This is a genomic window from Acidovorax sp. 62, from assembly GCF_002754495.1.
Taxonomy (GTDB): domain Bacteria; phylum Pseudomonadota; class Gammaproteobacteria; order Burkholderiales; family Burkholderiaceae_C; genus Acidovorax.
Window position 1 is genome coordinate 1,018,579 of the sequence record NZ_PEFJ01000001.1, and the last position, 57,519, is coordinate 1,076,097.

Below are 57,519 nucleotides of genomic sequence, written 5' to 3' on the forward strand. Positions count from 1 at the left end.
GCCTTTGCTCAAGGACATGGCCCGGGGCGTGCTTGCTCCGGACTACCCGCAGGCGCTGGCCCGCCTGAGCGTGGCCCGTGAGCGGTTTCTGGTGCAAGGCGTGTACGTGATGTCGGCCGACGGCACCGTGGTGGCCCACGAGACCGCCGGGCCGCGCTCCACGGGCATTAATCTGGCTTACCGCCCCTACTTTCAGCAAGCCATACAGGGTGGGGTGAGTGTGTACCCCGCCATTGGCACCAACTCACAAGAGCGCGGCTTGTACTACGCCGCCCCGCTGTACGAGATGGATTCGCCGTCGGGCGCCATCATTGGCGTGGTGATGTTCAAGGTGGGTTTTGAGTCGTTTGACAACCTGCTGGCGCGCATTGGCATGCCCGCTTTGCTGCTGTCGCCGCAGGGGGTGGCGTTTTCGTCTACGCGACCCGAGTGGCTGTTTGCCGTGGCGCCACCCCTCACGCAGGCCCGCATCGACAGCATCCGCGCGTCGCGGCAGTTTGGGCGGCATTTTGACAAGGGCGTGGCCTCAGCACTCCCCTTCAGCCCCGAAGCCACGCAGGTCGTGCTCAACGGGGTGCCCCATGCCATCGGGCACCGCAGCATCGATCTGCACGACCCGGGTGGGCAGTGGCAACTGGTGCTGCTGGACGATGTGAGTGCTTTGATGCCCTGGTCGCAGCGCTTGCAGGTGGGGGCCGTGGCGTTTGTGCTGTTTGCGCTGCTGGGCTGGTTGCTGCTGGATTTGCTGCGCAGCCGCGCGCAAGTGGCGGCTGCGCTGGAGCGCTTCAGGGTGCTGGGGGCCGCGCTGGAGAGCAGTCCGGTGGCGGTGGTGATTACCGATGGCGATGGCCGCATTGAATGGGTCAACCCCCAGTACGAGCGCAACACCGGCTACACGCTGGAGGAGGTGCGAGGGGGCAAGCCGTCGATCGTGTCCAGCGGCCAGACGCCTGCGGCCACCTACCAGTCCATGTGGGCCACGTTGCTCTCGGGGCAGTCCTGGCAAGGCAATTTTGTCAACCAGCGCCGGGACGGCAGCATCTACCACGACGAGGCGACCCTGTCGCCCGTGTTCGATGCGCGGGGCAAGCGCATTGCGATCGTGGGCCTGCACGAAGAAGTGTCGGAGCGCATGCGCTCGCAGGCCGAGTTGCAGCGCCGCGAGCGCCTGCTCAATGAGCTGCTGGAGCAGCAAACCGCCATTTTTGACAATGCTCCGCCCATCGTGCTGATTTGCGATGGGCAGCTGCGCCAGTTCAACCCCGCGTTTGTGGCCCTCATGGGCGAAACCTCGTCGCAACTGCTGGGGCGCTATGCGGCGTTTTTGTTTGGTGGTGATGTGCCCTATGAGGCCTTCCGTACCAAGGGCATGCCGGGGCTGGAGCCCGATGAGGCGGTGCGTGAGACGGCCTTGTTGTACCGGCCCGATGGCAGCAGCTTCCATGCGCGGCTGTCAGGGCGGCGCCTGCAGATGGAGGGGTTTGCCAATGCCTCGCTGTGGGTGATCGAGGACGTGACCGAGGCACGGCAGGCCGAGGTGGCGCTGCGCGAAATCCATGAGCGGCTGGAGCTGGCGCAGGAGGCCGGCAAGATCGGTGTCTTTGACGTGGACTTGCTCAGCGGCCGCATTCTGTGGTCTTCCAAGCTGGCAGTGATGATGGGCTTTGCCCCCGACTCGCAGCCCCAGTCGCGCGACGATTGGCTGGCCTGCCTGCACCCGCAGGACCGTGACCGCGCCCGCGATTACTTCGATGCCAGCATCCAGGGCACGCAAGACTATTTGCGTGACTCCTGGCGCATCGTGCGGCCCGACGGCGAGGTGCGCTGGTTCCTGGAGGCCGCTCGCATCTTCCGCGATGAGCAGGGGCGCGCCGTGCGCGTGGTGGGCGTGAATGTCGATATCCACGACCAAAAGCAGTTGGAGGCCCAGGTGGCTGCGCAGCTGGACTTCCAGCAGGCGTTGATCGACGCCATCCCCGTGCCCCTGTTTTACAAAGGGGCCGATGGCCGCTACATCGGCTTCAACCGCGCCTATGAGCAGGCGTTTGGTGTGCAGCGCGCCGAATTCATCGGCAAAACCGTTTACGACTTGGGCTTCTTGCCCGATGAGTTGCGCTCGCAGTTTGACCAGGATGCTGCGCAGGCCTTGGACGGCGTGCGGGCGGTGCACAAAGAGGTGGACCTGCCTTATGCCGATGGCCAGATGCACCACACCCTTTTTTGGCTGCACGGCTTTTTGAGACCGGACGGGTCTGCGGGCGGTGCGATCGGGACGTTTGTCGACATCACCGAGCGCAAGCTGGCAGAGCAAAGCCTGCTGCGCGCCAAAGACCTGGCCGAGGAGTCGACGGCGCTCAAGTCCAATTTTCTGGCCAACATGAGCCATGAAATCCGCACCCCGATGAACGCCATCATCGGCATGTCGCACCTGGCACTCAAATCGGGCTTGAACCCGCGCCAGCATGACTATGTGAGCAAGATCCAGCAGGCCGGCCAACACCTGCTGGGGGTCATCAACGACATCCTGGATTTTTCAAAGATCGAGGCGGGCAAGCTGTCGGTGGAAAAGCAGCCCTTTGTGCTGGACCGACTGCTCGAGAGCGTGGCCGATGTGGTGGGCTACAAGGCGGGCGTCAAGGGCCTGGAGCTGGTGTGCGATGTGGCCAGCGATGTGCCGCCCAATCTGGTGGGGGATGCGTTGCGATTGGGGCAGATCCTCATCAATTACGCCAACAACGCCATCAAGTTCACCGACAAGGGGGAGATCAGCATTGTGGTGCGCCTGCTGGAGCAAAGTGCCCAGCGCGTCATGCTCAGATTTGAGGTGCGCGACACCGGCATCGGGCTGACGCCAGAGCAGATTGCTCGCCTGTTCCAGAGCTTTCAGCAGGCCGACACCTCCACCACGCGCCGCTACGGCGGCACGGGGCTGGGGCTGGCCATCTGCAAGAGCCTGGCGGAGCTGATGGGGGGCGAGGTGGGGGTGCGCAGCGAGTTTGGTCGGGGGTCTACCTTCTGGATCACGCTGCCGCTGGAGCGGGGTGCGCCTGCACGGGTGCTGCAGCCCCCGGCCGACCTGCGCGGGCGGCGCGTGCTGGTGGTGGACGACAACCACACTGCGGCCACCGTGCTGTCTGACATGTTGATGGCCATGGGCTTTGAAGTGGACCAGGTCTACTCGGGCCTGGAGGCCTTGCAGACGCTGCGCGAATCCATGGACAAGCAGCGCCCCTATGGCCTGCTGCTGCTGGACTGGCACATGCCGGGCATGGACGGCGTGGAGCTGGCCAGGCACATCCGCAGCCTGGGCATGCCCCAGGTGCCGCAGATGCTCATGGTCACGGCCTATGGCCGCGAGGATGTGATGCGCGCAGCACGCGCCGAGGGCATCGAGACGGTGCTGATCAAGCCCGTCAATGCTTCGCTGTTGTTTGACACCTTGATGCAGCCCCTGGACGGCGCAAGCCACCTGCGTGTGCCTGCCGTTGCCCCGGCGGTGGAGGTGTTGCCCCTGGCTGTGCGCGGTGCCCGCGTGCTGCTGGTGGAGGACAACGAACTCAACCAGATTGTTGCGGTGGAGTTGCTGCGCGACGCGGGCTTTGTGGTGGATGTGGCGGACAACGGCAAGATGGCCTTGGACCAACTGGAACAAGCCAGCTACGACGCCGTGTTGATGGACATGCAGATGCCCGTGATGGACGGGGAAACCGCCACCCGGCAACTGCGCCAGGACCCGCGTTACCGTGAGCTGCCCATCATCGCCATGACGGCCAACGCCATGGAGTCCGACCGGCAACGTTGCTTTGCTGCGGGTATGAACGACCATGTGGCCAAACCCATTGAGCCAGCCGCGCTGTGGGCCGCGCTGTCGCGCTGGATCCGTCCGCGCCCCGGTCTGGGGGCGCAGGCTGTGCCGGCGCCCGCGCTGTCGCAGCCCCTGGTGGTGCCTGCCGCGCCGGTGCCGCGCCTGGTGGGGTGGCCGCCGGTGGTGCTGGGGCTCAATACCACCCTGGGGTTGCAGCGCGCCCTGGGCAAGCCTGCGCTGTATGCCGACATGCTGACCCGCTTTGTGCAGGCGCAGTCTTCGGTGGTGTCCCAGATCGATGCGGCCATTGCGGGCGACGACCGTGCGCTGGCCGAACGGCTGGCGCACACGCTGCGCTCGGTGGCGGCCAACATCGGGGCGCAGGAAGCCTCAGAGCACGCGCATGCGCTGGAGCAGGCTCTGCGCAACCCGCTGGTCGACCGTTCGACCCCCCAATTGATTCCGCTGCTGGGTGCGCTGGCGGCGTCCATGGAGCCGTTGGTGGCAGGCTTGCAAGCATGGGTGCGGCAGTCTGAGTTGGCGCAGGTCTCGCCCGTGCCTGTGGCGCCAGTGCCTACCCCAGAGGTGGCCGTGGCATCGCCCGAAGACGCCTTGGCGCAGTTGCGTCAACTGCTGGAGCGTGATGACCCGGCGGCCACCGAGTTTTTGCAACACAATGCAACTATGCTTCAAGCCGTGCTGGGCGAAAGCTTTGCGGTGGTGCAGGCGCAGGTTCGCAACTTTGATTTCGAACTGGCCCTGGAGCAGATGCCCGAGCGGCGGGAGGGTGATCCCCAGGATCGCCCCATTGGTGGCCAGGATCTCTGAACGGTGTACTTCGCAGGAATGCCCATGGAACAAGCGCCCTTTGTCGTGAATTCGTCCACCCTGGTGGACAAGCACATCGCCACCGTGCTGGTGGTGGACGACACGCCCGAGAACCTCACGCTCATGGGGACCTTGCTGCGCGATCACTTCATGGTGAAGGTGGCCAACAACGGCGAGAAGGCCCTGAAGATCGCACTGTCGGGCACTCCACCCGATTTGGTGCTGCTGGACATCATGATGCCCGAGATCGATGGCTATGAAGTGTGCCGCCGCCTCAAGGCCAATGCGGCCACCCGAGACATCCCGGTGATTTTTCTGACCGCCCGCTCAGACCCTGACGATGAGCGCATGGGCCTGGCCCTGGGGGCTGTGGACTACATCACCAAGCCCATCAGCCCGCCCATTTTGCTGGCCCGCGTCAACACCCACCTGGCGCTGAAGGCCACGGCCGATTTTTTGCGCGACAAAAGCGCCTACCTGGAGCGCGAAGTGGCTTTGCGCACCCTGGAGGTGCAGGCCATCCAGGACGTGACCATCATGGCCATGACGTCGCTGGCGGAGACGCGCGACAACGAAACCGGCAACCACATCCGCCGCACCCAGCTGTATGTGAAAACGTTGGCCGAGCGTTTGCGCAACCATCCGCGCTTTGAGTCGGTGCTGACCGAGCGCATGATCGAGCTGCTCTACAAATCGGCGCCGCTGCACGACATTGGCAAGATCGGCATCCCGGACAGTATCTTGCTCAAGCCTGGCAAGCTCACGGTGGACGAGTTTGAGGTCATGAAGACCCACACCACGCTGGGGCGCAACGCGATCGAAGACGCCGAGCGGCGGCTGGGCATGCGGGTGGCGTTTTTGAGCGTGTCCAAGGAAATTGCCTACAGCCACCAGGAAAAGTGGGACGGCAGCGGCTACCCGCTGGGGCTGGCGGGCGAGGATATTCCGGTGTCGGCCCGGCTCATGGCGGTGGCCGATGTGTACGACGCGCTCATCAACAAGCGCGTGTACAAGGTGGCCTTCTCGCACGAGCAGGCCTGCAGCACCATCCTCAAGGGCAAGGGCACCCACTTTGACCCGGACATGGTGGATGCCTTTGTGGACATTGCGGAAGACTTCCGCAGCATCGCACTCAAGTACCCCGATCCTGAATGAACAACGGGCCCCTGAAGGGCCCGTCTGGTGCTGTCTTGTGATGCCTTGGGGCTGCTTGCTGCACGGAGTTAACCGCGCAGCAGCCTGGACTGGCGATCAGAAGGGTGCGTCGCCTGTGGCTGATGCATCGCTTGGCGCGGCTGTTTCGCTCGCTGGGGTTGCCGCGTCTACCGCCTCGTCCTCTGCAGCCTGGCGCACCGCTGCCTTGTCGCCTGCGCCTGCAAACTTGCTGTATTTGCCCAGGATGGGAACGAGCTGGCCGTAGATGCGTGGGTTGCCCGCCATGCATTCGCGCTGTTCCATGAAGTCGGCTTCGCCCGTGAAGTTGCCGATCAGGCCACCGGCTTCGGTCACCAGCAGCGAGCCCGCAGCCACGTCCCAGATCGACAGGCCGGTTTCAAAGAAACCATCGGTAAAGCCCGCAGCCACGTAAGCCAGGTCGAGCGCGGCAGCGCCGGGGCGGCGCAGGCCAGCCGTGCGTTGCATCACGTCGGCCATCATGTTCATGTAGCTCTTGAAGTTGTCGCCCGGGCGGAAGGGGAAGCCGGTGGAGATCAGGCAGTCCTTGAGCTGGGTGCGCTTGCTCACGCGGATGCGGCGCTCGTTCAGGTAGGCGCCACGGCCCTTGGTGGCGGTGAACAGGTCGTTGCGGGTGGGGTCGTACACCACGGCTTGCTCGACCTTGCCCTTGACGGTGAGCGCAATGCTCACGCAGTACACAGGAAAGCCATGGATGAAGTTGGTGGTGCCGTCCAGCGGGTCAATCACCCAGACGAAGTCCGAGTCTTTGGCGCCGTACTCTTTGCCCGACTCTTCGGCCAGGATGCCGTGGCCAGGGTAGGCCGTGAGCAGGGTTTCGATGATGATTTTCTCGGACGCATGATCCACTTCGGTCACAAAGTCGTTGATCTGCTTTTGCGAGATACGCACGGATTCCACGTCCAGGGCCGCGCGGTTGATGATGGCGCCGGCGGCGCGTGCAGCCTTGATGGCCACGTTGAGCATGGGGTGCAGATTTGACGACATAGATTGTGGTGGTGAGCAAGGCTTCGGACCGCGTTGCGCGATGCAAATGTCTTGCGGATCATGAGCGGTGATCGCAGCCGGGCGATGCGGGCAGCGACAATAAGCCTTCTATTTTAACTGCACCGCCGGATTTTTACCTAGCAGCCCGTTCATGAAGACCCGTTTTGTCCTGATCAACACCAGCCATGCTGGCAATGTGGGCGCCGCCGCCCGTGCCATGAAAGTCATGGGTTTTGACGACCTGGTGCTGGTGGCGCCGCGCTGGCCCAATGTGCTGCGCAAGGAAGAAACCATCCAGCGCGCCAGCGGTGCACTGGATGTGCTGGAGAAGGCGCGCATCGTGGCGACGCTGGACGAAGCCCTGGAGGGCATCAGCCACCTGTGCGCCACCGCCATGACCCCGCGCGACTTTGGCCCCCCTACGGTGGAGCCCCGTGCGCACTTTGAGATGCTATTGAAACAAGAGCGCCTTGCGCTGGATGCACAAGCCTTGCAGCCTGAAAATGTTTCAAGCGCAGTGGCCGGTGAGGCCGACGGCGGCAGCCCAGCCCCAGCGGGCGGGCACACCGGCGTGGCGTTCCTGTTTGGCTCTGAGCGCTTTGGCATGACCAACGAAGACGTGTACCGCTGCCACGCGGCGCTCTCCATTCCCACCAATCCGGGCTTTGGCTCGCTCAATCTGGGCGCAGCCATCCAGGTTATTGCCTACGACTGGCGCCAGGCGCTGGGCGGCTTTGCGGTGCAAGACGCGACCCCTGCCCGCGTGCAAGCCGACGCGGCCCAGGTGGCGGGCATGCTGGCCCACTGGGAGCAGGCACTGACGGGTATCGGCTTTCTGGACCCCGCTGCGCCCAAGAAGCTCATGCCCCGCCTGAACCAGCTTTTCAACCGCGCGCAACTCAGCCCCGAAGAAATCCACATCCTGCGTGGTGTCGCCAAAGCCATGCTCGAAGCCGCCCAGGCAAAGCGCTAGACTGCATTTCCATATTCCAAAAACAAGCCCAACATGTTTGCCCGCCTGCGCTCCGACATCCAGTGCATCCTTGACCGTGACCCTGCAGCGCGCAGTACCTGGGAGGTCATCACCTGTTACCCCGGCCTGCACGCCGTGTGGTTGCACCGGCCTGCGCACTGGTGCTGGGGGCACGGGCTCAAGTGGCTGGGGCGTTTCATCTCGCACTTTGCGCGCTGGTTCACGGGCATTGAGATTCACCCCGGCGCCAAGCTGGGCGAGCGCGTGTTCTTCGACCACGCCATGGGCGTGGTGGTGGGCGAGACGGCCGAGATTGGCGACGGCTGCACCATCTACCAGGGTGTGACGTTGGGTGGTACCTCGCTGTACAAAGGCGCCAAGCGCCATCCCACGCTGGGCAAAGACGTGGTGGTGAGCGCGGGGGCCAAGGTGCTGGGTGGCTTTGAGGTGGGCGATGGCGCCAAGATCGGCAGCAACGCCGTGGTCATCAAGCCCGTGCCTGCTGGCGCCACGGCGGTGGGGATTCCGGCGCGCATCATCCCGTCCAAAGAAGGCCAAAGCGCTGACGTGACCGAACCTCAGCAGCAGCGCAAGTTCACGGCCTACGGCATCACGCAGGAGGACGACCCGCTGTCGCAGGCCATGCGTGGGCTGATTGACAACGCGTCGTCACAAGAGCACCAGATCGCCTTGCTCTGGCAGGCGATTGAGAAGCTGTCGGCCATGCAGAAGACTCAAGACTGCGTGCCCTGCGATGCGGCCCTCAAAGAGCAGTTTGAGGCGGGCAAGCTCACCGAGCTGGTGGGCAAGTAAGAGCCCTGGCCTGGGGCCATGCGGGGCCAGGCCGTGCGCGTTGCATCGCATGGCATCGCCGCACAGAGCCGCTTTGACCGGGTTTGCGCGGCCTGCAAGCCGCCCTCAGTTTTTGATGTATGCCTTGATCGCCGCAGCGGTGACCGGGTCGGTCACGGGCACGCTCATCCCCAGTTGAAACCCGCCTCCAGAGCTGCTGAGGATGCTGTAGCGCACCACGGCACGCAGTTCCACAGGTTTGCGGCCGGTGGGGGGCACGGGCAGCGATACCTTCACCGTGCATTCGGTGCGCGCGGGCAGATTGATGGGGCACAACACGCTGAGGCCCCCCTCGCTGATGTCCATGGTGCGCACTGCCAGGGGCGGTCGGCCCGTCAGGATCAACTCGGCCTGCACCCGCAGGATGCGCCGCTCGTGGTTGCGGCGTTCGTCATTGGATGGGGTGGGCAGTGGGGAGGTCATACAGGGTCAAGAGGTCTTCTGGGCGCCAGGGCCCTGTGCATGGGGCATTGGCGCAGATCGTTTGCGGGGGGGCCGCATCAGGCGCGGCCGCAGCCGTTACGCGGTCCGCACGCGGATCGCGTTTTTGGGACGAAAGGCTTTGCAGACTTCGTCCCGCGTTTCCATGTAGGGGCCGCCAATCAGGTCAATGCAGTACGGTACGGCGGCAAAGATGCCCGGCACGATCTGCTGGCCGTCGGCGTCCTTCAGGCCTTCCAGTGTCTCGGCAATGGCCTTGGGCTGGCCGGGCAGGTTGATGATGAGGCTTTGGCTCCGCACCACCGCCACCTGGCGCGAGAGGATGGCCGTGGGCACAAATTTCAGGCTGATCTGGCGCATCTGTTCGCCAAAGCCCGGCATTTCCTTGTGGGCCACGGCCAGGGTGGCCTCAGTGGTCACATCGCGCAGCGCAGGGCCCGTGCCGCCGGTGGTCAGCACCAAGCTGCAGCCTGCATCCACCAGCTCGATCAGCGTGGCGCTGATGGTGTCCTGCTCGTCGGGGATAAGGCGGGCCTCGAAGTGGACGGGGTTGCGCAGTGCGCGCCCCAGCCAGTCTTGCAAGGCGGGCAGGCCCTTGTCTTCATACACGCCCGTGCTGGCACGGTCGCTGATGGAGACGATGCCGATTTTTACGGCGTCGTGGCCGGGGATCACTGCTTCACTCATCGCCGTCAGCCTCGGTGTCGGCCGCATCTTCGCGCTCCAGCCCGGTGCCGCCCAGGTGCTCGCGCACCAGTTGGAACAGCTCGCGGTAGGCGCGGCCCTTGCGCGGGGCAAGGCCTTGCGACACCGCGGCCTTGTCGGCGGGCGGTGCATCCTTGCGGGCCTGGCGGATCAGGGCGCGCAGCTGCTGCGTGTCGGTGGTGGGGTGTTCGTCCATCCACAGGGGCAGGGTGGCGTCGTCGACAATCAGGCGGTCGCGCCACTGCTCGGCCAAGTGCAGCTGCAGTTTTTCTGAGGCCGAGCCCTTGTGCTGTTCTTCCAGGGCGGTGCGCGCGGCCTGCACCACCTCGGGCTCCAGCTTGCGCATGAGCTTGCCCACGTACTGCATCTGGCGGCGCTTGCCTTCAAAGTTGGTGATGCGCTTGGCCTCGGCCAGGGCATCCACCAGCTTGTCGGGCAGGCCCACGGCATCAAACAGGTCCGAGCGCAGGCTCAGCAGTTCTTTGCCCAGGTCTTGCAGTTCGTCGCTTTCGCGTTTGAGATCGGTGCGGCTGGCATCGGGCGTGCCTTTGAGTTCGGCCTTGAGCTGGATGTCCATTTCGCTGCCTTCGGCAACGAATTGGCCTCGCACAAAGTAGCCTTTTTTGGGTTTGCGTGACATGGGTGGGGGCAAAGAGAGAGGTGGCAGCGAGTGCGCCACAGTGGCAAGTATCATAGCCGCCGCTATGAATAAACCTTCTACCCGCGCGAAAAGCGCCCCGGCCGTTGCCAAGGCTTCCGCCTCCTCCCACGCACCCGCCAGCGGTTTCAGCTACAGCCGCCCGTTTTTTGAAGAGCTGGTAGACCGGGCCCTGGCCCACGCCAAGAAGCTGGGCGCCACCGATGCGGGGGCCGAGGCATCTGAAGGCTGCGGCCTCTCGGTCAGCGTGCGCAAGGGCGAGCTGGAGAACGTGGAGCGCAACCGCGACAAGTCACTGGGCGTGACGGTCTACCTCGGCCACCGCCGTGGCAACGCCAGCACCTCCGATTTTTCGACCAAGGCGATCGAGCAGACCGTGCAGGCCGCTTATGACATCGCCCGCTTCACGGCCGAAGACCCTGTGGCCGGTTTGCCCGATGCGGCAGACATCGCCCCGCCCGATACCCACCGCGACCTGGATTTGTTCCACCCCTGGGCCATCACCAGCGAAGCCGCCGCCGAGATGGCCAAGGCCTGCGAGGCCGCTGCGCTCAAGACGCACCGCCGCATCACCAACAGCGAAGGCGCGGGCGTGTCGGCCCAGCAAAGCCATTTCTTCAGCGCCCACACACGCGGCTTTCGCGGTGGCTATGCCAGCTCGCGCCACAGCTTCTCGGTGGCACCCATCGCCTCGTTGCCCGGCAAGAATGCCGAGATGCAGCGCGATGCCTGGTACAGCTCCATGCGCAACGCGGCCGACCTGGCCTCGCCCGAGGCTGTGGGCCGCTACGCCGCGCAGCGCGCCTTAAGCCGCCTGGGCAGCCGCAAGATCCCCACCACCCAATGCCCTGTGCTGTTTGAATCGACCCTGGCCGCAGGCCTGTTGGGTGGGTTTGTGCAAGCTGTCAGCGGTGGCTCGCTGTACCGCAAGAGCAGTTTCTTGCTCGACTCGCTGGGCAAGATAGTCTTCCCCAAGCACATCGACATCCTGGAAGATCCGTTTGTGATGGGCGGCAAGGGCAGCTCGCCGTTTGACGAAGAGGGTGTGCGCGTGGCGCCGCGCAAGGTGGTCAAAGGCGGGCGGGTGGAGGGCTATTTCCTCTCCAGCTACTCGGCCCGCAAGCTGGGCATGAAGACCACGGGCAACGCCGGTGGCTCGCACAACCTGCTGATGACCTCGCGCCTCACGCAAGCCAGCGACAACCTTGACGCCATGCTGCAAAAGCTGGGCACGGGCCTGTTTGTGGTCGAGCTGATGGGCCAGGGCGTCAACTACGTGACGGGCGACTATTCACGCGGCGCGAGCGGCTTTTGGGTGGAGAACGGCAAGATCGCCTTCCCCGTGCACGAGATCACCATTGCAGGCAACCTCAAGGACATGCTCAAGGGCATTGAAGCCGTGGGCGCCGATGCCTACAACTATGGCGCCAAGACGGTGGGCTCCATCCTGGTCAACCGCATGAAGGTGGCTGGCAGCTGATACGGGCGTTCACGCTCCACGCAAAAAGGCTCCTGGGTTCCAGGAGCCTTTTTTGTTGTGTGGGCCACTTGTGGGGCCCGATGTGCCTTGTTTGTGGCTAATTGCTCATATTTTGATAGCTGCTTGCGCTTGTTGAATAAGCGCTAGAGGCCATTTTCTTCTAATGGATCGCCTGAGGGCTTGGCAATCCTTCAATACCCTGCGCTGGGCTTGGCCGGTGCTGCCGCAGCCGTGGCCCCAGCAAACTGCCCGCGCAGCTTGCGCGCTGCATTGGCAAACATCAGCACATCCACCCCCACGGCCACAAAGGTGCAGCCCAGGTCCAGGTAGCGCTGGGCCAGCACGGGGTCAGAGGTGAGGGTGCCGGCGGCCTTGCCGCTGGCGATGATGGTCTTCATGGCGCCCTCGATGGCGGCCTGCACCTCGGGGTGGCCAGGGTTGCCTCGGTGGCCCATCGATGCAGCCAGGTCGGCCGGGCCGATGAAGACGCCGTGCACGCCGTCCACCGCGCAAATGGCCTCCAGGTGGGTCAGGGCGGTCACGGTTTCGGCCTGCACGAGCAGGCAGACTTCGTCGTCGGCAATCGAGAGGTAGTCGCTGCGGCTGCTCCACATCGACGAGCGCCCCACCGCACTGCCCACGCCGCGAATGCCCAGCGGCGGGTACTGCGTGGCGGCCACAATGCCGCGCGCTTGCTCTGCCGTGTCCACCATGGGCACCAGCAGGGTTTTGACGCCAATGTCCAGCATTTGCTTGATGAGCGCGGTGTTGCCTTCCACCAGCCGCACGATGGGGTGCGAGGGGTGCGAGGCCACCGCCTGTAGAGCGCCCATGGTGCTGCGCAGGTCGTTGGGAGCGTGCTCGCCGTCAATCAGCAGCCAGTCGTAGCCCGTGGTGGCAGCGGCTTCGGCCAGGTACGGGTCGGCCATTGACAGCCACAGGCCAATTTGCGGGCGGCGCTCGGCCAGGGCGGTTTTGAAGGGGTTGTGGGCTGGCATGGTGTGTGGGATGAAAGGGGCTTGGAGCCTGTGCAGTCAGGGCCGGTGGCTCGGAAGGGTTTGGGTCTTTGCTCTTGGGATTGTCACGCTACCCGGTGCTGCGCGGGTGCGCCTGGGCCGGTGAGGTGGTCCACGATATTTTGTGCAGTGATGGTGGACACCCGCAGCGATGCGCCTTGGGTCACGCCGGCCACATGCGGCGTTAGCAAGGCGTTGGGCAATTGGGCCAGCGGGTGGCCAGCGGGCAGGGGCTCGGTGTCGAACGTGTCCAGGCCTGCGCCTTCGAGGTGGCCGGTTTGCAGGGCATTGATCAACGCGGCTTCGTTCACTACTGGGCCGCGCGCCGTGTTGATGAGGATGCTGCCCTTGGGCAGCAATGCAAGCTCTGCAGCGCCTATCAGGTTGCGTGTGCTCTCGGTCAGCGGGCAGTGCAGGCTCAGGATGTTCACCTTGGGCAGAAACTGGTGCAGGTCGGGCTCGGTCGCAAAACCATCGGCCTGGCCGTGGGGGCGCAGCACCAGCACGCGCGCACCCAGCGCAGCGGCCAGTTGCGCCGTGCCCTTGCCAATGGCACCGTAGCCAATGATGCCCACCGTGGCATCGCGAAAATCGCGCCCCTGCCAGGTGCTGGGGGCCCACTGGCCCGCGCGCACCATGCGGTCCAGCAGTGGCAGCTGGCGCGTCAGGGCCAGCATCAGCGCCACCGCATGCTCGGCCACGGCGCGGGCGTTGGCACCAGGGGCCACGGCCACGGCCACGCCGCGTGCGCGGGCGGCGTCCAGGTCAATGCCGTCCACCCCGGCGCCGTTCTTGGCCACCAGGCGCAGAGCAGGGGCTGCCTGCAGCACCCGCTCGCTCACGGGCTTGATGCCGCGCACCAGCAGCACCTGGGCGCCGGTCTCGGCCAGCCGGGCGATCAGGTGGTCTTCGGTGATGGGCTCTGCCATGAAGTGGATCTGACCGCCTGCGGCATGCACCAGCGCCTGGGCTTCAGGCGCCCAGTGCGCGGCGGTAACGAGGACGTGAAAGGGGTTTGGGCTCATGTGGTGGGTGTTGGGTTCATGCTGTCGATTCGGCCTCTTTGCGCTTGAAATATCCGTTCAGGCTGAGCCCTTCGACAAGCTCAGCGTGAACGGTTCAAATGAGTTCAAGCCCAAGCAACAGTTTCAGGTTTGTTGTATGGCCCAGTCGGGCTGCAGGCGCACGTGGCGGATGTGCTGGCGGAACACGGTGTAGGCCAGGTGCAGCGTGCCATCGGCATCCTGGCGCAGCGAGGGGTAGGAGTACTCGCGGTTGCGGCCTTGCTCGGAGTCGTTGCTCATGCACCAGCCGTCGCCCACTTCCAGGCTGCGCTGCCAGGGCCAGGTCAGGCCGTCGTCGGCCGACAGCGCCAGCGTCATGGGTGCGCGCGGTGCGCCCCAGAAGGCCTTGCGGGCAGCGGGTGCGGCCACGGTGGCACCCTGGGTGCCTTCGCCGGTGTCCTCCAGCTCGTCGTACAGCGACTCGCGCCGCTCGGAGGCATTGGCGGCGCTGCTGGCGTTGAAGATCATGGCCAGGCGCCCATCGGCCAGGCGCAGGGCCTGCACCGACGAGTTGTTGTTGGGCAGCACGGTGGGCTGGGGCGTTTGCCAGGTCAGGCCGCCGTCGTCGCTTTGGGTGCGGTAGATGTGGTCGGCCCAGCGGCTGCGAAAGAACGCCAGCAGGCTTTGGCCATTGGCCGCAGGCACGATGTTCATGTGCACGCAGCCCAGGCTGCCGGGCACGCTGATGCGCTGCCAGGTACGGCCTTGGTCGATGGAGCGCAGCACGCCGCTGTCGTCATGGCTGCCATCCCAGGGCTGGCCTGCTTCAGCGCGGCAATAAAACACGGGCAGCAGCCAGCTGCCATTGTGGTGCACATGGATGGGCTGGCGCACAAAAGTGCCTGCGGGGGCATCGGCCAGGGTCTCGGTGGCCGACCAGGTCTGGCCGTGGTCGGCAGAGCGGCGCACGCGCACCACGGCAGTGTTCTGGTGGCCCGAGAGCTGGGCGGTGTGCAGCAGCCACAGCGTGCCATCGGGCGCCGGGAAGAGGATGGGGTTTTGCTCAGACCGCTCTGTGTCGTGCGACAGCTGTACGGGCTCGGACCACTGCTGGGCCCCGGGCGCCAAGCGCGACATGAAGACCGAAATGTCCGAGCGCCCCTCCATCGAGCCGCCAAACCACACGCAGGCCAGGGCGCCATCGCCCAGCACCATCAAATTGGCAGCGTGGGCCTGAACGCGGGGAGAGGGCAGGTCGGCCACCTGGCGGGTGGCGTCATCGGGGTGCTGTTGCAGCAGGCCGTCGGGCATGGGGGTCTCCAAAGGGGCAAGGGGGTGTCTTGATGGCCTGCGTTGCCGCAGGCGGTCCCTCCCGGCATTGAAGGTCCGGGAGGGCGTGGTCGTCAGTCGGCCTTGATCTTGGCGGTCTTGATCAGGTTGCCCACGCGCTGGTATTCCGCGGGCAAGAAGGAGCGCAGCTCGTTGGCGTTGCCATTGCCCACCGACACACCCAGCTCGCCCAGCTTGCTGGCCACTTCAGGCAGCTTGAGGGTTTTCGCCAGCGCGGCAGAGAGCTTGGCGCTCACGTCGGCAGGGGTCTTGGCGGGCGCAAACAGGGCGTACCAGGCCGAGAACTCGAACTGTGGGTAGCCCAGTTCTGCCAGGGTGGGCACATCCGGCAGATCGGGCAGGCGCTTGGCACTGCCCACGGCCAGCGCACGCACCTTGCCACCGCGCAGCAGGGGCATGGAGTTGGTGGCGGTGTCAAAAATCACCGGCACGCGGCCACCGATCAAATCGATGATGTGTGCGTTGCCACCCTTGTAGGGGATGTGGGTCATGTTGACCTTGGCAATCGACAGGAACAGCTCGCCTGCCAAATGCAGGGGCGAGCCATTGCCCGACGAGCCATACATGATGGCTTGCGGGTCTTTGCGGGCGGCATCCACCACGTCTTTGAGCGTCTTGTAGGGCGAGTCGGTGGCGGTGATCACGATGATGGGCGCGCTGCCGATCATGCCGATGGGCTCGAAGTCCTTGAGCGGGTCGTAGTCGGCCTTGAGCAAGTTGGGGCTGGCCGCGTGGGTGGCCAGGCCGCCCACCAGCAGGGTGTAGCCGTCGGCCGGGGCGCGCGCCACAATGCCGGCGCCCAGCAGGGCCCCCGCGCCGGGCTTGTTGTCCACCACGGTTGCCGTGCCCAGGGCATCGCCCATCTTCTGCCCGATCAGGCGGCCCAGCATGTCGTTGGCACCCCCGGCAGGGTAGGGCACCACCATGGTGATGGGCTTGCTCGGGAAGGCCGCTGGTTGCGCGTGTGCCAGGGGCATGGCGCCCGCCAGTGCCATGCCTGCCAGTGCGGCCAGCAGGGGTCTGCGGGTGATGTGTTTGGCGTGTTGTTGAATGCTCATGGTCTTGTCTCCTTTGGTTGTGAATGGTTCTAGTGACCTTTTTGCCGTCTGCCCTGTGGGTTATCAGACGGATTGTTTTGGGGGCTGCGATGCCTCAGTCCAGCAGCCCCTGACAAACATACTTGGTGTGCAGGTAATCGTCGAGCCCATGGGTCGAGCCCTCTCGGCCATAGCCTGACTCCTTCACCCCCCCAAACGGCGCAGCCTCCGCCGCAATCGCCCCTTCGTTGATGCCGACAATGCCCGTCTCCAGGGCTTCGGCCACCCGCCAGATGCGCTTGACGTTCTGGCTGTAGAAGTACCCCGCCAGCCCAAACGGTGTGTCATTGGCCTGGGCCACCACCTCGGCCTCGTCGTCAAACACCGTGAGCGGCGCCACCGGCCCAAAGGTCTCCTCACACGCACAGGCCATGGTGGCATCGGCCCCGCTGAGCACCGTGGGTGCGTAGTAGTTGGGGCCCAGGTGCGCCAGGCGTTGGCCCCCGGTGAGCACCTTGGCGCCCTTGGCCACGGCGTCCTGCACATGCCGCTCGATCTTCTCCACCGCCCGGTCATTGATCATGGGGCCGATCTGCGAAGCCGGGTCGCTGGCCGGGCCGACCTTGAGGGCAGCCACCTTGGCCGCTAGCTTGGTGGCAAAGGTGTCAAACACGCTGCGGTGCACAAACACCCGGTTGGGGCACACACAGGTCTGGCCACCGTTTCTGAACTTGGCCGCCATCAGGCCGTCCACGGCCGCATCCAGATCGGCATCGTCAAACACGATGAAAGGTGCATTGCCCCCCAACTCCAGAGACAGCTTCTTGAGCGTGTCGGCACTGCGCCGTGCCAGGTGCTTGCCCACGGGAGTAGAGCCGGTAAAGGTGATCTTGCGCACCCGGCTGTCGTCCAGCCACACATCCACCACCGCAGGGGTGTTCTGGCGTGAGGCAGTGACGATGTTCAAAACACCCGCAGGCACACCTGCCTCATGGGCCAGCAGCACCAAAGCCAAAGACGTCAGCGGCGTGTCCTCCGCAGGCTTGCACACCACCGTGCACCCTGCTGCCAGGGCCGGGGCGATCTTGCGGGCGATCATGGCAGCGGGGAAGTTCCAGGGGGTGATGGCCGCCACCACGCCCACGGGCTCCTTCAAAGCAAACATGCGCCGACCGGGCACCGGGGCCGGAATGACCTCGCCATTCATGCGTGTGGCCTCTTCACCAAACCACTCGATGTAGCTGGCGGCATAGGCCACTTCACCCTTGCCTTCGGCCAGGGGCTTGCCCTGCTCCATTGAGATCAAGGCGCCCAGGTCATCCTGGTGGGCCAGCACCAAGTCGTTCCAGCGCTTGATGATGGCTGCGCGCTGCTTGGCGGGGACTTTGCGCCAAGTGGCGAAAGCAGCATGGGCGGCATCCAGGGCGGCCAGGGCTTCGGTAGCCCCCGAGTCAGGCACCGAGGTGATGACGGCGCCGGTGGCGGGGTTGGTGACGGGCAGGAGCGGGCCAGTGAAGGCAGTCCACTGGCCGGCGATGAAGTTGGCGCTGCGGATCAGGTCGGGGCGGGCCAGTGGCAGAGGCAGGGAAGGAGTGGCGGACATGGGGTTGAATGAAATGGGGCTCTGGCGCTTATCTAATAAGCGCTAGCAGCTATTGTTTTGATAGTGAATGGGCGTGGCGTTAGCTGACAATCCCCATGTGCCACGGCACAAATTCGTGATCACCCAAACCCAGCAATTCGCTCTTCGTTTCCTCGCCGCTGGCATGGCGCAGGATCTGGTCAAAGATGCGCTGGCCCAGCTCGGCCACGGTGCACTCGCCGTCAATCACCACGCCGCAGTTGATGTCCATGTCCTCCTCCAGCCGGGTGAACATGGGCGTGTTGCTGGCCAGCTTGATGGTGGGCGCGGGCTTGCTGCCAAACATGGAGCCACGGCCGGTGGTAAAGCAGATGAGCTGCGCACCGCTGGCAATCTGGCCGGTGGAGGCCACAGGGTCATAGCCCGGCGAGTCCATGAACACAAAGCCGTTTTCGGTGATGGGCTCGGCGTATTCGTACACGGCGCGCAGCGGGGTGGTACCGCCTTTCATCGCGCTGCCCAGCGATTTTTCAAAGATGTTGGCCAGACCACCGGCCTGGTTGCCGTGGCCCACCACGCCGTTGAACTGGGCGTTCTGGCCTGCGGTGTACTTCTCCCACCAGGCCAGGCGGTCCAGCAGCTTCTGGCCGACTTCGGGGCTGATGGCGCGGCGGGTGAGCATGAACTCCACGCCGTGGATTTCGGGCGTCTCGCTCAGGATGGCGGTGCCGCCGTGGCGCACCAGGATGTCCATGGCCGCGCCCAGGCCGGGGTTGGCGGTGATGCCCGAGAAGCCGTCCGAGCCGCCGCACTCCAGCCCAATCTTGAGGTGGCTGGCGCTCACGGTGGTGCGCCGTGCTTCGTTGGCGATGGGCAGCATTTCTTCAATGGCGCGGATGCCTGCCTCGATGGTCACGCGGGTGCCGCCCACGTCCTGCATCACCATGGTGCGCATGAGCTTGCCTTCTTTCAGCCCCTGCGAATCGACCAGCGAATCGACCTGGTTGCGCTCACACCCCAGGCCCACGATGAGCACGCCCGCCAGGTTGGGGTGGCGCGCGTAGCCCGCCAGGGTGCGGCGCAGCACATCAAAGTGCTCGCTGGGCGAGGACATGCCGCAGCCGCTGGTCTGGGCAAAGGCGGCCACGCCATCCACGTTGGGGTAGGCGGCCAGCCGCTCGGGTGTGAAATGCGCGGCAATGCGCTTGATGACGGTGGCCGAGCAGTTCACCGACGACAGGATGCCGATGAAGTTGCGTGTGCCCACGCCGCCGCCGGGCCGCACAAAGCCCTGGAAGGTGGCGCGTTCGGCCTCGGGCACATACTGAACGGGTTGCACATCGGCGCCGAAGGCGGGGTCACGGTAGTAGTCCACCAGCTGCAGGTTGTGGCTGTGCACGTAGTCGCCGGGCTCCAGGTCGCGCGTGGCCACGCCGATCACGGTGTCGTACTTTTTGACCTGCTCGCCTGCCGCAATGCGGCGCGCGGCAATCTTGTGCCCGGCGGGTACCTGGGCGCGGGTGCGCAGGCCCAGCTCCGGAATGTCCTGGCCCAGGGCCAGGGCGGTTTTGGCAACCAGCACGTTGTCGTTGGGGTGCAGGTGCAGCAGGGTGCTATCGGTGCGGGACATGGAGGCTTTCATCAATGGGGCCTGAACGTGGCAGCGCCCCGCGTTGGGCGCTGGGGCTTCGTGCGTCACCTTGCGCTCAACTCTTCATCAGCTCGCGCAGCTTCAGCTTGTCGATCAACACGGTCTCTTTTTGGTAGACGGTGTTGACGTATTTTTCGTAGTCGGGCCCGTCCAGATAGAGCAGCGGCGCATCGAGCTTGTCGATCACCGACTTGAACTCGGGGCTGGCCACCGCTTGCTTGAAGGCATCGCGCAGCTTGGCCACGATGGCGGGGTCCAGGCCCTTGGGGGCGCCAATGCCGTTGGGGGCGTCCACCACCACGTCGTAGCCCAGCTCGCGCAGGGTGGGAACGTCCTTGAAGCGGGCCGTGCGCAGCTCGCCCCAGGTGGCCAGCAGGCGCAGCTTGCCCGCTTCGACATGCGGCGCCCACGAGCTGGAGTCGGCCAGCGCATCCACATGGCCGCCCAGCACACCCTGCAGTGCCTCTGCGCCACCCTTGTAGGGCACGTGGTTGAGCTGGATGCCTGCCACGCTGGCGAACTCTTCCATGCCCACATGTGTGGCGCCGCCCACGCCCGCGTGGGCGTAGCTCACCTTGCCGGGGTTGGCTTTGGCGTAGGCCACGAAGTCCTTGAGTGTCTTGAAGGGCGAGTTGGCAGGCACCGCAATGCCGAAGGTCTGGCCCGAGGTGCGCGCGATGTAGGTGAAGTCTTTGCGGGGGTCTGCCTGCAATGTGCCCAGCTGCGAGAAGCGCGTGACCGAGATCGGGATTTGCCCGATGGTGTAGCCATCGCCCTTGGCCGAGGCCAGCGCCTTGGAGCCGATCATGCCGGAGGCACCCACCTTGTTCTCGACCGCAATGCTTTGGCCCAGGATGCGCCCGGCCACGGTGCACAGTGCGCGCATGGACTGGTCGGCCGTGCCGCCTGCAGGCCAAGGGCAGATGAAGGTGATGGGGCGCTCAGGCCAGGCTTGCGAGAAGAGGTTGCCCGATGTGGTGGCCAGTGCGCTGGCGCTCAAGGCGCCGAGCACGAAGCGACGCCGTGCAATGCGTGGGGTCTGCATGCTTGTCTCCGTGGGTTTTTATGTTGTTGGTACCCATTGTTGAGAAATGCTGCATAACAATCCAATGAAAATATAGACTGTCTTCATTGCATTTAGGTTATGAAGAAAACTGGGCAAAGAACTGCAAAAAGGGAGTCACGCCATGGCACAGATCGACCGCGTACTGCGCAGCAACCTCAAGCTGCGCCACCTGCAAATGCTGGTGGCGCTGGACCAGTTCCGGCACCTGGGCCGGGCGGCCGAATTCCTGTCGATCACGCAACCTGCGGTCTCCAAAACCCTGGCCGAGATCGAGTCCATGTTTGGCCTGCCGCTGTTTGAGCGATCGACCCGGGGCACCGAGCCCACGGCGGCGGGTGCCAGCGTGGTGCGCTTTGCCCGCTCGGTGCTGGCGGGGTTTGATCGCACGCGCGACGAGATTGCGGCCGAAGCCAGCGGCGCCATCGGCCGCACCAGCGTGGGCGCCATGGTGGCCGCCACGCCCGTGCTGCTGGCGCCAGCGGTAGAGCGGCTCAAGGCCCGCTCCAGCCGCACCACGGTGTTGATTGACGAGGGCGACCTGACCCGCTTGCTGCCCAAGCTGCGCCTGGGCGAGCTGGACCTGTTTGTGGGCCGCCTGGAGCCCGGCTACGCCTCGCCCGACCTGGAGACCGAGGCGCTGTACGACGACCCCATGGCCGCCGTGGTGCACCCCAGCCACTCCCTGGCGGGCAAACGCAAGGTGCAGTGGGCCGACATTGCCGCACAGCCTTGTGTGATGCCGCCGCCCTGGGCGTCCCTGCGGGTCAAGCTGGAGCAGCAGTTTTTTGCCCACGGCCTGCTGCCCCCGGTAGATGTGGTCGAGTCGGCGTCTTTTCTGTCGCAGATCACCTTCTTGCAGCGGCGCGGCGCTGTGGCCTTCATGGCGCGCAGCGTGGCGGCGCACTTTGCGCAGCAGGGCATGGTGGCGGTGCTCAAGCTGCCCGTGCCGGTGGATTTGCCGCCCGTGGGCCTGATCACGCTGCGCGGGCAGCGGGTGACGCCGGTGACCACGCAGTTGGTGGAGTGCTTGCGCGAGGTGGCGCGAGGCACTTAACCCGAAAACTCCGCCAGCAAGCCCAACACGCTTTGTACGGCGGGTGATGCCTGGTGGCGGTGCGCGATGGCCATGGGGCGCATGAGCTGGGGCCGCAGGTGGCGCACGTGCACGTCTGGCGCGTCTTGCTGGTCCTGCACTTCCTCCATGGGCAACAGCGCTGCACACTGGCTCGCGGCGGCCAGGCTTTTGAGCGCGCCGGGATAGCTCAATGCGAGGAACGGGCGAGGGTGGTGCCCCGCCTGGCCAAACCAGCTGGCAATGAGCCCGTGCATCTGCGTGGCCGGGGCAAACGATGCCCATCGGCGCGTGGCAAGCCAGTCGGGCGTGACGAACTCGGGGGCGTCCCATGCGGCGGGCAGCAGGGCCACCATGGGGTCGGTGCGCCAAGGCATCTGGCGCACCTCGGGCACGGGGGGCTGCGGGCTGGCAACGATGCCTATATCGAGCGAGCCCGCCTTGAGCCGCTGCATCGACTCGGCCGAACCCACGGCTTCGAGCCGGATTTCCACGCCCGGGCTGCGCTGGGCCAGGGCTTCGAGCATGCGCGGCAGCAGCCGGGTGCTGACCCCGGCCGACACGCCCACCCGCACCACGCCCTCGCGTCCGGATGCGCGGCGGCGCACCCGCTCCACCAGGTCGTCTGCGGCCTGCAGCAACTGGCGGCCTTCTTGCACCAGCACCTCCCCGGCGGGCGTTAACTCCGCCTGGCGGCGGCCACGCACCACCAGTTCTGCCTCCAGCCGCGACTCCAGCTCCTTGATGTGCAGGCTCACGGTGGGTGGTGCCAGGTGCAGCGCCTGGGCGGCCGCCGCAAAGGTGCCCAGGTCGGCAATGGCAATCAGGGTTTGCAGTTGGTCGAGGTTCAGGTTGCGCATGGGCGTGACGTCAGTATTTGTGAATTGAATTGTCAGCTAATTCAACTTTACAGATGTTTTGCTCAGCGTGAGCATGCTGCTCCATGAAGCCACTTCCTTTGACGTCTTCCGCCGATCCCGCCGAACAGGCCCCGCCGTCGGCACCCTCCTCAGGCCAAGCCCTGGCGCCGCGCAGGCATTGGCTTGCAGGCGCCACATGGCGGGATTGGCTGGCACGCGCTGCGGCCGCCTTGGCCCGGGCAGAGCAACGCGTTACTGCGCAATTTCGGGTGCCACCGGGTGGGGGGTGAGGGGGCCATGGCGGCCGCGACACCTGTGCGGCGGGCGTCGGCGGTGGGTTGGCCGCCCGTGGGCCTTGTCACATTGCAGGGGCAGTGGGCGATGCCGGTGGCGACGCGGCTGGTCGATTGTTTGTGGGCGATGTGCCGCCAAGAAAAAAGCGCTGCCGAGGCAGCGCTTTTTGCCGGGGGAGGAGGAGGGGCCGCAAGGCCACCTGCCCTGATCCTCAGAAGGCGGGGATGATCGCGCCCTTGTACTTGTCCTGGATGAACTTCTTCACTTCAGGCGTGTGCAGTGCTTTCACCAGCTTCTGGATGCTGGCATCGTTCGCACGGTCCTTGCGGGCGGCGATGAAGTTGGCGTAGTGCGAATCGCCGGACTCCAGGAACAGCGCGTCCTTCGAGGGGTTCAGCTTGGCTTCGATGGCGTAGTTGGTGTTGATGAGGGACAGGTCCACATCGTCCAGCGCACGGGGCAGCAAGGCGGCTTCGAGCTGGCGGAACTTCAGGTTTCTGGGGTTCTTGACGATGTCGATCGGCGTGGCTGTGATGTTCTTGGGATCCTTCAGCTCGATCAGGCCCTGGGACTGCAGCAGCAGCAATGCGCGGCCGGTGTTGGAGGGGTCGTTCGGGATGGCGATGAGGGCGCCCTCCTTGAGCTCGCTCACGGCCTTGATCCTCTTGGAGTAGGCGCCGAAGGGCTCGATGTGCACTTTGCCATTCGGCACGGCGACGATGCTGCTCTTGCGGTCTTTGTTGTAGCTGTCCAGGTAGGGCTGGTGCTGGAAGTAGTTGGCGTCAAGCTGCTTGTCTTCCACGGCCGCGTTCGGCTGGATGTAGTCGCTGAATTCACGCACCTGCAGGTCGATGCCTTCGGCCTTGAGCTGGGGCTTCACGAAGTTCAGGATCTCGGCGTGCGGCACGGAGGACGCGGCCACCTTCAGGACCACGTCAGCGGCCTGAGCGCTCAGCGCCAGGGTGGCGATGGCCAGTGCGGAAAGAGCTTTCTTCAGCATTGCAATGTGTCTTTCAAAGAGAGGAGATGACTTCCGGCGGTGGGGCCGGGCTGTTGCAAAGTTTAATTCCCTGGTTTGGTGCATCACAGGTTTTTATTTTCATATCGATATAACAAGTCAGCTTCTTATTTCGATAAGTGCTTTTGGTGATTTTAGGCAAAAATTGGCCTCAGCGCTTATTCCCAAGCGCTGGTAGCTATGAAATCAGGAGCGTTCGGTCGCGCGGCGGCACGCGACGGGCGGTGGCTTACCAGTACTGGGGGTAGCGCCCCGGGCGGGTCAGGTTGTTGTACAGCAGCGCAACCAGCACCAACACCACAGCGCCCGTGAGCGTGGGGAACCACAGAAAGTCCCATGTGGGTTGCGCCAAAAAGATGATGACGGGGTTGGACCCGGCCGGTGGGTGCACGGTGCGCGTCCACATCATGACCGCAATGGCGGTGCCCACGGCCAGTGCCATGGCCCACCAATGCGGCCCCGCCCATTGCAGAAACACCAGGCCGATGAGGGAGCTTAAAAAGTGCCCCACCACCACGTTGCGGGGCTGAGAGAAGGGCACGTCGGGAAAGCCAAACACCAGCACGCACGACGCACCGAACGAGCCCAGGATGAGCGACAGCGCCCATTGTTGGCCTGCCAGTGCCACCGTGGCGATGGCCAGGGCGCCCCCTAACCATGCCAGGGCGATGGCCCGCAGCGGTGGGCGGGCAGGCAAGGCGGCGCCCTGGCCGCGCAGTTTTTGGATCAGCATGTGGGGTTCCTTGTCATCACGGTATGTCCATCATGTAGACAGAGTTGTCTACATGATGGAATGCTAGCCGTTGTAGACAGATTTGTCTACCATGTGCTCCATGACACATCTGTTGATTGCTTTGCAAGGCAAAGACGCCGACCTGGCCGCGATGGGCGTGCGCGAGCGCATCCTGCACACTGCGCATGCGCTTTTCTATCGGGAGGGGATCCGCGCCACTGGCATTGACCGGATCATTGGCGAGGCCCATGTCACCAAGGTCACCTTCTACCGCCAGTTCCCTAGCAAGCACGATCTGGTGGCGGCCTACCTGGAGCATCGGCATGCCTTGTGGATGCAGTGGTTCAAGGGGGCTCTGGCGGATGCGCCAACGGACAGCGACTTTCCGTTGCAGTGCGTGCTGCAGGCGCTGCAAGCCTGGTTTGAGATGCCTGATTACCGGGGCTGCGCTTTTATCAATGGTGTGGCGGAGGCCGAGGGGCTGGGGCCCTGGGTCGTTGAGGCCTCGTTGCGCCACAAGCGGGATATGGCCGATGCGATTGCGGCCCGGCTGCCCTCTGGGCCCGCATACACCGCTTTGGCCGATGCGGTGGCCATGGCGGTGGACGGTGCCATCGTCCGCGTGCAGATGACCAAGGAGCCCGCGCCAGCGCTGGCGGTGCTGCAGGGCATTTTGCGAGCGCTGTGGGGGGCTGCTTCTGCGCAGCAGGCGCATTAGTTGGCGCCTGCTGGGCTGTTGTTTGCACAAGGCCAGCGGCAATCGCTGGCCTTAGCCGGAGCTGCCGGGTGGGCTGGCTGCGGCGGGTTTGGCTTTAACCCTTGGCAATCAAAGCGGCAATGGCCTCACCCACCTGCGTGGTGTTGGCCGTGCCCCCCAGGTCCGGCGTGCGTGGCCCTCCCTTGAGCGTCTCTTCAATCGCACCCACGATCGCATCGTGCGCCTGGCGCCCCGCACCCTGGCCCTGCGTGAGGAAGTCCAGCATCAGCGCCCCCGACCAGATCATCGCAATCGGGTTGGCAATGTTCTTGCCGTAGATGTCAGGCGCGGAGCCGTGCACGGGCTCGAACAGGCTGGGGAAGTTGCGCTCGGGGTTGAGGTTGGCCGAAGGGGCCAGGCCGATGGTGCCGGTGGTGGCCGGGCCTAGGTCACTGAGGATGTCACCGAACAGGTTGGTGGCGGCCACCACATCAAAGCGCCCGGGCTGCAGCACAAAGCGGGCGGTCAGGATGTCGATGTGTTGCTTGTCCAGCGTGATCTCGGGGTAGTCCTTGGCGACGTCGTCCGCCCTCTTATCCCACCAGGGCATGCTGATGGCGATGCCGTTGCTCTTGGTGGCCAGGGTGACGTGCTTTTTGGGGCGGCTTTGGGCCAGGTCGAAGGCGAACTTCAAGAGGCGGTTGGCGCCGTGGCGGGAGTAGACCGATTCCTGGATGACGATTTCGCGGTCGGTGCCTTCGTACATGATGCCGCCAAGCGATGTGTACTCGCCCTCGGTGTTCTCGCGCACCACGTAGTAGTCGATGTCTCCGGGCTTGCGGCCTGCCAGGGGGCAAGGTACGCCTTCAAACAAACGCACGGGGCGCAGGTTGATGTACTGGTCGAACTCGCGGCGGAACTTGAGCAGAGACCCCCACAGCGAGACATGGTCGGGCACGGTGGCGGGCCAGCCGACGGCGCCAAAGAAGATGGCGTCCATGCCTGACAGTTTTGCCTTCCAGTCGTCGGGCATCATTTTTCCGTGGGCGGCGTAGTAATCGCAGCTGGCCCACTCGAAGGTGTGCAGTTGCAGCTCAAAGCCGAAGCGGGCGGCGGCGGCCTGGATGGCGCGCAGGCCTTCGGGCATCACTTCTTTGCCGATGCCGTCTCCGGGCAATACGGCGATTTGGTAGGTCTTGGACATAGGTCTCCTTGGGCAATCAAGTTGGGCAGTGGCTGCATTTTTGGCGAGAATCCCAGCAAATACAATCAGCGCTCTGTGGTCTGATTGTTTACACATCGTGCATAAAAACCCTTCGCCCGACGACCTGCGGGTGTTCACCGTGGTGGTGCGCAAAGCCAGCTTTGCCGAGGCGGCGCAAGAGCTGGGCGCTTCGCCCGCTTTTGTCAGCAAGCGCATCCGCCTGCTGGAGGAAGACCTGGCCGTGAAACTGCTGCACCGCACCACCCGCCGCGTGAGCGTGACGGAGGAGGGCGAGCGCGTTTTCCATTGGGCGCAGCGCATTCTGGACGATATGGACCAGCTGCTGCAGGAGGTGGCCGTGACCCGCGCCGAGCCGCGTGGCCTGCTGCGGGTGAGCTGCAGCTTTGGCTTTGGCCGCAGCGTGGTGGCGCCGGTGCTGTCGCAACTGGTCGAGCGCCACCCCAGCCTGCAGGTACGCCTGGAGGTGTTTGACCGGCTGGTGGACGTGGCGGGTGAGGGGTTTGACCTGGACGTGCGCGTGGGTGACGAGATCGCCCCGCACCTGATTGCCCGCCGCCTGGCCGACAACCACCGCGTGCTGTGCGCTGCCCCGGCTTACCTGGCGCGGCGGGGCACACCCCGCACGCTGGCCGAGCTGCCCAGCCACGACTGCCTGGTGATCAAGGAGCGCGACCATCCGTTTGGCGTGTGGCGCTTGCGCCATGCGGGGCAAGAGCAGGCGGTGAAGGTGCGCGGCCCTTTGTCGGCCAACAACGGCGAGATGGTGGTGCAGTGGGCGGTGGACGGGCGCGGGATTGCGCTGCGCTCGCTGTGGGATGTGGGCCCGCTGCTGCAGCGCGGCCAGCTGGTGCAGGTGCTGCCGGATTGGCAACAGGAGGCCAACATCTGGGCCGTGTACCCCACGCGGCTGGAACGCTCGGCCAAGGTGCGGGTGTGTGTGGAGTTTTTGCAGGAGCAGTTTCGCCGCAGGCCTTGGGATGCCGGGCCGCAGGCGGGGGAGGGCGGCGCATGAGCCCCGTGTGGTCTGGCTGGCTGCCGCCCGAAAGCCTCGCCGTGTTGGCTGCAGCCACTTGGGCCACGGCCAGTTTGTTCTCTGCAGCCGCGTCGGCACGCATGGGGGCGTTTGCCTTTACCCGCTGGCGCATGGTGTTTGCGGCCGTGCTGCTGTGGGGCATGGCGCTGGCCACGGGCAGCTGGCGCAGTCTGGCGGGGGGCGGTTTGGGTGCGGGGCCGGGGGTGGCCGGCGAATGGGCTGGGGGTGCCGTGGCCTGGGATGCTGTGGGCCTGCTGGTGCTGTCGGGCGTGATCGGTATCTTTGTGGGCGACACGGCGCTGTTCGCTTGCATGAACCGGCTGGGGCCGCGCCGCTCGGGCTTGCTGTTTGCCACGCATTCGCTGTTCACGGTGGTGTTGGCGGCGCTGTTCCTGGACGAATCGCTCAAGGGCTGGGCCTTGCCGGGCGGCGTGCTCCTGGTGGGCGGTGTGATGGGCGCCATTGCGTTTGGCAAGCGCGGTGGCGTGGCACACCAGCTCGAATCCACCCAGGGCCAACTGGCGGTGGGTGTGGCGCTGGGGGTGTTGTCGGCCCTGGGGCAATCGGTGGGCACCTTGGTGCTTAAGCCCGCCATGGCGGCGGGGCTCGACCCGGTGGCCGCATCGGCCGTGCGCATGACGGCTGGCTTTGCGTGCCATGCCCTGTTGTGGTGCGCAGGCTTGCCCATGGCGCGGGTGCAGTCGCCCCTGCAGTGGCGCGACCTGGCCTATACCTTTGCCAGTGCCACCCTGGCCATGGCCGTGGGCATGACGCTGATCCTCAAGGCCCTGCAGCACGGCAGCGCCGGGCTGGTGGGCATGCTGTCGTCGGTGTCGCCCGTGCTGCTGTTGCCCCTGCTGTGGTGGCGCACCGGGCAGCGCCCGGCCTGGGGCGCTTGGGTGGGGGCTGCCATGGCGGTGCTGGGGTGTGCGTTGCTCTTGGGGTGAGGTGGTTTGAGGTAGGTCGCACCGCCCGTGCTTCTATGAACGGGTTCTGTAGGCCAGGAGCGCTGCGTTCACATATAAAAATAGCTGCTAGCGCTTGATTAACAAGCGCGAGCAGCTATTAATTTAGTAGCAAATGTGCGGGTGCTTGAGGGCGATCAGCCTGCCAGCGCAGCCTTCACAGCGGCAGACACCTGGCCCATGTCGGCCTTGCCTGCCAGGCGGGTCTTGACCACGCCCATCACTTTGCCCATGTCGCCCGGGCCTGCGGCGCCCAGCTCGGCCACGATGGCTTTGACGGCGGCCAGGGTCTCTTCGGCCGACATGCGCTCGGGCAAATAGGCCTGCAACACCACCATTTCAGACTTTTCCTTGTCGGCCAAGTCCTGGCGGTTGGCGCCTTCAAAGGCGGCAATGCTGTCCTTGCGCTGCTTGATGAGCTTGTCCACGATGGCGACGATGGCCGCATCGTCCAGCTCCACACGCTCGTCCACTTCCTTTTGCTTCATGGCTGCTTGCAGCAGGCGAATGGTGCCCAGGCGCTCACTGTCCTTGGCGCGCATGGCGGTTTTCATGTCTTCGGTGATTTGGGCTTTCAGGCTCATGGCGGCATTCCTTTGCAGTCAGGGGGATAGCAGAAGAGGGTTTGTCAAAAGGCTTTATGGCGAGGCGCAATGCCGCAGACAGTAGCTAAGGCTACGGCAAGGCAGTGCAACGACGCCAGAAAGCCTTTTGACAAACCCGAAAAACAAAAAACCCGCGCTTGGCGTCCCTAGCGCGGGTTGTGTGTCGGCCCAGGGCCGGCAACGATCAGTACAGCTTCTTAGGCAGCTGCATGCTGCGAACGCGCTTGTAGTGGCGCTTCACGGCGGCTGCCTTCTTGCGCTTGCGTTCTGCTGTGGGCTTTTCGTAGAACTCGCGGGCACGCAGGTCGGTCAGCAGGCCCAGCTTTTCAATGGTGCGCTTGAAGCGACGCAGTGCAACGTCAAAGGGTTCGTTTTCTTTTACGCGGATCGTAGTCATTAGCTAATGTTTTCCAAAAGTGTGCCGGCAGAGGGTTTCCAGGAGATCGGGCCTGAAGACCGTGCGTGGCGGGTTCCCCGTCTGTAACTAGTATTTGGCCGACGGGGTGATGCCAGCAAAGCCGAGGATTATAGCCTTTTATTTTTCGCGTGGTGGCTGTGTTGCATGTCTCTGGGCTTGAGGGATCTGCCAAGGCGTTGCAAAGGGGCTGTGGCTTGGTTTTTGCTTTGAATTTGCAAAGTATTTACAAATGGCTACATCTTCTGTGAAGGCCCGCAAACATGCCCATCACGCACCGCTTGTCGGCTTGGCTAGGGCGCCTGAGTGTGGGGCGCAAGCTGATGCTGATCTACCTGCTCGATCTCACGGCCGTCATCTATGTCTCCAGCATCCTGATCCACGAGAAGAACGAGGCGATTGACTTCACCCGCAAGGAGACCGTGGGCACGGCCTATGCCTCGGTGGTGCGCGATGGGTTGATGGGGCAGTTTTTGCAGGCCCCTGGGGTGGCGCCGTCGGTGCTGGCCGTGCAGGAGCGTTTGTCTGCCATGCGCGACGCCCACGACGACAAGCTGCACACCGCCCCCGCCAGCCAGCGCTTCAGCGATGCGTTGGGCCGTTTTGCGGCCTTGCAGGAGGGGGCCCAGGCTGGGTTGAAGGCAGCGCCCCAGGCCAGCCTGGCTGCACTGGCGGCAGCCCGTGGGCAGCTGCTGCGCGATGGGCGCGAGCTGCTGACCACCGTGGCCAACCAGTCCAACCTGATCCTGGACCCGGCGCTGGACAGCTACTACGTGATGTCGCTGGTGGTGTTGCGCTTCCCCGAGTTGCTGCAGGCGGTGCACGACACCATGGTGTTCTTGCAGGCCAGCCCGCCCGCGCGCGGCCCCCAGTGGTCGTCGGAGCTGCTGACGCTGGCCGGGCGGCTGGATGCCGTCATGCTGGGCATTGAGTCGGACTACAACCAGGCCTTTATTGCGGGCACGCCCGAGATGCACAAGGCGCTGGGTGGCCAGCGCGAGGCGCTGAAAGCGTCGCTGATGGAGCTGCAGAGCCTGCTGCAGGCTATGGCGGCGGGGGAGTCGCGCCGCAGCGTGGCCGATGTGGCGCAGCAGCAGGCAAAGGTGCTGCAGGCACTGACTTGGGCGTGGGACTCCGGCATCACCGACCTGGACCGTCTGCTGGCCCAGCGGGTCGATGGGTTGTTTGCCCGCATGTGGCTTCACCTGGGCACCGCGCTGGTACTGCTGGGTTGCATTTTGAGCCTGGTGACCTTGGTGGCCCGCCAGATCGCCAAGCCCCTGCAGCACCTGGCCAAGGTGGCCGATGAGGTGCGCCACAGCGGTGACCACAGCCTGCGCGCGCGCTGGAGCAGCCGCGATGAAATCGGCCGCCTGGTCACCGCCTTCAACGACATGCTGGCCCAGCTGGACCGCGAGCGCCTGCTGCAGCAAGAGCTGGCCGCCAGCGCCCGTGCCGCGCAGGCGCAGCGCGAGCTGGTAGAGGCTTTCCCGATTGCGCTGATGGTCACCTCCATTCCTGAGCACGAAGTGCTGCATGCCAACGCACCCGCCAGCCCGTGGCTCAACGGCCGGGGGCGGGACCCCTGGGTGGCGGGCCTGGAGCCTGGGGTGCGCGCGCGGTTCTTCCAGCGCTTGGCCGATCTGGGCTCGGTGGATGAGTTTGAGGTGCGCTGGAAGGGCGGCGCAGAGCCCTCATGGGCCGTGCTGTCAGCCCGCCGCCTGCACTACCAGGGGCGTGATGCGGTGCTGACCTCGTTCACGCCCATCAACGTGCTCAAGGTGATGGAGCAGCGCCTGGAGCTGTGGGCCAAGGTGTTTGAGGCCTCGTCCGAGGGCATCATCATCATGGACGCCCAGCACCAGGTGCTCAGCGTGAACAAGGCGTTTTGCCGCAGCACCCACTACGACTTCTACGAGCTGATTGGCGAGAGCCTGGGCATGCTGCTGGAGGAAGGCACGGGCGAGCCCTTGGAAGTGCAGATGGCGAACACCATGCGCGACAAGGAGTCATGGCAGGGCGAGGTGCGTTTTCGCCGCCGCTCGGGCGAGACCTACCCGGCCTGGCTCATGGTGTCGGCCGTGCGCGAGGGCAAGGACGGGCTGGTGTCCAACCACATCGGCATCGCCATTGACATCACCGACCGCAAGCTCAATGAAGAGCGCATCCAGTTTCTGGCGCACCACGATGTGCTGACCGAGCTGCCCAACCGTTCGCTGTGCGTGCAGCACCTGCAGCGGGCACTGGTGCAGGCCAAAGAGTCGGGCACCCAGGTGGCCGTGCTGTTCATCGATCTGGACCGCTTCAAGACCATCAACGACACGCTGGGCCACCACATTGGCGACGGGTTGCTGCGTTCGGTGGCGGCGCGGCTGGTGCAGGCGGTGCGCGCGCTGGACACCGTGAGCCGTCTGGGAGGTGATGAGTTTGTGGTGGTGATGCGCGACGTGGCGGGCCGTGACGACGTGCAGCAACTGGTCGAGCGCCGCCTGATTCCGCTCATCCGCCAAAGCCACCCGGTGGAAGGGCATGAGCTGAACGTATCGTGCAGCGTGGGCATTGCGGTATACCCCGAAGACGGTGCCGACCTGGACGAGCTCATGCGCCGCGCCGATGCCGCCATGTACGAGGCCAAGACCACCGGCCGGGACATGGCCATGTTCTATTCGGTCGAGACCGACCAGCGCGCCCAGGCCCGCCAGTCGATGGAGCAGCACCTGCGCCGCGCGCTGGAGCGGGACGAGTTGCACGTGCACTACCAGCCCCGCGTCAGCGCCCGTGGCGGGCGCTTGCAGGGGGTGGAGGCTTTGCTGCGCTGGCGCCACCCGGTGCTGGGCTCCGTACCGCCCATGGACTTCATTCCGATTGCCGAAGAGACCGGCATGATCCGCGCCATTGGCGCCTGGGTGCTGGAGCAGGCGTGCCTGCAGTGGGTGCAATGGCAGGCCTTGCCCGCTGTCGATGGCCTGGCGCACCCGCTGTGTGGCGTGGCCGTGTCAGTCAACCTGTCGGCCACCCAGCTGGCCGATCCCCATCTCGTGCCCGACATAGCGGCGCTGTTGCAGCGCACGGGCGTGCCCGCCCACCGGCTGGAGCTGGAGATCACCGAATCCCAGCTCATGGACAACGCCGACGCCGCCGCGCAGCAGCTCGCCGCTCTCAAGGCGTTGGGGGTGCAATTGGCGATTGACGACTTTGGCACCGGCTATTCCAGCCTGGGCTACCTCAAGCGTTTCGAGATCGACCGGCTCAAGGTCGATAAGTCGTTTGTGCACGACATGCTCACCAACCCGGCCGACATGGCCATCACCCGGGCAGTGATTGCGCTGGGGCATACCCTGGGGCTCAAGATCGTGGCCGAAGGCGTCAAAGACCTGGTCACGGCGCAGGTGCTCAGTGCGCTCGATTGCGAAGAGCTGCAGGGCTACTACTTCAGCCGCCCTCTGCCACCGCAGCAGCTGGAGGTGTGGGCGTTGCAGAACCCGACGTTCCTGTCCTCGGCACCCCCACCGCCGCAACTGGCAGCCAGTGCCTCCCAGGTCACTACGCCGGGGTGATCGCAACACCGTGGCGGCGCAGCGGACCCTGGAGCGGCAGGGCCATCCGGGCTGGTGGATTTTTACGCGGCCTCGGTGGGTTGCGCCCCTGGCAGCGCCTGCGCGCAGGCCATGCCGCTGGCCCAGGCCCACTGAAAGTTGTAGCCGCCCAGCCAGCCGGTGATGTCCACCACCTCGCCAATGAAGTACAGCCCCGGCTGGGCCTTGCACTCCATGGTCTGCTGCGACAGCGCTTGGGTGTCCACGCCGCCCAGTGTCACCTCGGCCTTTTTGTAGCCCTCGGTGCCCGTGGGTGTCAGCTCCCAGCGGGCCAGTTGCTCGGCCAGCTTGGCCAGGGCTTTGTCTGATGCTTCGGCCACGGGGCGTTGCCAGTCGGCCTTGCGCTGCGCCCACGCGTCGGCCAGGCGGCTGGGCACCAGCGTGGCCAGCTCATTGGCAATCAGCTTGCGCGAGCGGGCCTTGGCCTGCTGCAGTGCCTCGGGCAAATCCACCGTGGGGGCCAGGTTCACAGCCAGCGGCGTGCCCTCGCGCCAGTAGCTGGAAATTTGCAGCACCGCCGGGCCCGACAGACCGCGGTGGGTGAACAGCAAATCCTCATCAAACGCCATGCGCTCTTTCTTGCTGCCCGTGCTGATTTGCACTGGCAGCGCCAGCCCTGACAGTTGGGCGTAGGGCGCCCAATCCGCGCCATCGAAAGTCAGTGGCACCAGCCCGGGGCGCCGCTCCACCAGCGGAATGTTGAACTGTTGCGCCAGCCGGTAGCCCAGGTCCGTCGCACCGATTTTGGGAATCGACAGGCCCCCCGTTGCCACCACCACGCTGCGCGTGTGCACCGGGCCTTGGTTGGTATCAATTTGATAGCTGCCAGCGCTTGATCCATCTGCGCTAGGCGGCAAAAAGGCTATGTTCTTGACACTGCAAGGTTGCCACCGCGTGACCTGGCCCGCCTCGCACTCGGCCAGCAGCATCTGGATGATGTCTTCGGCCGAGCGGTCGGCAAACAACTGGCCCTTGTGCTTTTCATGGAAGGGGATGCCGTGCTTTTGCACCAGCGCGATGAAATCGGTCGGGGTGTAGCGCGACAGCGCCGAGCGGCAAAACTGCGGGTTCTGCCCCACAAAATGCTTGTGCGGCGCCCGCACATCCAGATCGCGGTTGGTGAAGTTGCAGCGCCCCCCGCCCGAGATGCGGATCTTCTCGGCCACCTTGTCGCTGTGGTCGATGAGCAAGACCTTCAGGCCCCGCTGGCCCGCCTGGCCCGCGCAAAACAAGCCAGCGGCGCCAGCGCCGATGATGACGGCGTCAAAAAAAGGAATCGTCTGCACGGGGTGTGAATGCTGTTGGCAAAAAGGGCTGATTGTGCCGACTTTGCCTGCACCGTAGCCCACCGCCCGTGGAACACGCGCTGATCATGCCAGCTACCGCCGCGCAAGGGCCGCCCCGCCGCGCTGGTGGTGTCCCCCTTCCCGAATGGCGCGGCCATTCGAGAGAAGGGGGAAGCGGCGCAGCCGCTCAGGGGGATGCCTAGAACTTCGCTCGCAGCGTCACGCTCACGTTGCGTGGGTCGCCGTAGTTGGGGTAGTCCAGGTTGGCCCAGTATTTCTTGCTCGACAGGTTGTTGATGGCGAGTGTGGCGCTGAGCTTGGGGTTGAACTTCCAGGTGGCGCGCAGATTGACCAGGGCCATGGGCGATTCGGTGACGGTGACTGTGCCCAGGGTCGGGTGGGGGATGTTGTAGCCCACGATCTTGCTTTGCCACTGCACATCGCCGCCCACAGAGAGGGGCGCGAGTGCGCCGGTGAACTGGTAGTCAGAGCCCAGTTGCAGCTGGTATTCGGGCAGGTTGGCGTAGATGAGGTCGGTGGCGGCGCGGGTGACCATGGTGCGGGTGAAGCCCGCCTTCGCGCGCCATTGGCGGTTGATCAAGCCAGACACTTCGATCTCAAAACCGTGCGAACGCGTGCCGTTGACGGTTTTGTAGGCGCTGGTGCCATCGGGCAAGCTGGCTTCGGGCACGCTGCTGTCGCGCACGCCGTAGTTGTTTTGCTTGGTCTGGAACAGCGCGAGGTTGGCCTGCACACGCCGCTCCAGCAGTTCGGCCTTCAGGCCTGCTTCGGTGTTGGAGCCCACCACCGCGCTCAGTGGTTGGTTGTTCACGTCCTTGTAGTTTTGCGGGTTGAAGATGCGGCTGTGGCTGGCGTAGGCCGACAGCGTGGGCGTCAGCTCGTAGACCACCCCCAAGAATGGCGTGATCTTGCGGTTTTCGTCCTGGATGGCCGAGGTGGCGGTGTAGGCGCCGCTGGTGTTGTAAGCGTCGGTCTGCCGGTGCCAGTCGGTGATTCGGGCGCCGGTCAGCAGCGAGAGCGGGTCGCTCAGGCGCCAGCGGGCCGATGCGTACAGGCCCGTCTGGCGCGTGATCTGTTCAGTGAAGGCGCCGGTGGCGCGGTAGGTCGGCGCGGGTGCGCTGCCGTCCCAGGTGTAGAGGTTGGGAATGGTGTAGGTCCAGCCCGTCAGGCTGCTGTAGCTGTCGGTGTGGGCCTCTACGCGCGATGCGCTCATGCCCACCACCAGGTCGTGCTTGCGCCCGCCCAGCTGCACCTTGCCCGACAGGTAGGCGTCCAGGGTGTCCTGGGTCTCTGTGCCGCCGCTGACGGCGGCGCGCAGTGTCAGGCCTGCGCCTGTGCTGCGGTTGAGGTAGCCCGAGCCGTAGGTGGCCAGCCGAAACGAATCGCCCTCGGTGTGGTTCAGGCTGACTTTGGCACTCCAGTCCTCGTTGATCTGGTGGTCCACGTTGGCGTAGAGCGTGGACGAGGTGCGCTCCCAGCGCGTCCATGATGGTGAGAAGCTGGTGGACACCGGCAGGTTGGCCAAGCCGCCGTCTGCAGCAAAGCGTGGGATGGTGCCCCAGATGGGCGCCTCGGGCACATTGCGCTGGCGCTGAAAGCCCACGGTGGCTACGGTGGCGTTGCCCAGGTCGGCCTCGATGGCGGCCAGCAAGGCGGTTTTGTCTTCCTGGTAGCGGTCGCGAAAGCTCTCCTTGGTTTGCGGCGCCACCACCAGGCGGCTGCGCACGCTGCCGTCGCTGGTCAACGGGGTGTTCAAGTCCAGCTCGCCGCGCCACAGGTTCCATGACCCCGCCGTCAGCGCGACCGAGGCAGCAAACTCCCGCTGCGGGCGTTTGCGGATCATGTCCACCGTGGCCGAGGGCACGCCAATCGCCGTGAGGATGCCGTTGGCACCGCGCACCACGTCGATGCGCTCGTACAGCGCAGTGTCGTACTCCTGGTTGGTGCCGCCGCTGTACGTGGGCAGGCCATCGACCTTGAAGTCGGTGATCTGAAAGCCCCGCGCGTAGTAGAGCGGGCGCTGTGTGTCGTAAAAGCTCACCGCAATGCCCGTCACGTTGCGCAGCACCGCGTCGATGCTGGTGAGCGATTGGCGCTCCATCTGCGCACGGTCCACCGTGTTGGTGGATTGCGGGTTCTCGCGCGGTGTCAGCGGCAGGCGGGTGGAGGCGCTTTCGCGTGCGCCAGAGATGGTGATGTGATCCAGCGACTTGGGCTCTACCACGGCGTCGGCGGTGGAGGCCGCCTCGGTTTGCGTGGTGGCTTGCTCCGCGGGCGGGCTTTGTGCCCACGCTGGGCTCAGGGTGAGCAGCGCCGCGGCCAGCGCAATGGGGTGAAGGTGAGAGAGGGCAGCACGGGGGCTGCCAGCAAGGCACAAAGAGCGCATGCGGGATCCTGAAGAAGGTCAGACAACTGGCTGGCTGCGCTGCTCCTTCAGGGGGCACGGCTTGCTAACGAAGGCGTGTATTGTAAATTTATTGAGAATGGTTCGCGTTTGATTGTTTCAAGGCGTTGTGGTTTGGCGACGTGCCAACCCAAGCCCAGGGCTCACCCCTTCCAAGTAAACGGAAACTTCAGCTGCTTGAAGAACCCGTTGGGCACGTAGTCGCCCAGCACGCCATAGTGCTCTGGCCAGAGCTTTGTGCTTTTCACGGCGGTGCCGAACAGGTAGTCCAAAAAGGCGAAGTGCGCGGCGTAGTTTTTATCGAGCGCTTCCTGGTCCTGGCTGTGGTGCCAGTGGTGGAAGTTGGGCGTGACCAGTACGTAGCGCAGTGGGCCCAGGCGCACGCTCACGTTGGCGTGGTTGAAAACGGCCTGGAAGCCCACGATGACGATGTACGCGTCGATCACTTCCTTGCTGAAGCCCAGCACATAGATGGGCGCCAGCACCATCGAGCGGGTGATGATCAGCTCCAGGATGTGTTGGCGCGACCCGGCCATCCAGTCCATGCTTTTGACGCTGTGGTGCACTGCGTGCAGGCGCCACAGCAGTGGCACCTCGTGGTAGGCGCGGTGCGTCCAGTACTGCACCAGGTCGGCCACCAGGATGATGCCAAACAGCGCCACCCAAAAATTCAGGCCCTGCACCCAGCCGCGCACACCGTCACTGGCGGCCCAGCCAAAGAACTTGTGCACGATGAGGTTGGTGGCCAGCAGCACAAAGCCCACCACCATGTGGTTCACGATGAAGTGGTGAAAGTCGGTCTGCCACTCGGCGCGAAAGATGGGTTGGTCCTTGCGGTGGGCAAACAGCTTTTCGATGAAGATGAAGATGAGCGAGCTGCCCAGCAGGTCGAGGATGAACCAGTCCAGCCCGATGTAGGGCGTGTGGTCGGGGAAGTTCGGGTTCACCTCTACTTGGTGACCGCCCAGCAATGCGGCCAGGGCCACCATAGCGAAAGAGAAGGTGGCCAGCCAGCGGGCGCGGTTGAACAGGATGTTGACCAGCGAGATGCCCCCGGCAATGGCCATGGCGGCCAGCATGATGGTGCGAATCACGTTCACGTCGTAGCTCTTGCGCAGCTCGGGTGTGGTGAGGTACTGCGGAAAGTGAAACGCCAGCACACCCAGCAGGCAAAGGATGGCGAGTGTCAGCGCGATAACGCCTGACACCAGGCCCTTGCCCGTGCGCAGGGCGCCGTGGCTTTCGGTGAATTCGTTGAGTTTTTCTAGTTGAATCATGGGTTTTCCTCCGTGCGCCGGTGGGACCGCGCTGCGCGAGTGTAGCGAAGCTGCCACGGCGGCGGCTGGTTGTGTGATGTAGCGCAAAGCAAGGCCCTCAGACGCCTGCGCGGTTTCTAAAATCGCAGCATGAACATCCCTTCACACCAACTCAGCATGACCGTGCTCATGTCGCCCGACATGGCCAATTTTTCAGGCAACGTGCACGGCGGCGCCATTCTCAAGTTGCTCGACCAGGTGGCGTATTCCTGCGCCAGCCGCTATTCGGGCTGCTACACCGTGACGCTGAGCGTGGACCAGGTGATGTTTTTGCAGCCCATCCATGTGGGCGAGTTGGTGACCTTTTTGGCCAGCGTGAACTACACCGGCAGCTCTTCGATGGAAGTGGGCGTGAAGGTGGTGGCCGAAGAGATTCGATCGCAGGTGGTGCGGCACGTGAACAGCTGCTTCTTCACCATGGTGGCGGTGGACGAAAACCGCAAGTCTGTGCCCGTGCCGCCGCTGTCTCCCTCCACCCCCGATGAGCGCCGCCGCTGGGATGCGGCGGTGATGCGCAAGACGCTGCGCAAGGAGTTGGCCGAGCGCTTTGCCCAGGTGCGCCAGACTGCGGGGCAGTGAGGCACGCCCTGGGCATCGCAAGCTCTGCTCCCATGGCTAGGCCCGGATGTTGTCCGGGCCTTTTTGATGGGGCATGGGCAGAAGGTTCTGCAGCCGCGATCAGCGTGCCGCGCAGAAGCCAAACTCGGCTGCCGCGCCAGGGGCCAGGGTCTTGTTCCAGTCCACCCCGGATGCGTTCAAGCTGCTGCCAGACTGGGTCCACACTGCGTTCCAGAGGTTGTTGACCTGGCCGCTGATGGGCAGCGTGATGGCCCAAGTGCCGCTGGCGCTGCCCAGGTTGCTGACCTTGACACGCTGGCAGTAGCCAGCGCCCCAGTCGCTGTCCACAGTCTGCAGCACAGCAAAGTTAGGGCTGGGCGTAGGGGTCGGCGTTGGCGTTGGCGTTGGCGTTGGCGTTGGATCAGGTGTCGGGTTAGGGGCGGGCGTAGGCGTTGTGCCATCGCCCCACAGCTTTTGCAGCAACTGCACTTTGTCGGTGCGCACTGTGCTCCAGTCGTCGTTCAAGATGCCGCCGGTGTCGCCGCTGTTGGGGTTCCACGACCAGTAAAAGCCGCTGCGAATGCCTTTGCCCACCAGGTAGTCCACCAGGGCGTTTTGCCACTGCACATCGCGGGCATCGCCACGGCCGTATTTGCCGCCAAACTCACCCAGCATGACGGCGTAGCCCGACTGAACGAAGCGGCCAAAGTGCTGGTCCCAAATGGCGGGCATGTTGGCCGGGAAATTGGCCGCATTGAAGTACGACTGCACGTACACATCGGGCCCGTACACGTGCGGTGCCAGCAGCAAGCGGTTGGCCGGGATGTTCAGCGGCGTGCATTCCAGCGGCTCCAGGCTGCCGCCCCAGAAGTGCCCGCCGCTGCTGGAGCAGCTGGGGTTCTCGCCAATGCCTTCCACGGCAATCAGCCACTTGGGTGCCACCTGGAGCACGGCGGCTGCGGCGCGCTCTGCCGCGCGGTTCCAGTCGGTAGCGGCATTGCCAGTGCCCCAGGTGGCGCTGCCGTGGGGCTCGTTCTTGATGTCCAAGCCAATCACGCCGGGCACGTTCACGTAGCGCTGGGCCACAAAGGTCAGGTCGGTAATCCACTGCTGCTCGCTGTAGCTAGAGGTGTACCAAAGCTCACTGATGCTTTGGCAGTCGGGCGTGTGGTGGTCCAGCAGCACGTACATGCCGCGGTTGCTCAGCTCGTTGATGACCTTGTCCATCACTTGCAGCGCGCTCAGGCCTTGCAGGTCGGCGTTGCGGCTGTAGTCGATGCTATTGGGCGCGTTGCCGCGCAGGGTGGTGGGACAAAACGGCAGGCGCACGGCGTTAAAGCCCTGGCCCTGCATCTGGGTGATCATGTCTTTCCAGTTGCGGGCCCACAGACCGTGCACCACGTTGTTGTTGGTCTCAAAGCCAAACCAGTTCACACCGCGCAGTTGCACGGGCTGGCCTGCGTCATTGAGCACTTTGCCAGCGCTGATTTCGTAGCTCCAGGCGAGGCTGCTGGTCAGCAGGCACCCGGCCAGGGCGAGTTGTTTCCAAAGCGTGTGGGCTTTCATGCAGAGGCTTCTTTCCAAAGGATGGGATGGACATGCTTTGGGTGCCACGCGCAGGGCAGCGACCAGTGGGTGGCATGGGCTGTGGTGGCGCGCCAAAGCGGGGGAGTGGATTGCAAACTAATTGCAAACGCTTCTCAAATGCTATGCGCAGCCCAGCCGCCACGCGCTGCAAGGCGCGTTGGGCTTGTAAGGCTCTGTTAAATGTGTGGTTTATGCCCCCACGCGGGCGGTGCAGCGGCGGCTGCCATCGCAGCCGCTGCGGCTGTCAGCCCGCGCTGCGGGCCAGAGGGGCGGCGTCGGCAGCCTCTTGCGTGGCCAGGGCCACGCCCCGCACGACATCGCCCACCACGATCACCGAGGGGCTGCCCAGTTCCTCTTGGACGAGGGTGGTGTGCAGCGTGCCCAGTGTGGCTATCGCGTGCCGCTGCTGGGGCAGGCTGGCGTGCTGAATGATGGCCACGGGCGTGCTGGCGGGAAGGCCGCCGCTCAGCAGCTCTTGCTCGATGGCGGCGGCGCCGCTCACGCCCATGTAGATGACCAGGGTGAGCTTGGCGTCGCGGGCGGTGCGGGCCAGTGCGGCCCAGTCGGTGCCGGTGTCGCCTGGCTTGGCATGGCCGGTGACAAACACCACGCCGTGCGCATGCTCGCGGTGTGTGAGCGGGGCACCCAGCGAGGTGAGCCCAGCCAACCCCGCGGTGATGCCGTTGATGACGGTGACGGGTACACCGGCTGCGCGCAGGTGCTCCACCTCTTCGCCGCCGCGCCCAAAGATGAACGGATCGCCCCCTTTGAGGCGCACCACGTTCTCGCCCTCGTTCACGGCCATCAGCATCAGCTTTTCGATGAACGCCTGGGGCGTGCTCTTGCAGCCGCCGCGCTTGCCCACGTACACGATGCGGGCGCTGGGCGAGGCGTGGGCCACGATGGCGTCGCTCACCAAGTCGTCCACCAGCAGCACCGTGGCGGCCTGGATGGCCTTGAGGGCTTTGATCGTCAGCAGCTCAGGGTCGCCGGGCCCTGCGCCCACCAGGGTGCATTGCCCACCGGTGCCCAGATGGGGGCGTGCCGTGCCTGAAGGATGGGGGTGTGTAGGGCGGCTCATGGCAGTGTCTCTTTCGTGGTTTGCTCAGCCAGACGCAAGATGTGTTCCACCTGCCGCGCCAGCGCGGGCGGCACAGGCAGGGCGCCCGCGAGCACCTGGCGGGTGTACTCGGCGGTGGTGGCTACGTCGATCTCGGTGGGCAGCCCGGGCACCTCGGTGGCGGTGCCGGGTTGCTGCTCTTCCAGCAGCTGGTGCTTGCCGGCGACAAAGGCGTCATAACGGGGCGTGCGGCGCGGATCGGTGGCCACTTCGCCCTCCAGTCCGCGCGAGAGCAGTGCGCTCATCCCCATGCCGGTGAATGTGGCGTGCAGCATGTCCAGGTACTCGGGGTGGGTGTAGGCCGTGACCACCACCGCAGGGCCCGCGCAGGGGTTCATCAGCTTGACGGCACTGTGCCCGGGGTTGCGCAGGCCCACCACCTGGCGCACGGCCAGCAGGCGCGCCAGGCCGGGGTGCAGCCGCTCGGTGTGGATGTGTGCCACTTCTCCATTTGCTATCGTTTTAGGAGCTGTTAGCGCTTTGATATCCAGCGCTTCAAGCACATCGGATGCCAAAATGCGGCGCGCCTCGGTGCGCATGCCGTGCAGCAACACGGGCAGCCCCTCGCGCGCCAGCAGCAGGGCCAGCAGTGGGGTCAGCACCGGCAGCTTGCGGGCGCCGTTGTAGCTGGGCAGCACGATGGTGGGGCGGCTGGTGGCGGGCAACTTGGCCAGCCGCTGGTGCGTGGCATCCAGAAAGCCGCACATCTCTTCGGGCGTTTCGCCCTTGATGCGCATGGCCAGGCAGAAGGCGCCAATCTCCAGGTCGGTCACGCTGCCGTCCAGCACTTGGCCAAACAGGTCGGCCGCTTGCTCGCGTGTGAGCGGCTTGGAGCCGCGCGGGCCGCGACCGATTTCCTTGATGTACTGACTGATAGCCATGGTTTTGTGTGGCGGGACTTGTGAAATAGGGCTCCAGCGTCGTTATTTCGGCTTGCCGTACAGGCGTACTGTCTGCGCCGAAAATGCCTAGCTGGAGCCCTATTGCACAAGTCCTGGTGCGGTGGTTGTGGCAGTGAGGTGGGTGGGGCGCTATTTTGGCGCAACCCAGACAACTTTTGGTTATATGACGGCCTGCGCTGCGGGCTTGGGCGCTAGCGGCCCGGTGCTGCGCACCATGCGCTTGAGTTCGGGCAGGCACGAGCCGCAGTTGGTGCCGCAGCGCAGCTTGCCTTGCAGCTGGGCCAGGCGGTCGTCGTCGGTGCCGTGGCAGTGCGCCAGCTCGGCGGTGATGGCGGCGTCCGTCACGTTAAAGCAGGTGCACACCGATTTGCCGCGCGACTGCACGGCCACGGGGGCCTTGGCGCCGGGCACCAGCAGCAGGCGGCCATAGGTCTGCGCGGGCAGTTCTTCTTGCAGCAGGGTCTTGAGCCAGCCCTCGGCGCTGGTGTCGCCCGCCAGCACGATGCCTTCGAGCGTGGTGGTGTCACCGTGGCGTGCCAGCCGCGCGGCACGGCGCTGGCCGCGTTTTTTGTCGGCATAGCGCAGCGTGTCGGTGGTGGCCAGGCCCATCAGGGCTTCGATGCGTTCCACCGTGGCGTCCGGCGGGGCTTCGTGCGCGGCGGCGCGCAGCAGCACGCCCACGCGCTCGCGCCCGGGTTCGCCCAGCGGCGTGTTGTTGCTGAAGGGCACACAACTGGCAAACGGAAACTGCGCCATCAGTGCGGACAGCGCTTCCCGTGCGGCCTGGGCGCTGTCGGCGGGCAGCCAGGCCATGGCCAGCAGCGTCCAGGGCAGCTCGGCCTTGAGCACCTTCACGGCCGCGTGCTTGAGCTCGGGCTGCTTGGACGTGGGGCAATAGGCCGAGGTGGTGAGCGCATTCACGCCTGCCAAGCGCTCGCCGGTGGACGAGCAGCCGCTCAAAAATTCGCTGCCCCAGTGCATGGCCATGAAGGCCTGCGACAGGCCCACGGTGGTGTCGGCCTGCGCGGGTACCACGATGGTGCCGCGCTTGCTCGTTACGTAGACCAGGTCGCCGTTCTTCAGGCCACGCCGCTCCATGTCCTGCGGGTGCAGCTGCACGCTGGGCTCGGCCACATGGCCAAACAGGCGGCCCAGCGTGCCGGTGCGGGTCATGCCGTGCCACTGGTCGCGCAGGCGGCCCGTGGTCAGGCTGAAGGGGTAGCGCGATTCGCGCTGCTCCGCCGTGGGCTGCCAGGCATGCGCGGCAAAACGGGCGCGGCCGTCGGCGGTGGGGAAGATGCCGTCCTCGTACAGGCGGGCCTTGCCCGTGGTGGAGCCCTCGGGCAATGGCCACTGTTGGGGGCCAGCAGATTCGAGCAGCTCCCACGACAGGCCGGTGATGTCCAGGTCGCGCCCGCGCGTGCTTTCGCGGTGCTCGTTCCAAACGGTTTCAGAGCCTTGGTCCGCATGCTCGGTGGTGTAGGGGAACAGTGTGGGTTGGCCGGGGCGCAGGCGTGCCTCCAGCTGGTGCGCAAACTGCACCGCAATGGCCCAGTCGTGGCGCGCCAGGCCGGGTGCAGGCACGGCAGAGCGCACGCGCGAGATGCGGCGTTCGCTGTTGGTCACGGTGCCGGTTTTTTCGCCCCAGGTGGTGGCAGGCAGCAGCAGGTCGGCGTACCGCGCGGTCTCGGCCGTTGCGAAGGCCTCTTGCACCACCACAAATTCGGCGCGCTGCAGGGCGCGGCGCACGGTGGCCTGGTCGGGCATGCTCTGCGCGGGGTTGGTGCAGGCAATCCACAGGGCCTTGATCTCGCCGTCGGCGGCGGCCTGGAACATCTCCACCGCCGTCTTACCGGGCTGGCTGGGCACATCGGCCACGCCCCACAGCGCGGCCACCTCGGCGCGGTGCTGGGGGTTGGCCAGGTCGCGGTGGGCACTGAGCAGATTGGCCAGGCCACCCACCTCGCGCCCGCCCATGGCATTGGGCTGGCCGGTCAGGCTGAAGGGGCCTGCGCCGGGCTTGCCGATCTGCGCGGTAGCCAGGTGCAGGTTGATGAGGGCGGCGTTCTTGGCCGTGCCGCTGCTGCTCTGGTTCAGGCCCTGGCAGTACAGGCTCAGGGTCGCTTTCGAGGTGGAAAACCACTGGGCGGCGGTGGTCAGGTCGGCCACCGAAATGCCACACACCTGGGCCACGCGGTCCGGCGTGGCTTCGCGCACCAGGGCCTTGAGTTCGTCAAAGCCCGTGGTGTGTGCGCCGATGTAGGCGGCGTCGATCCAGCCTTCCCACAGCATGATGTGCAGCATGCCGTTGAACAGCATCACATCGCTGCCGGGCTGGATGGGCAGGAACAGGTCGGCCATGCCCGCCGTGTCGGTGCGGCGCGGGTCGGCCACGATGACCTTCATGCCTGGGTTGGCGGCGCGCGCGTCTTCAATGCGGCGGAACAGGATGGGGTGCGCCCAGGCTGCGTTGCTGCCCACGATGAACAGGCACTGCGCGTGTTTCACGTCGTCGTAGCAGGCGGGCGGCGCGTCGGCGCCCAGCGTCTGCTTGTAGCCGGCCACGGCGCTGCTCATGCACAGGCGCGAGTTGGTGTCGATGTTGTTGGTGCCGATCAGGCCCTTGGCGAGCTTGTTGAAGACGTAGTAGTCCTCGGTCAGCAACTGGCCGCTGACGTAAAAGCCCACGGCGTCGGGGCCGTGCTGCTGGATGGTGTGGGCAAACTTGTCCGTGGCCAAGCCCAGGGCAGCATCCCACGACAACGGCTGAGGGGCATCGCTGCGTTGCGCGCGGTGCAAGGGCTGCAGCAGCCGGGTCTGCAGCGTGATGGGGCTGCTGGCCGTGAGGTGCAGGGTCGAGCCCTTGGTGCACAGGCGGCCAAAGTTGGCGGGGTGGTTCGGGTCGCCCCGCACGCCGGTGATCTGTGCACCGTCGCTTTCAATGATCACGCCGCAGCCTACGCCGCAGTAGGGGCAGGTAGATTTGGTTTCTTGCATGGCGTGTGGCTTTGAATGTTTTACGGCGCTAGCGCTTTATTTATAAACGCTAGCAGCTATTATTTTTATAGCTATGGAGCCCGTTGGGGCTGGTGCAGGGGTCTGGGGGCTGGGCTTGTTGGCAAGGGGGGTGCACAAGGCACCCTGCGCCTACGCACCCACCGTGCGGCGTGCAGGCCCGGCGATGGGCCGCGTCAAATCCGTGGCCACGGTGGCCAGCTCTGCAGCGTCCAGGTACACGGCACCGTCCTCCACCTTCACGGTGAACTTGGGGGTGCAGCCCTCATCGGGGGCCGATGCCTGGCCGTCGCACAGGCCGATGGTCCAGTTGTGCATGGGGCAGGCCACATGGGTGCCAAACACAATGCCTTGCGACAAGGGGCCGCCCTTGTGCGGGCAGCGGTCGAGCAGGGCGAAGACGCCGCCCGCGTCGTTGCGGAACACCGCCACATCCAGGCCCTGGGGGCGGGCAACGCGGCGCGAGCCCAGCACGGGGATGTCTTCGATGCGGCAGATCAGTGTCCATTCAGTCATGGTGGCGATTCCTTGTGGTTGTTGGGGGGCTCTGGGCTCTGTGTCAGGCGGCCAGGGCGGCATACATGCCGGTGACGCGGTCCATGCTGGCCAGCAGGTTCTCGCTGGTCACAAACACCTCGGACACCTGGCGAAACGTGTTGGCGCCTGTTTGCATGCGCTGCAGCGCGGCGTCAAAAAACACCCATTGCCCGTCGGCCAGTTGCAGTTCCTGGCGAATGCGGTCGGTGGCTTGCGGCGCGGTGCGCAGCAATTCGTTGGCGCTCAAAAACTCTTTGCGCGCCTTGTCGATTTCGGTGGTGCTGGTGGCAGCGTCTACCTGCAGCATCGCGGCCAGGCAGAACTTGGCCATGCGCTGGCTCAGCATGCGCTGGCGCCCGGCCACGTTGACCAGATGGCCCACGGGCTTGCCCGAGGCCGCTTCGTATTGCACGGTGCCCTGGTGGGCCAGGGCCAGCACCTTGGCGTCGGCCTGCAGCAGGCTGCTGGCCGCGTCTTTGGAGGGCTGGGCTGTGGTCAGCACGGTTTTGTAGGCGCTCCAGGCGGCTTCCAGCTCGGTGTAGGTGGTGCGAATGTCTGCTTGTGGGGCGTAGGCCTTGAGTTCTGCCAGCTGCCGCTCAAACAGCTTGATGGACTGGGCCAGCGCCTGGCGCGCCGGGTTGGCATCGGCCTGGTGGGCCAGCATGAGCCAGGCCTTGGCCATGCGCTGGCTCAGCATGCGCTGGCGGCCCGCCTTGTTGATGGCGTCGTTCACATCCTGCACCTGGGCCCACGCCGCCACCGGGGCGCCCACAGCGCCTGCCAGCAGGGCGCCAGCGCTGGCGTTCAGAATCCATCGGCGTTGCAGCATGGGTGGGCTCCTTGGTGGTGAGGGGGCGGGCAGGGGGCAGCAGGCAGCGAGGTCAGGCGCCCAGGGGCACAAACTGGCGCGTGTCCACGGCGGCTTTGTCAAACTCGAACCAGGGGTCGGGCTCGCCGTCCAGCGCAAACTGCAGTTGCTCCCACAGCGCCTTGCGGCCTTCGTGGTCTTCGAGGATGCGCTTTTTCACATAGTCCAGGCCCACACGGTTCACGTAGTGCACGGTGCGCTCCAGGTACCAGCCTTCCTGGCGGTACAGCTCGCAGAACGCGCCGGTGTACTCCAGCACTTCCTCGGCGGTTTTCAGCTTGGTGAAGAAGTGCGCCACCTCGGTCTTGATGCCGCCGTTGCCCGCCACGTACATCTCCCAGCCGCTGTCCACGCCGATGATGCCCACGTCCTTGATGCCTGCCTCGGCGCAGTTGCGTGGGCAGCCACTCACCGCAAACTTGACCTTGTGCGGGGCGTACATGCGCCACATGGCGCGCTCCAGGTCCTTGCCCATCTGCGTGCTGTCCTGGGTGCCCATGCGGCACCACTCGCTGCCCACGCAGGTCTTCACGGTGCGCAGCGCCTTGGCATACGCATGGCCACTGGGCATGCCGATGTCCTTCCACACATTGACCAGGTCTTCTTTCTTCACGCCCAGCAAATCGATGCGCTGGCCCCCCGTGACCTTGATGGTGGGGATGTTGTATTTGTCAGCCGCATCGGCAATGCGGCGCAGCTCGTCGGCCGTGGTTTCGCCGCCCCACATGCGGGGGATCACGCTGTAGGTGCCGTCTTTCTGGATGTTGGCGTGGCTGCGCTCGTTGATGGCGCGGCTTTGCGGGTCGTCCTTGGCGTCCTTGGGCCAGGTGCTGATCAGGTAGTAGTTGACGGCGGGGCGGCAGGTGGCGCAGCCGTTGGGCGTCTTCCACTCCATGAACTTGAAGACTTCGCCAATGCTGAGCAGTTTGTTGGCACGGATCGCCTCGCGCACGGCCTGGTGCCCATGGTCGGTGCAGCCGCACATGGCCTTGGTCTTGGGGGTTGCGCTGTAGTCACCGCCTGCGGTGAACATGATGATCTGCTCGACCAGGCCGGTGCACGATCCGCACGATGCGCTGGCCTTGGTGTGCTTGCGCACTTCATCCAGCGTGAACAGGCCCTTGTCCTTGATGGCCTTGCAGATGGCGCCCTTGGTCACGCCGTTGCAGCCGCAGACCTCGTCGGTGTCGGCCATGGCGGCGGCCTTGTTGTGACCCTGGTGGCCCACGTCGCCGATATTGCTTTCGCCAAACATCAGCTTGTCGCGGATGTCGCTCACGCTGCGGCCGTCGCGCAGCAGCTTGAAGTACCAGCTGCCGTCCACCGTGTCGCCATACAGGCAGGCGCCCACCAGCTTGTCGTCCTTGATGACCAGCTTTTTGTACACGCCGCCAAAGGGGTCGCTCATCACGATCTCTTCGGTGTTCTCGCCGCCCTGGAAGTCGCCCGCGCTGAACAGATCGATGCCCGTGACTTTGAGCTTGGTGGAGGTGAGCGAACCCTGGTAGCGGCCGATGCCGAACTCGGCCAAATGGTTGGCCAGCACCTTGCCTTGTTCAAACAGCGGGGCCACCAGACCGTAGGCAATGCCCCGGTGCGCGGCACATTCGCCCACGGCGTAGATGCGGGCGTCGGTGGTGGTTTGCAGCGTGTCGCTCACCACAATGCCGCGGTTCACGTACAGGCGCATTTTTTCGGCCAGCGCGGTGTTGGGGCGAATGCCCACAGCCATCACCACCAGGTCGGCGGGCACCTCGGTGCCGTCTTTGAACTTGACGCTGGCCACGCGGCCTTCGGCGTTGCCCACCAGCTCTTGGGTCTGTGCTTTCATCAAGAACTGCATGCCGCGCTCTTGCAGCGACTTTTGCAGCATCTTGCCGGCCACGTCGTCCAGTTGGCGCTCCATCAGCCAGTCGCCCACATGTACCACGCTCACTTGCATGCCGCGCTTCATGAGGCCGTTGGCGGCCTCCAGGCCCAGCAGGCCGCCGCCGATCACCACCGCGTGCTTGTAGGTGGCGGCGGCGTCGATCATGGCCTGGGTGTCGGCAATGTCGCGGTAGGCCAGCACGCCTTGCAGGTCTTTGCCGGGGATGGGCAAGATGAAGGGGTTGGAGCCTGTGGCGATGATGAGGCGGTCGTATTCGGCGGTGATCACATCGCCGTCCTTGCTGGTGGCGCTCACCACGCGGCGCACGCGGTCCACATCATTGACCGTGAAGCCGGTGTGCAGCGTGATGTGGTTGTCGTCGTACCACTGCCAGTCGTTCAGAATGATCTCGTCCAGCGTCTGCTCGCCTGCCAGCACGGGCGACAACAGAATGCGGTTGTAGTTCGGGTGTGGCTCGGCGCCAAACACCGTGATGTCATACAGATCGGGGGCAATCTTGAGCAGCTCTTCCAGCGTGCGCACACCGGCCATGCCATTTCCCACCATCACCAGTTTGGGCTTTTTCATCGTGACTCCGTCGGTTCCATCGCCAGGGGCGAATCGAAAAGCAAAAAAGGCGTCCACACGATGCTGCTTCGGACCTCGAAACCGCATGTGGGGACGCCTTCGTCCGTGCAACCCTTCTGTGCGCCGTTGCACCGGTGAATTGCGCGACCCGCTTGGGCCGTTGCTGGTGTTAAGCAATGCGTGTGCCAGCTTGTGTGCACCGCTGTGGGGCATGCCTGGTGCAGGCGCTGCGGGCCGGTGGGGGCGATCCGGTTGGCAGGCCGCCTCCAGCCGGGGCGCGCTCGAGGCGGCTCCCGGTTTGCCGCCTTGTTCGCCGCCGCGTGCACCACGTTGGGCACGAAACCTGCGTGCCCGTGGTGCATGAGCTTTGAACTGGACTTTGGCCAGGTGTCCCTGCAGGGGCGCAAGGACATCAATGAAGACTTTGCCGCCCTGGTCGAGGGCCGTGGGCATGAGCGCGCGCGCGGCGCCATTGCTGCCATTGCCGATGGCGTGAGCACCGGCGGCCATGGGCGTGAGGCCGCGCAGACCAGCGTCAATGCGCTGGTGACGGACTACTTCGCCACGCCCCCCACCTGGGACACCACCGTGGCGCTGGACCGCATTCTGGCCGCCCACAACAGCTGGCTGGCCGCGATGAACCGGCGCCGCCAGCCCGCAGTGGGCCTCACCACGATCACCGCGCTGGTGCTGCGGGGCCAGTCCTACACCCTGGCGCATGTGGGTGACACGCGGGCGTATTTGCTGCGCGACGGGCGCTTGCAGCGGCTGACGGCCGACCACGTCATCGCCCAGCGCGACATGGCGCACCAGCTCACGCGCGCCATGGGGCTGGACGACCATGTGGTGGTGGACTACAGCCAGGGCGAGGTGCAAAGCGGCGATCTGTTTGCGCTGCTGTCAGACGGGGTGCATGGCTTTGTGCCCGAGCGCCAGTTGCAGGCCCTGCTGCAGGCCGCCCAGCCTGCCCAGGTGTTGAGCGAGCAGCTGGTGGATGCGGCGCTGCGCAGCGGCAGCACCGACAACCTCACCGCCATGGTGATTCAGGTCAAGGGCGTGCTGGAGAGCACGCTGCAAGACGAATCGCGCCGCGCCCTGGCCCTGCCGGTGCTGCCGCTTTTGAAGGTGGGCGACACGGTGGATGGCCTGACCGTGCGCGCCGTGGTGGCCGACAACGGTGTGCACCGCGTGTACCAGGTCGAGACTTCTGCGCAAGGACATGGGGCAGGGCGCCTGTACGCCCTCAAGACCCTGCTGCCCCAGCGTGCCCACGATGTGCAAGAGCGCGCCACGCTGGCCCACGAGGCCTGGGTGGCCCGGCGCATGCAAACGGGCGCGGCCGGTGCGCACCTGGCCCGGCTGGTGGACTGGCCCTTGCGCCCGGCACCTGGCGCTGCGGCGCGCGATGCCAGCGGCTTTTACCTGCTGTATGAATGGCACGCAGGCCGCACGCTGGGCGACTGGTTGCACCACCGGGCCCACGGCCAGCCGCTGAGCGTGGCGCAGGCGGTGGGCGCCATCACGCAGGCGGCCCAGTTGCTGGGCTGGCTGCACCGCCAGGGCGTGGTGCACCGCGACATCAAGCCCGACAACTTGCACCTGGGCGACGACGGCGTGCTGCGCGTGCTGGACCTGGGCGTGGCCTTGAGCGGCCGCGAGCCCGAGGCCACACGCCGCCTGCACGCGGGCACGCCCAGCTACATGAACCCCGAGCAGTGGGCGGGCTACGAGCGCAGCAGCGACACACAGGGCCAACTGCCCGATGCCGGCAGTGATTTGTTTGCGCTGGGGGTGACGCTGTACCAATTGCTCAGCCATGGCCGCCTGCCCTACGGCGAGGTGGTGGCCCACCAACTGGGCCGTTACCACCGCGACCCGCAGGCCCCCAGCCGCCACAACCCGCAGGTGCCCATCTGGCTCGACCACATCGCCCTCAAGGCCGTGGCGCGCCAGCGCACCCAACGCTTTGAAACCGCCGAGGAAATGCTGCTGGCGCTGGAGCGCGGCGCCTCACGGCCCATGCCCCTGGGCGGTGCGCAGTCCTTGCTGCAACGCGACGCGACTGCGGTGTGGAGGATTGCGTTGGCGGTGAGCGTTCTGGTGAATTTGTTGTTGGTTTACTGGCTTCTGTTTTTGCCGCGTTGAGGTTGCTATTGAAAATATAGCTGCTAGCGCTTATAGATAAAGCGCTAGCAGCATATTTCATGCAATTTGTGTAGTCGGCTTTTGGTGAAGCCTGCCATGCGCTGCGCGCACGGCCGCCCTTTTATTCAGCAGGCCTCTTTGAGCTTGAGATATCCGTTCGGGTTGAGCTTGTCGAAACCTTGCGCGGCGCTTCGACAAGCTCAGCGTGAACGGTTCAAGTAGGTTCAGGCCGGATCAATAACGAAAGGGCGCAAGCGCTATCGAGCTTACGTGCCTCACGCAATTCATGCGCTGCGCGCGCGTCCACCTTTCTAGCGAAAGTGCGGGCAACGCTACGCGTTGGCTGGCTCTGCCAGCTCAGGCACTGCGTGCCCGCCCGCCTTTTTGCTGGAAATGTGGCGAGCGCTTGCGCGCTCACCGGCTTGCACCGGTCATGCGCTGCGCGCACGTCCACCTTTCTCTGCCCATGTTCTGGTCCAGCGGATCTGCATCACCCGCAGCAGCACCAGCATGGCCGCTGCGCACACCGCGATGGACACAAAGCCCCACAGGTAGCTGCCGCTGTATTGCTTGGAAAAGCCCATGGCGTTTGGGATCAGGCCGCCGCCCAGTGCCCCGATTTCGCCAATCATGGAGCCCGCCACTGCGGTGGACAAAGGCCAGCGCAAGGGCACCAGTTGGAACAAGGCCCCATTGCCTGCGCCCAGCGCGGCAAAGCACACCAGAAACAGCAGCACCGTGACGGGCAAAGACTCCTGCGCAAACCCGCACAGCACCAGACTGACGGCGGTGATGCACAGCACGCCCGTGAGGGTGTTCACGCCGCCCCAGTGGTCTGACAGCCAGCCGCCAAACACCCGCAGCGCTGCGCCCAAAAAGGCGGCCAACATGGTCAACTGTCCGGCCTGCACTTTGCTCACGCCAAACTGCCCATTGAAGTAGCTGGGCAAGAAGGTGGTGAGTCCAATGAAGCCCCCAAACGTCACGGCATAAATCAGGCTGAAAGCCCAGCCGTCTTTTTCAAACAGGCAGGCCACGTGCTCGCGCAGGCTGGCGTGGGCGTCCAGGTCTGGGGGCTCCTGGGCGTACACCGCCATCACGATGGCCGGAACGGCCACGCTGATCGCCGCAAACCCGTACACCGTTTGCCAGCCAAACTTTTGGGCGAGGGCGGGCGCCAGCAGCGCCGCCACGGCCGTGCCCACATTGCCTGCACCCACAATGCCCATGGCCAGGCCCTTGTAGCGCGGTGGAAACGAGCCCGAACCCAGCGACAGCGCCACCCCAAAACTGGCCCCTGCCACCCCTAGCAGCACGCCCATGGCCAGCAGGTCGTTGTAGGTGCGCACAAAGAAGTAGCCAAAAGCCATGGCCACGGCAATGCCCGCCATCTCGACCAGCGTGGCGCGCTTGCGGCCGATGTACTGCGCCAGGATGCCCAGCGGGAACCGCATCAGCGCGCCTGCAAAGATAGGCAGCGACAGCATCAGCCCCATTTGGGGGGGGGTGAGCTGGAAGTCGTCCCGGATGAACGGGGCCATGGCCCCGTTGATGACCCACACGGCGCACGAAAAGCCGAAGTAAAGAAACGAGGACCACAGCGTGGGGGCGTGGCCCGACTTGAGGAATTCGCGGAACTGGAGCATGGAGCGCGCCTGTGCAAAGGTGTCACGGGCCAGCGGCCTGCCTGCGCAGCCAGTGTGTTGCCCGTGTCAAAAACAAAAAAGGCGCCTGCGCGGTCTCTGGGCTATCCACTTCCAGCCCTTGCACCGCGAAGACGCCTGCGTCTTGTTCACCCAATCCGCCTTTGCACCGGGTCAACCTGCAGCCTTCGTTGGCTGCAACACACCACAAGCAAGCCGCATGCCAAAAATTGAAGCGTTATGGCCACTTTTTATTGGTGGTTTGCACTAGTTTGGTGTAATTTCAGGTCGTATGACGAATTTTGATTGATTTAAATATTTAATTTGATATAGGTGATTTTGGGTATGGCGCGAAGTGTGTTTTTTATGCGTTGGCATGTCCAAATAGTTATGTAAGAAACAATTCTTTTCATTTATTCTGGTTGTGCGGCGGTGCTCTTGGTTCGGGGCGGTAGCAGCCTCTTGAGCAGAGAGTTCACTGGCATGTTGACGTGAAGTGGCTTTTCAGGAGTTATCTATGCGAATGAACCTGCCCGTTGTCTCTCAGGAGTACCCTTTCCCCAAAGGCGAAACACTGGTCTCTACGACCGATCTGAAGGGGCGCATCCTCTACTGCAACCCCATGTTTGTGGAGGTCAGTGGCTACGAGAAGCAAGAGTTGCTGGGCCAGCCCCACAACATGATCCGCCACCCTGAAATGCCGGAAGAGGCCTTTCGCGACATGTGGGACACCATCGCCAAAGGCATCCCCTGGTCGGCCGCCGTGAAGAACCGCCGCAAAAACGGCACTTACTACTGGGTGATGGCCAATGTCACGCCCCTCATGCAAGGGGACCAGCCCGTGGGCTACATGTCGGTGCGCACCGAAGCCACCCGCGAGCAGATCCAGCAGGCCGAGCAGCTGTACAAAACCATGCGGGCCGAGAAAGAGGCCGGGGCCTTGGTGCACAAGCTGCGTGCCGGGCGACTGATCAAAGACAACCTTTGGGGGCGCACCACCGAGCTGCTGCGCTTGGGTGCGCTGGGCAAGATGCTGCTGAGCATGTGCGCTGTGGTGCTTGCCGCCTGGCTGGCTGCATCGGCAGGGGGGCACAGCCTGTCGCTGGTGTCTGGCTTGGCCTGGCTGGGTGTTCTGGCCTTGGCCGTGGGTGCGGCCGCCTATTTGCACAATGTGACGATTGCCCCCCTGAACCAGATGCTGCTGTGGGCCAACCGCATGGCGGCGGGGGACTTGACCCAGAAGATTCAAGTGTCGCGCGATGACACGGCCGGGCACCTGCAAAAAGCCTTGTCCCAACTGAATGTGAACCTGCTCTCCATCGTGCGCGATGCACGCCAGGAGGCCGAGCGCATGCAGTTGTCCACCCAGGAAATCGCGCAAGGCAACCAGGACCTGTCAGCGCGTACCGAATCCCAGGCGAGCAACCTGGAGCAGACGGCGGCTTCGATGGAGGAGATCACCGGCACCGTGCGGCAAACGGCAGAGTCTGCCCGCCGTGGTACCGAGTTGGCCACCCAGGCCACTTCGGTGGCTGAGCACAGCAGCGAAGTCGTCAACAGCGTGGCAGCTACGATGAAGCAGATCCAATCCGCCTCCGGGCGTATCAGCGAGATCACGCAGTTGATCGACAGCATTGCCTTCCAGACCAACATCCTTGCGCTAAACGCTGCGGTGGAGGCCGCCCGTGCGGGTGAGCAGGGCAGAGGCTTTGCGGTGGTGGCCTCGGAGGTGCGCAGCCTGTCGCACCGCACCCTGTCAGCGGCCAAAGAGATTCGGCAATTGATTGACGACTCGGCTAACAAGGTGCAAGAAGGCAACGTGAAGACGGACATGGCGCAAAAAACCATGTCTGAGTCACTGGACCTAGTGCGCCGGGTGAATGCACTGATGGGCGAAATCCACGGAGCCTCCAGCGAGCAGCTCAGTGGCATCTCGCAAGTGAACTCTGCCGTAGCGCAGTTAGACACCATCACCCAGCAAAACGCAGCACTGGTCGAAGAAAATGCCGCATCTGCCATGCAGTTGAGCACCCAAGCCAAGTCTGTCTCAGAGACGGTGCAGGTGTTCCGCATCGATGCATCGTCTAGCGCACACAGCGTGGATGCTGTGGCGCTGCGCAAGTCCATGAAGGCAGATTCAGGCCAGAGGGCGTTGGCTGCGGCTTAAGGCCTGTGGGCCGCCCGTGTCTGTGCTGGCGGCCTTTGCGCAGGGTTCAGCACACAATGCCCGCATGCGAGCCATGAAGCAACTCAATCACCTAGGTTCTGCCGTCTTGCTGGCAGTGGTCGTCATGCTGGCCGCCATTCTCTTGCTGCACAGTGGGGGGCTGGTGGTTGACTGGAAGCCCAAAACCACGCCGTATCGTTTGGTCAGCAACCCCTTCATTGGATGGAGTCTGGTGCTGGTTCTGGGGGCGTGGCTGTGGTGGATACGCAAAGGGCCACCACTGGCGCAATGCGCGGCGGCCCTGTTGCTCGTCGGCTTTGTTTGGGGCCTTGCCGCTGTCACTGCGCTGTTTTGGGATGCGTTTTTGTCTCCCGTTCTGGTGTTCGCGGTGTTGCCTGTGCAGCTCGCAGCGATCAGCACACTCCGGTCGTTGTTGGAGGGGCGTGGCTCTGGTGCGCCGCTATAGGATTTCACTTCCCCGCTCAATTGGCGTGTGTCTGTGAAGCTGCCTTCGCGCTCAGACAATTCAAACTCCAGATTCAGTGAGTTGTTACCAGACCGTTGCCCCTTGCATCAAGGTCTGCGGAATTTGTGTGCCCACTTTGCCGCCTGTGGCGCATCGCAGAGGCCTCAGCGTCTCGTTGCGATAAAAGCCAATGCTCGGTTATTTCTTTCCCTGAACGCAGCAGCATCATCTGTCTGAGAACCGGGGCCGGTTGTGGCTGGTTCCGGTGTGGTCGCGCCGACAGTCGACTTTGGGTATCGATCCGTCGGCGCTGTGTATTTATCCCCGTGCTTGGCGTTGTTGCCAGCGGACACCCAGCAACCCCAGCACGATCGACAGCGACACCAAAGCCCATGGGGCATCTACCGGGATAGAGGAGGGATCGCTCATGACGGGAATTACCACTGGCGCAAATGGGTCGCGAATGCTGCCTACCGCTGCGTTGGAGTCACCCACACCGTTATCCGTAATGCTGTACGTCACCGTTTTGCGGTCACCGCTGAGGGTGGCACCGCTGAGCTGGAACCATGTGGACGCAGCTACCGCACCGCCCACTGCTGCTGTAGCAGGACCGTACTTCCAAAATTGCACCCCGGCTGGCAGGGCTTGTGGGTAGATGATCGTCATCGTCACAGTCCCTGCGCAGCTTGTGGACTCGAAAGCGTACTCTCCGTAGGGCATGGGCTTGTCTGCGGTAGCTGGATGGCTCACAGCGCCAAATCCGCTGGTGGGATTCAGCGTGCAGGACGAGCCGCCCCCCGAAAGTGTCGCTGTGGCAGCACCCGTCATTCCCGACACAGGGTTCGACACAGTGAGCAGGCGTGGGGTTACGGCAACGGATGCCGTGGATGCTGCACCGGTACCCGCCAGATTGGTCGCAGTGACTGTGAACGTGTATGCCGTGCCATTTGTCAGGCCAGTGACGATCAATGGGCTGGCCGCACCGCTGACCGTCGCACCACCGGGGCTTGCAGTGACCGTGTAGCCCGTGATCGTGCTGCCGCCATTGAATGCTGGCGCGGTAAAGGCGACAGACACTTGCCCGTTTCCGGCTGTACCCACGGTACCGGTTGGCGCGCCCGGCACAGTGGGATTCACGGCAAATGTTCTGCTGATCGTCGTTGCTACCCCATAAGTGCCGTCTCCGGCCTGATCCGCATTAATCGTGCAAGTGCCAGTTGTGACGAACGTCAACGCACCGCCAGAAGTAATAGTACAGACACCGGTTGTTGTGGAGGTGAATGTTGGTATCAGACCGGAAGAAGCCGTGGCGGACAAGGTTGGTGTTGTACCAAAAGCCTGATCACCGGGAGGATTAAAGGTAATGGTTTGCGTTGCCTTAGGCGTGACTGCCGTGGATGCGGTAGATGCCGCGCCGGTACCTGCCAGATTGGTTGCCGTGACTGTGAAAGTGTATGGCGTTCCGTTTGTCAGGCCGGTGACGACCAATGGGCTGGTCGCACCGCTGACAGACGCACCGCCGGGGCTTGCAGTCACCGTGTAGCCTGTGATGGCGCTGCCGCCGTTGTAAGCTGGCGCGGTAAAGGCCACGGATACTTGTCCACCTCCTGCTGTACCAACGGCGGCGGTTGGGGCCCCTGGAACAGTCGCATTAACCGCAAATGTTCTCCCGACGGTAGTCGCGGCCAGATATGTGCCATTTCCTGCCTGATCGGCGTTAATTGTGCAAGAGCCTGCAGTGACAAACGTCAACGCACCACCAGAAGTAACCGTACAGACCCCGGTTGTTGTTGAGGAGAAAGTCACAGCTAAGGTGGAACTGGCGGTTGCAGTCAAGGTCGGTGTCGTGCCAAAAGTCTGTGCACCGGGAGGGTTAAAGGTAAT

Annotated in this window: 43 protein-coding genes (2 of these 43 cut by a window edge); 14 read left to right on the forward strand and 29 right to left on the reverse strand. The window is 64.6% G+C overall.

All coding sequences use genetic code 11. The features are described from left to right. Together CLU86_RS04575 and CLU86_RS04580 are read left to right on the forward strand one after the other, a co-directional pair. Positions 1 to 4,633, forward strand: partial view of a PAS domain S-box protein gene (locus CLU86_RS04575; RefSeq protein ID WP_099740799.1) — the 3' portion only. 260 nt of this gene lie to the left of the window's left edge; 4,633 of the gene's 4,893 nt are visible here — the last part of the coding sequence; the start codon falls outside the window, past its left edge; it ends in the stop codon at positions 4,631 to 4,633. Between the two features lie 24 nt (positions 4,634 to 4,657). Then, the gene (locus tag CLU86_RS04580) at positions 4,658 to 5,788 is read left to right on the forward strand and encodes a two-component system response regulator (protein WP_099743282.1); all 1,131 of its coding nucleotides are present in this window, start codon (positions 4,658 to 4,660) and stop codon (positions 5,786 to 5,788) included. A 96-nt stretch (positions 5,789 to 5,884) separates the two neighbouring features. Here the strand turns inward: CLU86_RS04580 and CLU86_RS04585 are convergent, their stop codons facing one another. Continuing rightward, positions 5,885 to 6,814, reverse strand: a complete 930-nt coding sequence (locus CLU86_RS04585; protein ID WP_099740800.1) for an inositol monophosphatase family protein — start codon at positions 6,812 to 6,814, stop codon at positions 5,885 to 5,887. A gap of 151 nt (positions 6,815 to 6,965) precedes the next feature. On the opposite strand from CLU86_RS04585, the gene CLU86_RS04590 reads away from it, so the two are divergent. Together CLU86_RS04590 and cysE are read left to right on the forward strand one after the other, a co-directional pair. Then, positions 6,966 to 7,787 (forward strand): RNA methyltransferase, encoded by an 822-nt coding sequence (locus CLU86_RS04590; RefSeq protein ID WP_099740801.1) that lies wholly within the window; start codon positions 6,966 to 6,968, stop codon positions 7,785 to 7,787. Between the two features lie 33 nt (positions 7,788 to 7,820). Beyond that, positions 7,821 to 8,600: a serine O-acetyltransferase gene (gene cysE / locus CLU86_RS04595; RefSeq protein ID WP_099655055.1), complete on the forward strand. Its 780-nt coding sequence runs from the start codon at positions 7,821 to 7,823 to the stop codon at positions 8,598 to 8,600. A gap of 105 nt (positions 8,601 to 8,705) precedes the next feature. Here the strand turns inward: cysE and CLU86_RS04600 are convergent, their stop codons facing one another. The 3 genes from CLU86_RS04600 to yjgA form a co-directional block, all read right to left on the reverse strand. Further along, a complete protein-coding gene (locus CLU86_RS04600; RefSeq protein ID WP_099740802.1) occupies positions 8,706 to 9,062 on the reverse strand; it encodes a PilZ domain-containing protein in 357 nt (118 codons plus the stop codon). Positions 9,063 to 9,158: 96 nt separating this feature from the next. After that, the gene (gene mog, locus CLU86_RS04605; RefSeq protein WP_099740803.1) at positions 9,159 to 9,767 is read right to left on the reverse strand and encodes a molybdopterin adenylyltransferase; all 609 of its coding nucleotides are present in this window, start codon (positions 9,765 to 9,767) and stop codon (positions 9,159 to 9,161) included. After that, positions 9,760 to 10,425 carry a ribosome biogenesis factor YjgA gene (gene yjgA / locus CLU86_RS04610; RefSeq protein WP_099740804.1) on the reverse strand — a complete coding sequence of 222 codons (666 nt, stop codon included), beginning with the start codon at positions 10,423 to 10,425 and terminating at the stop codon, positions 9,760 to 9,762. Before yjgA ends, mog begins: the two co-directional genes overlap by 8 nt. A 64-nt stretch (positions 10,426 to 10,489) precedes the next feature. Here yjgA and pmbA point away from each other — a divergent pair, with 64 nt between their 5' ends. Then, positions 10,490 to 11,923: a metalloprotease PmbA gene (pmbA, locus tag CLU86_RS04615; protein ID WP_099740805.1), complete on the forward strand. Its 1,434-nt coding sequence runs from the start codon at positions 10,490 to 10,492 to the stop codon at positions 11,921 to 11,923. Positions 11,924 to 12,114: 191 nt separating this feature from the next. Here the strand turns inward: pmbA and CLU86_RS04620 are convergent, their stop codons facing one another. From CLU86_RS04620 to CLU86_RS04650, 7 genes are all read right to left on the reverse strand, one after another. Next, a complete protein-coding gene (locus CLU86_RS04620) occupies positions 12,115 to 12,921 on the reverse strand; it encodes an aldolase/citrate lyase family protein (protein ID WP_099740806.1) in 807 nt (268 codons plus the stop codon). An 83-nt stretch (positions 12,922 to 13,004) separates the two neighbouring features. Further along, positions 13,005 to 13,964, reverse strand: a complete 960-nt coding sequence (locus CLU86_RS04625) for a D-isomer specific 2-hydroxyacid dehydrogenase family protein (protein WP_099740807.1) — start codon at positions 13,962 to 13,964, stop codon at positions 13,005 to 13,007. Positions 13,965 to 14,087: 123 nt separating this feature from the next. Beyond that, positions 14,088 to 15,254 (reverse strand): exo-alpha-sialidase, encoded by a 1,167-nt coding sequence (locus CLU86_RS04630; protein ID WP_099740808.1) that lies wholly within the window; start codon positions 15,252 to 15,254, stop codon positions 14,088 to 14,090. A gap of 92 nt (positions 15,255 to 15,346) precedes the next feature. Further along, positions 15,347 to 16,351 (reverse strand): tripartite tricarboxylate transporter substrate binding protein, encoded by a 1,005-nt coding sequence (locus CLU86_RS04635; protein ID WP_099655063.1) that lies wholly within the window; start codon positions 16,349 to 16,351, stop codon positions 15,347 to 15,349. 94 nt (positions 16,352 to 16,445) lie between these two features. Next, a complete protein-coding gene (locus CLU86_RS04640) occupies positions 16,446 to 17,933 on the reverse strand; it encodes an NAD-dependent succinate-semialdehyde dehydrogenase (RefSeq protein ID WP_199175087.1) in 1,488 nt (495 codons plus the stop codon). Between the two features lie 79 nt (positions 17,934 to 18,012). Then, entirely contained in the window at positions 18,013 to 19,542 is a 1,530-nt protein-coding gene (locus CLU86_RS04645; RefSeq protein WP_099743284.1) for a UxaA family hydrolase, read from the reverse strand. 76 nt (positions 19,543 to 19,618) lie between these two features. Next, positions 19,619 to 20,608: a tripartite tricarboxylate transporter substrate binding protein gene (locus CLU86_RS04650; RefSeq protein ID WP_099655065.1), complete on the reverse strand. Its 990-nt coding sequence runs from the start codon at positions 20,606 to 20,608 to the stop codon at positions 19,619 to 19,621. 142 nt (positions 20,609 to 20,750) lie between these two features. Here CLU86_RS04650 and CLU86_RS04655 point away from each other — a divergent pair, with 142 nt between their 5' ends. Beyond that, positions 20,751 to 21,683: a LysR substrate-binding domain-containing protein gene (locus CLU86_RS04655; protein ID WP_099740809.1), complete on the forward strand. Its 933-nt coding sequence runs from the start codon at positions 20,751 to 20,753 to the stop codon at positions 21,681 to 21,683. Here the strand turns inward: CLU86_RS04655 and CLU86_RS04660 are convergent. The 3 genes from CLU86_RS04660 to CLU86_RS04670 form a co-directional block, all read right to left on the reverse strand. Then, on the reverse strand, positions 21,680 to 22,561 hold the full coding sequence (locus tag CLU86_RS04660; protein ID WP_099740810.1) for a LysR family transcriptional regulator: 882 nt from the start codon (positions 22,559 to 22,561) through the stop codon (positions 21,680 to 21,682). The two genes, CLU86_RS04655 and CLU86_RS04660, sit on opposite strands and share 4 nt — an antisense overlap. A gap of 505 nt (positions 22,562 to 23,066) precedes the next feature. Next, a complete protein-coding gene (locus CLU86_RS04665; protein ID WP_099655068.1) occupies positions 23,067 to 23,855 on the reverse strand; it encodes a MetQ/NlpA family ABC transporter substrate-binding protein in 789 nt (262 codons plus the stop codon). A 247-nt stretch (positions 23,856 to 24,102) separates the two neighbouring features. After that, positions 24,103 to 24,606 (reverse strand): HPP family protein, encoded by a 504-nt coding sequence (locus CLU86_RS04670; RefSeq protein WP_099655069.1) that lies wholly within the window; start codon positions 24,604 to 24,606, stop codon positions 24,103 to 24,105. 100 nt (positions 24,607 to 24,706) lie between these two features. On the opposite strand from CLU86_RS04670, the gene CLU86_RS04675 reads away from it, so the two are divergent. Then, positions 24,707 to 25,324: a TetR/AcrR family transcriptional regulator gene (locus CLU86_RS04675; protein ID WP_199175088.1), complete on the forward strand. Its 618-nt coding sequence runs from the start codon at positions 24,707 to 24,709 to the stop codon at positions 25,322 to 25,324. 94 nt (positions 25,325 to 25,418) lie between these two features. Here CLU86_RS04675 and CLU86_RS04680 read toward each other — a convergent pair whose 3' ends face one another. Next, positions 25,419 to 26,507, reverse strand: a complete 1,089-nt coding sequence (locus tag CLU86_RS04680) for a tartrate dehydrogenase (protein WP_099740811.1) — start codon at positions 26,505 to 26,507, stop codon at positions 25,419 to 25,421. Positions 26,508 to 26,604: 97 nt separating this feature from the next. Here CLU86_RS04680 and CLU86_RS04685 point away from each other — a divergent pair, with 97 nt between their 5' ends. Together CLU86_RS04685 and CLU86_RS04690 are read left to right on the forward strand one after the other, a co-directional pair. Continuing rightward, positions 26,605 to 27,540: a LysR substrate-binding domain-containing protein gene (locus tag CLU86_RS04685; RefSeq protein WP_199175089.1), complete on the forward strand. Its 936-nt coding sequence runs from the start codon at positions 26,605 to 26,607 to the stop codon at positions 27,538 to 27,540. Beyond that, entirely contained in the window at positions 27,537 to 28,508 is a 972-nt protein-coding gene (locus CLU86_RS04690; protein WP_099740812.1) for a DMT family transporter, read from the forward strand. Before CLU86_RS04685 ends, CLU86_RS04690 begins: the two co-directional genes overlap by 4 nt. A 155-nt stretch (positions 28,509 to 28,663) precedes the next feature. Here CLU86_RS04690 and CLU86_RS04695 read toward each other — a convergent pair whose 3' ends face one another. Next, complete coding sequence (locus CLU86_RS04695; protein WP_099655073.1) at positions 28,664 to 29,110, reverse strand: GatB/YqeY domain-containing protein; 447 nt, start codon at positions 29,108 to 29,110, stop codon at positions 28,664 to 28,666. A 205-nt stretch (positions 29,111 to 29,315) separates the two neighbouring features. Next, entirely contained in the window at positions 29,316 to 29,528 is a 213-nt protein-coding gene (rpsU, locus tag CLU86_RS04700; RefSeq protein ID WP_007833691.1) for a 30S ribosomal protein S21, read from the reverse strand. A 281-nt stretch (positions 29,529 to 29,809) separates the two neighbouring features. Here rpsU and CLU86_RS04705 point away from each other — a divergent pair, with 281 nt between their 5' ends. After that, positions 29,810 to 33,103 (forward strand): EAL domain-containing protein, encoded by a 3,294-nt coding sequence (locus tag CLU86_RS04705; protein WP_099740813.1) that lies wholly within the window; start codon positions 29,810 to 29,812, stop codon positions 33,101 to 33,103. 62 nt (positions 33,104 to 33,165) lie between these two features. Here the strand turns inward: CLU86_RS04705 and CLU86_RS04710 are convergent, their stop codons facing one another. From CLU86_RS04710 to CLU86_RS04725, 3 genes are all read right to left on the reverse strand, one after another. Continuing rightward, on the reverse strand, positions 33,166 to 34,428 hold the full coding sequence (locus tag CLU86_RS04710) for an NAD(P)/FAD-dependent oxidoreductase (protein WP_099740814.1): 1,263 nt from the start codon (positions 34,426 to 34,428) through the stop codon (positions 33,166 to 33,168). Positions 34,429 to 34,627: 199 nt separating this feature from the next. After that, complete coding sequence (locus CLU86_RS04720) at positions 34,628 to 36,835, reverse strand: TonB-dependent siderophore receptor (RefSeq protein WP_099740815.1); 2,208 nt, start codon at positions 36,833 to 36,835, stop codon at positions 34,628 to 34,630. Positions 36,836 to 36,996: 161 nt separating this feature from the next. Next, positions 36,997 to 38,130 (reverse strand): sterol desaturase family protein, encoded by a 1,134-nt coding sequence (locus CLU86_RS04725; RefSeq protein WP_099740816.1) that lies wholly within the window; start codon positions 38,128 to 38,130, stop codon positions 36,997 to 36,999. A 129-nt stretch (positions 38,131 to 38,259) separates the two neighbouring features. On the opposite strand from CLU86_RS04725, the gene CLU86_RS04730 reads away from it, so the two are divergent. Further along, a complete protein-coding gene (locus CLU86_RS04730) occupies positions 38,260 to 38,748 on the forward strand; it encodes an acyl-CoA thioesterase (RefSeq protein ID WP_099655078.1) in 489 nt (162 codons plus the stop codon). A gap of 99 nt (positions 38,749 to 38,847) precedes the next feature. On the opposite strand, the gene CLU86_RS04735 is transcribed toward CLU86_RS04730, so the two are convergent. The 7 genes from CLU86_RS04735 to nirB form a co-directional block, all read right to left on the reverse strand. Next, positions 38,848 to 40,293 (reverse strand): cellulase family glycosylhydrolase, encoded by a 1,446-nt coding sequence (locus CLU86_RS04735; protein ID WP_099740817.1) that lies wholly within the window; start codon positions 40,291 to 40,293, stop codon positions 38,848 to 38,850. Positions 40,294 to 40,558: 265 nt separating this feature from the next. Continuing rightward, complete coding sequence (cobA, locus tag CLU86_RS04740; RefSeq protein ID WP_099740818.1) at positions 40,559 to 41,395, reverse strand: uroporphyrinogen-III C-methyltransferase; 837 nt, start codon at positions 41,393 to 41,395, stop codon at positions 40,559 to 40,561. Further along, complete coding sequence (ybiB, locus tag CLU86_RS04745; RefSeq protein WP_099740819.1) at positions 41,392 to 42,315, reverse strand: DNA-binding protein YbiB; 924 nt, start codon at positions 42,313 to 42,315, stop codon at positions 41,392 to 41,394. Before ybiB ends, cobA begins: the two co-directional genes overlap by 4 nt. 180 nt (positions 42,316 to 42,495) lie before the next feature. Then, entirely contained in the window at positions 42,496 to 45,333 is a 2,838-nt protein-coding gene (locus CLU86_RS04750) for a nitrate reductase (protein WP_099740820.1), read from the reverse strand. Positions 45,334 to 45,483: 150 nt separating this feature from the next. Next, positions 45,484 to 45,867 (reverse strand): nitrite reductase small subunit NirD, encoded by a 384-nt coding sequence (nirD, locus tag CLU86_RS04755; protein WP_099655083.1) that lies wholly within the window; start codon positions 45,865 to 45,867, stop codon positions 45,484 to 45,486. Between the two features lie 43 nt (positions 45,868 to 45,910). Continuing rightward, positions 45,911 to 46,714 (reverse strand): type IV pili methyl-accepting chemotaxis transducer N-terminal domain-containing protein, encoded by an 804-nt coding sequence (locus tag CLU86_RS04760; RefSeq protein ID WP_369803873.1) that lies wholly within the window; start codon positions 46,712 to 46,714, stop codon positions 45,911 to 45,913. A 55-nt stretch (positions 46,715 to 46,769) separates the two neighbouring features. Beyond that, positions 46,770 to 49,214: a nitrite reductase large subunit NirB gene (gene nirB / locus CLU86_RS04765; RefSeq protein WP_099740822.1), complete on the reverse strand. Its 2,445-nt coding sequence runs from the start codon at positions 49,212 to 49,214 to the stop codon at positions 46,770 to 46,772. Positions 49,215 to 49,574: 360 nt separating this feature from the next. Here nirB and CLU86_RS04770 point away from each other — a divergent pair, with 360 nt between their 5' ends. Beyond that, the gene (locus tag CLU86_RS04770; protein ID WP_099740823.1) at positions 49,575 to 51,359 is read left to right on the forward strand and encodes a bifunctional protein-serine/threonine kinase/phosphatase; all 1,785 of its coding nucleotides are present in this window, start codon (positions 49,575 to 49,577) and stop codon (positions 51,357 to 51,359) included. 431 nt (positions 51,360 to 51,790) lie between these two features. Here the strand turns inward: CLU86_RS04770 and CLU86_RS04775 are convergent, their stop codons facing one another. Further along, entirely contained in the window at positions 51,791 to 53,005 is a 1,215-nt protein-coding gene (locus CLU86_RS04775; protein ID WP_099740824.1) for a nitrate/nitrite transporter, read from the reverse strand. A 514-nt stretch (positions 53,006 to 53,519) separates the two neighbouring features. On the opposite strand from CLU86_RS04775, the gene CLU86_RS04780 reads away from it, so the two are divergent. Next, the gene (locus tag CLU86_RS04780) at positions 53,520 to 55,169 is read left to right on the forward strand and encodes a PAS domain-containing methyl-accepting chemotaxis protein (protein ID WP_099740825.1); all 1,650 of its coding nucleotides are present in this window, start codon (positions 53,520 to 53,522) and stop codon (positions 55,167 to 55,169) included. Positions 55,170 to 55,242: 73 nt separating this feature from the next. Continuing rightward, positions 55,243 to 55,635, forward strand: a complete 393-nt coding sequence (locus CLU86_RS04785; protein WP_143226658.1) for a hypothetical protein — start codon at positions 55,243 to 55,245, stop codon at positions 55,633 to 55,635. Between the two features lie 318 nt (positions 55,636 to 55,953). On the opposite strand, the gene CLU86_RS04790 is transcribed toward CLU86_RS04785, so the two are convergent. Continuing rightward, positions 55,954 to 57,519 carry the 3' portion of a fibronectin type III domain-containing protein gene (locus tag CLU86_RS04790; RefSeq protein ID WP_199175090.1) on the reverse strand. It continues 1,851 nt past the right edge of the window, so the window shows 1,566 of its 3,417 coding nt (coding positions 1,852-3,417); the start codon falls outside the window, past its right edge; its stop codon occupies positions 55,954 to 55,956.

What these genes read in the sequence shown, in the direction of transcription:
- mog (WP_099740803.1), bottom strand. Translation starts at nt 9,767, where the DNA reads ATGAGTGAAGCAGTGATCCCCGGCCACGACGCCGTAAAAATCGGCATC.
- nirB (WP_099740822.1), bottom strand. Translation starts at nt 49,214, where the DNA reads ATGAAAAAGCCCAAACTGGTGATGGTGGGAAATGGCATGGCCGGTGTG.
- CLU86_RS04770 (WP_099740823.1), top strand. Translation starts at nt 49,575, where the DNA reads ATGAGCTTTGAACTGGACTTTGGCCAGGTGTCCCTGCAGGGGCGCAAG.
- CLU86_RS04640 (WP_199175087.1), bottom strand. Translation starts at nt 17,933, where the DNA reads ATGTCCGCCACTCCTTCCCTGCCTCTGCCACTGGCCCGCCCCGACCTG.
- CLU86_RS04725 (WP_099740816.1), bottom strand. Translation starts at nt 38,130, where the DNA reads ATGATTCAACTAGAAAAACTCAACGAATTCACCGAAAGCCACGGCGCC.
- CLU86_RS04635 (WP_099655063.1), bottom strand. Translation starts at nt 16,351, where the DNA reads ATGAGCATTCAACAACACGCCAAACACATCACCCGCAGACCCCTGCTG.
- CLU86_RS04775 (WP_099740824.1), bottom strand. Translation starts at nt 53,005, where the DNA reads ATGCTCCAGTTCCGCGAATTCCTCAAGTCGGGCCACGCCCCCACGCTG.
- CLU86_RS04730 (WP_099655078.1), top strand. Translation starts at nt 38,260, where the DNA reads ATGAACATCCCTTCACACCAACTCAGCATGACCGTGCTCATGTCGCCC.
- CLU86_RS04670 (WP_099655069.1), bottom strand. Translation starts at nt 24,606, where the DNA reads ATGCTGATCCAAAAACTGCGCGGCCAGGGCGCCGCCTTGCCTGCCCGC.
- nirD (WP_099655083.1), bottom strand. Translation starts at nt 45,867, where the DNA reads ATGACTGAATGGACACTGATCTGCCGCATCGAAGACATCCCCGTGCTG.
- CLU86_RS04590 (WP_099740801.1), top strand. Translation starts at nt 6,966, where the DNA reads ATGAAGACCCGTTTTGTCCTGATCAACACCAGCCATGCTGGCAATGTG.
- CLU86_RS04735 (WP_099740817.1), bottom strand. Translation starts at nt 40,293, where the DNA reads ATGAAAGCCCACACGCTTTGGAAACAACTCGCCCTGGCCGGGTGCCTG.
- cysE (WP_099655055.1), top strand. Translation starts at nt 7,821, where the DNA reads ATGTTTGCCCGCCTGCGCTCCGACATCCAGTGCATCCTTGACCGTGAC.
- CLU86_RS04785 (WP_143226658.1), top strand. Translation starts at nt 55,243, where the DNA reads ATGAAGCAACTCAATCACCTAGGTTCTGCCGTCTTGCTGGCAGTGGTC.
- CLU86_RS04620 (WP_099740806.1), bottom strand. Translation starts at nt 12,921, where the DNA reads ATGCCAGCCCACAACCCCTTCAAAACCGCCCTGGCCGAGCGCCGCCCG.
- CLU86_RS04645 (WP_099743284.1), bottom strand. Translation starts at nt 19,542, where the DNA reads ATGTCCCGCACCGATAGCACCCTGCTGCACCTGCACCCCAACGACAAC.
- CLU86_RS04705 (WP_099740813.1), top strand. Translation starts at nt 29,810, where the DNA reads ATGCCCATCACGCACCGCTTGTCGGCTTGGCTAGGGCGCCTGAGTGTG.
- CLU86_RS04665 (WP_099655068.1), bottom strand. Translation starts at nt 23,855, where the DNA reads ATGCTGAAGAAAGCTCTTTCCGCACTGGCCATCGCCACCCTGGCGCTG.
- CLU86_RS04695 (WP_099655073.1), bottom strand. Translation starts at nt 29,110, where the DNA reads ATGAGCCTGAAAGCCCAAATCACCGAAGACATGAAAACCGCCATGCGC.
- CLU86_RS04780 (WP_099740825.1), top strand. Translation starts at nt 53,520, where the DNA reads ATGCGAATGAACCTGCCCGTTGTCTCTCAGGAGTACCCTTTCCCCAAA.
- CLU86_RS04720 (WP_099740815.1), bottom strand. Translation starts at nt 36,835, where the DNA reads ATGCGCTCTTTGTGCCTTGCTGGCAGCCCCCGTGCTGCCCTCTCTCAC.
- CLU86_RS04680 (WP_099740811.1), bottom strand. Translation starts at nt 26,507, where the DNA reads ATGTCCAAGACCTACCAAATCGCCGTATTGCCCGGAGACGGCATCGGC.
- CLU86_RS04585 (WP_099740800.1), bottom strand. Translation starts at nt 6,814, where the DNA reads ATGTCGTCAAATCTGCACCCCATGCTCAACGTGGCCATCAAGGCTGCA.
- yjgA (WP_099740804.1), bottom strand. Translation starts at nt 10,425, where the DNA reads ATGTCACGCAAACCCAAAAAAGGCTACTTTGTGCGAGGCCAATTCGTT.
- CLU86_RS04580 (WP_099743282.1), top strand. Translation starts at nt 4,658, where the DNA reads ATGGAACAAGCGCCCTTTGTCGTGAATTCGTCCACCCTGGTGGACAAG.
- rpsU (WP_007833691.1), bottom strand. Translation starts at nt 29,528, where the DNA reads ATGACTACGATCCGCGTAAAAGAAAACGAACCCTTTGACGTTGCACTG.
- cobA (WP_099740818.1), bottom strand. Translation starts at nt 41,395, where the DNA reads ATGAGCCGCCCTACACACCCCCATCCTTCAGGCACGGCACGCCCCCAT.
- CLU86_RS04675 (WP_199175088.1), top strand. Translation starts at nt 24,707, where the DNA reads ATGACACATCTGTTGATTGCTTTGCAAGGCAAAGACGCCGACCTGGCC.
- ybiB (WP_099740819.1), bottom strand. Translation starts at nt 42,315, where the DNA reads ATGGCTATCAGTCAGTACATCAAGGAAATCGGTCGCGGCCCGCGCGGC.
- CLU86_RS04655 (WP_099740809.1), top strand. Translation starts at nt 20,751, where the DNA reads ATGGCACAGATCGACCGCGTACTGCGCAGCAACCTCAAGCTGCGCCAC.
- CLU86_RS04630 (WP_099740808.1), bottom strand. Translation starts at nt 15,254, where the DNA reads ATGCCCGACGGCCTGCTGCAACAGCACCCCGATGACGCCACCCGCCAG.
- CLU86_RS04690 (WP_099740812.1), top strand. Translation starts at nt 27,537, where the DNA reads ATGAGCCCCGTGTGGTCTGGCTGGCTGCCGCCCGAAAGCCTCGCCGTG.
- CLU86_RS04660 (WP_099740810.1), bottom strand. Translation starts at nt 22,561, where the DNA reads ATGCGCAACCTGAACCTCGACCAACTGCAAACCCTGATTGCCATTGCC.
- CLU86_RS04650 (WP_099655065.1), bottom strand. Translation starts at nt 20,608, where the DNA reads ATGCAGACCCCACGCATTGCACGGCGTCGCTTCGTGCTCGGCGCCTTG.
- pmbA (WP_099740805.1), top strand. Translation starts at nt 10,490, where the DNA reads ATGAATAAACCTTCTACCCGCGCGAAAAGCGCCCCGGCCGTTGCCAAG.
- CLU86_RS04625 (WP_099740807.1), bottom strand. Translation starts at nt 13,964, where the DNA reads ATGAGCCCAAACCCCTTTCACGTCCTCGTTACCGCCGCGCACTGGGCG.
- CLU86_RS04750 (WP_099740820.1), bottom strand. Translation starts at nt 45,333, where the DNA reads ATGCAAGAAACCAAATCTACCTGCCCCTACTGCGGCGTAGGCTGCGGC.
- CLU86_RS04600 (WP_099740802.1), bottom strand. Translation starts at nt 9,062, where the DNA reads ATGACCTCCCCACTGCCCACCCCATCCAATGACGAACGCCGCAACCAC.